The organism is Asticcacaulis sp. P2_B1 (genome assembly GCF_056404915.1).
Genome location: NZ_JBFUDD010000014.1, coordinates 113,583 through 170,966, shown reverse-complemented (window position 1 = coordinate 170,966; position 57,384 = coordinate 113,583). Strand labels below are relative to the sequence as shown.

General features: G+C 60.3%; 49 protein-coding genes and 1 tRNA gene (1 of these 50 cut by a window edge). 25 read left to right on the top strand and 25 right to left on the bottom strand.

The genetic code is table 11. The features are described 5' to 3' along the window. The 3 genes in view from AC1DX3_RS21190 to AC1DX3_RS21180 are tightly spaced (at most 49 nt apart) and all read left to right on the top strand, a layout consistent with a single transcriptional unit that may run on beyond the window. Positions 1-596: the 3' portion of an endo-1,4-beta-xylanase gene (locus AC1DX3_RS21190; RefSeq protein ID WP_476991334.1), read on the top strand. It extends 541 nt beyond the left edge of the window; the window shows 596 of its 1,137 coding nt (coding positions 542-1,137); its start codon lies off the left edge, out of view; its stop codon occupies positions 594-596. Continuing rightward, the gene (locus AC1DX3_RS21185) at positions 593-2,269 is read left to right on the top strand and encodes a glycoside hydrolase family 43 protein (RefSeq protein ID WP_476991333.1); all 1,677 of its coding nucleotides are present in this window, start codon (positions 593-595) and stop codon (positions 2,267-2,269) included. Before AC1DX3_RS21190 ends, AC1DX3_RS21185 begins: the two co-directional genes overlap by 4 nt. Positions 2,270-2,318: 49 nt before the next feature. After that, positions 2,319-2,852, top strand: coding sequence for a carbohydrate binding domain-containing protein (locus AC1DX3_RS21180; protein ID WP_476991332.1), 534 nt, complete (start codon positions 2,319-2,321; stop codon positions 2,850-2,852). Between the two features lie 3 nt (positions 2,853-2,855). On the opposite strand, the gene AC1DX3_RS21175 is transcribed toward AC1DX3_RS21180, so the two are convergent. Then, the gene (locus AC1DX3_RS21175) at positions 2,856-5,021 is read right to left on the bottom strand and encodes an exo-alpha-sialidase (RefSeq protein ID WP_476991331.1); all 2,166 of its coding nucleotides are present in this window, start codon (positions 5,019-5,021) and stop codon (positions 2,856-2,858) included. Between the two features lie 131 nt (positions 5,022-5,152). After that, positions 5,153-6,298 (bottom strand): acyltransferase family protein, encoded by a 1,146-nt coding sequence (locus tag AC1DX3_RS21170; RefSeq protein WP_476991330.1) that lies wholly within the window; start codon positions 6,296-6,298, stop codon positions 5,153-5,155. 379 nt (positions 6,299-6,677) lie between these two features. On the opposite strand from AC1DX3_RS21170, the gene AC1DX3_RS21165 reads away from it, so the two are divergent. The 3 genes from AC1DX3_RS21165 to AC1DX3_RS21155 all read left to right on the top strand — a co-directional run bounded on the left by AC1DX3_RS21165 (position 6,678) and on the right by AC1DX3_RS21155 (position 9,399). Beyond that, on the top strand, positions 6,678-7,298 hold the full coding sequence (locus AC1DX3_RS21165; protein ID WP_476991329.1) for a hypothetical protein: 621 nt from the start codon (positions 6,678-6,680) through the stop codon (positions 7,296-7,298). A gap of 13 nt (positions 7,299-7,311) precedes the next feature. Beyond that, positions 7,312-7,989 carry a hypothetical protein gene (locus tag AC1DX3_RS21160; RefSeq protein WP_476991328.1) on the top strand — a complete coding sequence of 226 codons (678 nt, stop codon included), beginning with the start codon at positions 7,312-7,314 and terminating at the stop codon, positions 7,987-7,989. A gap of 513 nt (positions 7,990-8,502) precedes the next feature. Continuing rightward, entirely contained in the window at positions 8,503-9,399 is an 897-nt protein-coding gene (locus AC1DX3_RS21155) for an alpha/beta hydrolase (protein ID WP_476991327.1), read from the top strand. A 70-nt stretch (positions 9,400-9,469) separates the two neighbouring features. Here the strand turns inward: AC1DX3_RS21155 and AC1DX3_RS21150 are convergent, their stop codons facing one another. Continuing rightward, positions 9,470-9,808 carry a metalloregulator ArsR/SmtB family transcription factor gene (locus AC1DX3_RS21150; protein WP_476991326.1) on the bottom strand — a complete coding sequence of 113 codons (339 nt, stop codon included), beginning with the start codon at positions 9,806-9,808 and terminating at the stop codon, positions 9,470-9,472. A 104-nt stretch (positions 9,809-9,912) separates the two neighbouring features. Here AC1DX3_RS21150 and AC1DX3_RS21145 point away from each other — a divergent pair, with 104 nt between their 5' ends. Continuing rightward, a complete protein-coding gene (locus AC1DX3_RS21145) occupies positions 9,913-10,560 on the top strand; it encodes a DUF4166 domain-containing protein (protein ID WP_476991325.1) in 648 nt (215 codons plus the stop codon). A 4-nt stretch (positions 10,561-10,564) separates the two neighbouring features. Here the strand turns inward: AC1DX3_RS21145 and AC1DX3_RS21140 are convergent, their stop codons facing one another. Then, entirely contained in the window at positions 10,565-12,049 is a 1,485-nt protein-coding gene (locus tag AC1DX3_RS21140; RefSeq protein WP_476991324.1) for a tryptophan halogenase family protein, read from the bottom strand. 100 nt (positions 12,050-12,149) lie between these two features. Next, entirely contained in the window at positions 12,150-15,143 is a 2,994-nt protein-coding gene (locus AC1DX3_RS21135) for a TonB-dependent receptor (protein ID WP_476991323.1), read from the bottom strand. A gap of 633 nt (positions 15,144-15,776) precedes the next feature. Here AC1DX3_RS21135 and AC1DX3_RS21130 point away from each other — a divergent pair. After that, positions 15,777-16,103, top strand: coding sequence for a rhodanese-like domain-containing protein (locus tag AC1DX3_RS21130; RefSeq protein ID WP_476991322.1), 327 nt, complete (start codon positions 15,777-15,779; stop codon positions 16,101-16,103). Beyond that, a complete protein-coding gene (locus tag AC1DX3_RS21125; protein WP_476991321.1) occupies positions 16,103-16,432 on the top strand; it encodes an ArsR/SmtB family transcription factor in 330 nt (109 codons plus the stop codon). The genes AC1DX3_RS21130 and AC1DX3_RS21125 overlap by 1 nt, the downstream gene beginning before the upstream one ends. A 44-nt stretch (positions 16,433-16,476) precedes the next feature. On the opposite strand, the gene AC1DX3_RS21120 is transcribed toward AC1DX3_RS21125, so the two are convergent. After that, on the bottom strand, positions 16,477-18,096 hold the full coding sequence (locus AC1DX3_RS21120) for a methyl-accepting chemotaxis protein (protein ID WP_476991320.1): 1,620 nt from the start codon (positions 18,094-18,096) through the stop codon (positions 16,477-16,479). Between the two features lie 125 nt (positions 18,097-18,221). Between AC1DX3_RS21120 and AC1DX3_RS21115 the strand changes: the two genes are divergently transcribed. Then, entirely contained in the window at positions 18,222-19,406 is a 1,185-nt protein-coding gene (locus AC1DX3_RS21115; protein ID WP_476991319.1) for a glycoside hydrolase family 5 protein, read from the top strand. 3 nt (positions 19,407-19,409) lie between these two features. On the opposite strand, the gene AC1DX3_RS21110 is transcribed toward AC1DX3_RS21115, so the two are convergent. The 4 genes from AC1DX3_RS21110 to AC1DX3_RS21095 are packed head-to-tail and all read right to left on the bottom strand — an operon-like array spanning position 19,410 to position 23,045. Beyond that, positions 19,410-20,540, bottom strand: coding sequence for an ABC transporter permease (locus AC1DX3_RS21110; protein ID WP_476991318.1), 1,131 nt, complete (start codon positions 20,538-20,540; stop codon positions 19,410-19,412). Next, positions 20,541-21,476: an ABC transporter ATP-binding protein gene (locus tag AC1DX3_RS21105; protein ID WP_476991317.1), complete on the bottom strand. Its 936-nt coding sequence runs from the start codon at positions 21,474-21,476 to the stop codon at positions 20,541-20,543. Continuing rightward, the gene (locus AC1DX3_RS21100; protein ID WP_476991316.1) at positions 21,473-22,408 is read right to left on the bottom strand and encodes an HlyD family secretion protein; all 936 of its coding nucleotides are present in this window, start codon (positions 22,406-22,408) and stop codon (positions 21,473-21,475) included. The genes AC1DX3_RS21105 and AC1DX3_RS21100 overlap by 4 nt, the downstream gene beginning before the upstream one ends. Further along, positions 22,401-23,045 carry a TetR/AcrR family transcriptional regulator gene (locus tag AC1DX3_RS21095; RefSeq protein ID WP_476991315.1) on the bottom strand — a complete coding sequence of 215 codons (645 nt, stop codon included), beginning with the start codon at positions 23,043-23,045 and terminating at the stop codon, positions 22,401-22,403. Before AC1DX3_RS21095 ends, AC1DX3_RS21100 begins: the two co-directional genes overlap by 8 nt. Positions 23,046-23,224: 179 nt before the next feature. Here AC1DX3_RS21095 and AC1DX3_RS21090 point away from each other — a divergent pair, with 179 nt between their 5' ends. From AC1DX3_RS21090 to AC1DX3_RS21080, 3 genes are read left to right on the top strand one after another with little or no spacing between them, the layout of a single operon-like run. Next, entirely contained in the window at positions 23,225-23,932 is a 708-nt protein-coding gene (locus tag AC1DX3_RS21090; RefSeq protein WP_476991314.1) for a hypothetical protein, read from the top strand. A gap of 9 nt (positions 23,933-23,941) precedes the next feature. Beyond that, complete coding sequence (locus AC1DX3_RS21085; RefSeq protein ID WP_476991313.1) at positions 23,942-25,312, top strand: M48 family metallopeptidase; 1,371 nt, start codon at positions 23,942-23,944, stop codon at positions 25,310-25,312. Between the two features lie 4 nt (positions 25,313-25,316). Further along, positions 25,317-25,925 carry a hypothetical protein gene (locus AC1DX3_RS21080; protein ID WP_476991312.1) on the top strand — a complete coding sequence of 203 codons (609 nt, stop codon included), beginning with the start codon at positions 25,317-25,319 and terminating at the stop codon, positions 25,923-25,925. Between the two features lie 45 nt (positions 25,926-25,970). Here AC1DX3_RS21080 and AC1DX3_RS21075 read toward each other — a convergent pair whose 3' ends face one another. After that, a complete protein-coding gene (locus tag AC1DX3_RS21075; RefSeq protein ID WP_476991311.1) occupies positions 25,971-27,143 on the bottom strand; it encodes an acyltransferase family protein in 1,173 nt (390 codons plus the stop codon). Positions 27,144-27,466: 323 nt separating this feature from the next. Between AC1DX3_RS21075 and AC1DX3_RS21070 the strand changes: the two genes are divergently transcribed. From AC1DX3_RS21070 to AC1DX3_RS21060, 3 genes are all read left to right on the top strand, one after another. Further along, positions 27,467-27,853 (top strand): hypothetical protein, encoded by a 387-nt coding sequence (locus tag AC1DX3_RS21070; protein ID WP_476991310.1) that lies wholly within the window; start codon positions 27,467-27,469, stop codon positions 27,851-27,853. Beyond that, positions 27,853-28,056 carry a helix-turn-helix transcriptional regulator gene (locus tag AC1DX3_RS21065; protein ID WP_476991309.1) on the top strand — a complete coding sequence of 68 codons (204 nt, stop codon included), beginning with the start codon at positions 27,853-27,855 and terminating at the stop codon, positions 28,054-28,056. Before AC1DX3_RS21070 ends, AC1DX3_RS21065 begins: the two co-directional genes overlap by 1 nt. Positions 28,057-28,169: 113 nt before the next feature. After that, positions 28,170-29,126: an alpha/beta fold hydrolase gene (locus AC1DX3_RS21060; RefSeq protein WP_476991308.1), complete on the top strand. Its 957-nt coding sequence runs from the start codon at positions 28,170-28,172 to the stop codon at positions 29,124-29,126. A gap of 110 nt (positions 29,127-29,236) precedes the next feature. On the opposite strand, the gene AC1DX3_RS21055 is transcribed toward AC1DX3_RS21060, so the two are convergent. The 7 genes from AC1DX3_RS21055 to AC1DX3_RS21025 form a co-directional block, all read right to left on the bottom strand. Further along, entirely contained in the window at positions 29,237-29,674 is a 438-nt protein-coding gene (locus AC1DX3_RS21055) for an N-acetyltransferase family protein (protein WP_476991307.1), read from the bottom strand. Then, the gene (locus AC1DX3_RS21050; protein WP_476991306.1) at positions 29,671-30,141 is read right to left on the bottom strand and encodes a hypothetical protein; all 471 of its coding nucleotides are present in this window, start codon (positions 30,139-30,141) and stop codon (positions 29,671-29,673) included. The genes AC1DX3_RS21055 and AC1DX3_RS21050 overlap by 4 nt, the downstream gene beginning before the upstream one ends. A 10-nt stretch (positions 30,142-30,151) precedes the next feature. Then, the gene (locus AC1DX3_RS21045) at positions 30,152-30,625 is read right to left on the bottom strand and encodes a hypothetical protein (protein ID WP_476991305.1); all 474 of its coding nucleotides are present in this window, start codon (positions 30,623-30,625) and stop codon (positions 30,152-30,154) included. A gap of 65 nt (positions 30,626-30,690) precedes the next feature. After that, on the bottom strand, positions 30,691-31,500 hold the full coding sequence (locus AC1DX3_RS21040; protein WP_476991304.1) for a hypothetical protein: 810 nt from the start codon (positions 31,498-31,500) through the stop codon (positions 30,691-30,693). Positions 31,501-31,615: 115 nt separating this feature from the next. After that, complete coding sequence (locus tag AC1DX3_RS21035; protein ID WP_476991303.1) at positions 31,616-31,849, bottom strand: alkylphosphonate utilization protein; 234 nt, start codon at positions 31,847-31,849, stop codon at positions 31,616-31,618. Positions 31,850-31,972: 123 nt separating this feature from the next. Next, positions 31,973-32,446, bottom strand: a complete 474-nt coding sequence (locus AC1DX3_RS21030; protein ID WP_476991302.1) for a hypothetical protein — start codon at positions 32,444-32,446, stop codon at positions 31,973-31,975. A 41-nt stretch (positions 32,447-32,487) separates the two neighbouring features. Beyond that, positions 32,488-33,195 (bottom strand): YiiX/YebB-like N1pC/P60 family cysteine hydrolase, encoded by a 708-nt coding sequence (locus AC1DX3_RS21025; protein WP_476991301.1) that lies wholly within the window; start codon positions 33,193-33,195, stop codon positions 32,488-32,490. A gap of 59 nt (positions 33,196-33,254) precedes the next feature. Between AC1DX3_RS21025 and AC1DX3_RS21020 the strand changes: the two genes are divergently transcribed. From AC1DX3_RS21020 to AC1DX3_RS21005, 4 genes are all read left to right on the top strand, one after another. Next, positions 33,255-33,692, top strand: coding sequence for a GNAT family N-acetyltransferase (locus AC1DX3_RS21020; protein ID WP_476991300.1), 438 nt, complete (start codon positions 33,255-33,257; stop codon positions 33,690-33,692). A gap of 53 nt (positions 33,693-33,745) precedes the next feature. Further along, positions 33,746-33,830 (top strand) — tRNA-Leu (locus AC1DX3_RS21015). 476 nt (positions 33,831-34,306) lie between these two features. Beyond that, positions 34,307-34,822, top strand: a complete 516-nt coding sequence (locus tag AC1DX3_RS21010; RefSeq protein ID WP_476991299.1) for a terminase small subunit-like protein — start codon at positions 34,307-34,309, stop codon at positions 34,820-34,822. Between the two features lie 89 nt (positions 34,823-34,911). After that, entirely contained in the window at positions 34,912-35,370 is a 459-nt protein-coding gene (locus AC1DX3_RS21005; protein ID WP_476991298.1) for a terminase small subunit-like protein, read from the top strand. 122 nt (positions 35,371-35,492) lie between these two features. On the opposite strand, the gene AC1DX3_RS21000 is transcribed toward AC1DX3_RS21005, so the two are convergent. The 4 genes from AC1DX3_RS21000 to AC1DX3_RS20985 all read right to left on the bottom strand — a co-directional run bounded on the left by AC1DX3_RS21000 (position 35,493) and on the right by AC1DX3_RS20985 (position 40,462). Then, a complete protein-coding gene (locus tag AC1DX3_RS21000) occupies positions 35,493-37,811 on the bottom strand; it encodes a hypothetical protein (protein ID WP_476991297.1) in 2,319 nt (772 codons plus the stop codon). Then, entirely contained in the window at positions 37,811-38,146 is a 336-nt protein-coding gene (locus AC1DX3_RS20995; protein ID WP_476991296.1) for a hypothetical protein, read from the bottom strand. The genes AC1DX3_RS21000 and AC1DX3_RS20995 overlap by 1 nt, the downstream gene beginning before the upstream one ends. Positions 38,147-38,468: 322 nt before the next feature. Then, positions 38,469-39,761, bottom strand: a complete 1,293-nt coding sequence (locus AC1DX3_RS20990) for an ATP-binding protein (protein ID WP_476991295.1) — start codon at positions 39,759-39,761, stop codon at positions 38,469-38,471. Next, entirely contained in the window at positions 39,758-40,462 is a 705-nt protein-coding gene (locus tag AC1DX3_RS20985) for a response regulator (protein ID WP_476991294.1), read from the bottom strand. The genes AC1DX3_RS20990 and AC1DX3_RS20985 overlap by 4 nt, the downstream gene beginning before the upstream one ends. A 197-nt stretch (positions 40,463-40,659) precedes the next feature. Here AC1DX3_RS20985 and AC1DX3_RS20980 point away from each other — a divergent pair, with 197 nt between their 5' ends. The 4 genes from AC1DX3_RS20980 to AC1DX3_RS20965 all read left to right on the top strand — a co-directional run bounded on the left by AC1DX3_RS20980 (position 40,660) and on the right by AC1DX3_RS20965 (position 43,865). Then, positions 40,660-41,166 (top strand): hypothetical protein, encoded by a 507-nt coding sequence (locus AC1DX3_RS20980; RefSeq protein ID WP_476991293.1) that lies wholly within the window; start codon positions 40,660-40,662, stop codon positions 41,164-41,166. 54 nt (positions 41,167-41,220) lie between these two features. Then, positions 41,221-41,643, top strand: a complete 423-nt coding sequence (locus AC1DX3_RS20975) for an EF-hand domain-containing protein (RefSeq protein ID WP_476991292.1) — start codon at positions 41,221-41,223, stop codon at positions 41,641-41,643. Between the two features lie 2 nt (positions 41,644-41,645). Then, complete coding sequence (locus AC1DX3_RS20970; RefSeq protein WP_476991291.1) at positions 41,646-42,464, top strand: sterol desaturase family protein; 819 nt, start codon at positions 41,646-41,648, stop codon at positions 42,462-42,464. 126 nt (positions 42,465-42,590) lie between these two features. Beyond that, on the top strand, positions 42,591-43,865 hold the full coding sequence (locus tag AC1DX3_RS20965; protein WP_476991290.1) for an MFS transporter: 1,275 nt from the start codon (positions 42,591-42,593) through the stop codon (positions 43,863-43,865). A gap of 245 nt (positions 43,866-44,110) precedes the next feature. Here the strand turns inward: AC1DX3_RS20965 and AC1DX3_RS20960 are convergent, their stop codons facing one another. Beyond that, positions 44,111-45,022: a hypothetical protein gene (locus AC1DX3_RS20960; RefSeq protein ID WP_476991289.1), complete on the bottom strand. Its 912-nt coding sequence runs from the start codon at positions 45,020-45,022 to the stop codon at positions 44,111-44,113. 107 nt (positions 45,023-45,129) lie between these two features. Here AC1DX3_RS20960 and AC1DX3_RS20955 point away from each other — a divergent pair, with 107 nt between their 5' ends. After that, complete coding sequence (locus AC1DX3_RS20955; protein ID WP_476991288.1) at positions 45,130-46,128, top strand: glycosyl hydrolase; 999 nt, start codon at positions 45,130-45,132, stop codon at positions 46,126-46,128. 17 nt (positions 46,129-46,145) lie between these two features. Here AC1DX3_RS20955 and AC1DX3_RS20950 read toward each other — a convergent pair whose 3' ends face one another. After that, entirely contained in the window at positions 46,146-50,966 is a 4,821-nt protein-coding gene (locus tag AC1DX3_RS20950) for a hypothetical protein (RefSeq protein ID WP_476991287.1), read from the bottom strand. Positions 50,967-51,062: 96 nt separating this feature from the next. Further along, positions 51,063-57,320 carry a beta strand repeat-containing protein gene (locus AC1DX3_RS20945; RefSeq protein WP_476991286.1) on the bottom strand — a complete coding sequence of 2,086 codons (6,258 nt, stop codon included), beginning with the start codon at positions 57,318-57,320 and terminating at the stop codon, positions 51,063-51,065. Positions 57,321-57,384: the final 64 nt, after the last annotated feature.

The window sequence follows — 57,384 nt, the reverse complement described above, 5'->3', positions numbered from 1 at the left end:
AGGTCCGCAGCAACGTCTTCTCGCGCGTCCTCGGCATGGACGCCTTGCGCATTTCCTTCGAAGCAACACGGGAACACCTGCCCAGTACTCAGTTGGTCTATAACGACTATATGAGCTGGGAAGCCGGCAACGAAACCCATCGCACCGGCGTGCTGAAACTGCTGCACTGGTTCCGCGACAACAAGGTACCGGTTGACGCCGTCGGCGTGCAAAGCCATATCGGCAACGGTTTCGACCTGCTGGGCGGCCAGGTCAATGCCTGGAAAGCCTTCCTCGACGAGATCGTCGCCATGGACTACGGTCTGCTGATCACCGAATTCGACGTCGACGACCAGCGCATCCCCACCACCGATATCGCCCAGCGTGACGCCATCGTCGCCACCGTGGCGCGCATCTATCTCGACCATATGTTCGACTATAAGCAATTGCGCGATGTGCTGTGCTGGGGGATGGACGACCGCTATAACTGGCTCCAGGGCTTTACGCCGCGCGCCGACGGCGTGCGTTTGCGCCCCACCCCGTTCGATGAGGATTTCAAGCCGAAACCCTTGCGCGACGCCATCGCCGCCGCCTTCCAGACGGCGCGCGCCCGATGAAAACCCTGACCGCAGCGTTGGCGGCCCTTGTCCTGGCCACGAGTGTCCATGCCGAAGGTGCCGTCTTCAGCGACATTCGCCTGCGCGGCAGCTACCTGGCGGATATGTCCTACGCCGTCCCGCGCAGCGAAGCACCGGACCTCTACACCAATCCGGTCCTGCCCGGCTTCTATCCCGATCCGTCGATCGCCCGTGTCGGCGACGACTACTACCTGATCAATTCCACCTTCGCCTTCTATCCCGGCATCCCGATCTTCCACTCGCGCGACCTGGTCAACTGGACGCAGATCGGCAATGCCATCGACCGGCCCGGCATGCTCGATTTCAAGGGCCTCGGCACCTCGCGCGGCGTCTTTGCCCCGGACATCAGCTATCACGACGGCGTCTTCTATATCGTCAATACCTGCGTCGATTGCGGCGGCAATTTCCTCATCACCGCCACCGATCCGGCCGGCCCGTGGTCGGATCCCGTATGGCTGCCCGTCGACGGCATCGACCCGTCGCTGTTCCACGACGACGACGGCACGACCTATCTGATCAATAACGGCCCACCTGATAGCACGCCGCTGTATGACGGCCACCGCGCCATCTGGATCCAGGCCTTCGACCGCAAGACGCTGGCACTGACCGGCCCGCGTCAGCTCATCGTCAATGGCGGCACGGATCTCAGCCAAAAGCCGTCCTGGATCGAAGGCCCGCACATCTTCAAACACGATGGCCATTATTTCCTCATCGCGGCCGAGGGCGGCACCGGCGACCACCATTCCGAAGTCGTTTTCCGCGCCGACAAGGTCTTCGGCCCCTATGTGCCGTGGACCGGCAATCCGATCCTGACCCAGCGCGATCTCGATCCCAACCGCTCCAACCCGATCACCTCGGCCGGTCACGCCGACCTGGTCCAGACGGCCGGCGGCGACTGGTGGGCGGTCTTCCTGGCAACCCGACCCTATGGCCCGGACCTCTACAATACCGGCCGCGAAACCTTCCTGCTGCCCGTCAAATGGCGGGACGGTTATCCCGTCATCCTCGATCGCAACACGCCAATCCCGCAACAGGCGCAACGCCCATTGGGCCTCGGCACCTCCCCGCCGCCGAACCCATGGTATCAGGACATCCACGGCTACGATCCGCTGACCTGGCTGTCGATCCGTGGTCCGTCCAGCGACTTCCTGACCGTCAGCCCCGACCATAAGACGCTTACCCTGGCGGCGCGCCCCGATGCCCTGGGCGACGTCACCCAGCGCCCCAGCTTTGTCGGCCTGCGCCAGCAAAACAACACCACCGCCATGGACACCTTCGTCACCTTCAACCCTGGCGAAGGCGATCGCGCCGGCCTGGCCGCGGTTCAGTCCGACAACAGTTACGCCTTCTGCGGAGTCACCCTCCGCAACGGCGTCACCGAAGTCATCCTCACCCACCGCGCCGGCCCGTCCGACCCGAGCGACGGCGTCATCCTGGCCGAACAGCCGGTCGACGCCAGCCACGGCATCCATCTGACGCTCGACGTCCTGCGCGGCCGGTTGCGCTGCATGTATGTCGAGGACAAAAACTACATGAAGGCCGACTTCGTTCATTTGGGCGGCGACAGCGACGCCACCTTCCTCAGCACGCAAAAGGCTGGCGGATTCGTCGGCACGATCCTGGGACTTTATGCCTATGGAAAAGCGCATTAATTTATTGTAATCTCTTCCCAAGAGACAAAAAATATCCAGGGAAAAACCAATGAACAGACGCTTTCTGCTGATCGCGGGCGCATGCATGCTCGCCCTTGCTCCCGCCGCTTACGCCGACGACGACATCTCGCAAAAACTGATCAATAACCCCAGCGACGGCTGGGCGGTGTACGGCCCGCAAAGCCACAAACTGATCAAGGATGCCGCCGTCCAGGGCGGCAGCGCCATCGAGGTCAAGGTGCCTCACGACGGCGGCAATCCCTGGGACACGTCCGCCCAGGCCACCATCACTAAAAAGGTCGTCAAGGGCGACAAGATCGTCGCCGCGGTATGGTTGAAGTCGAAAAACGACGGCGGCGCCGCCTCCACCCTGCACATGCGCCTTCAGGTCAATGCGGCCCCTTACAGCGCCTATGGCGAGCAGGACGTCACCGTCGGCGCCGACTGGCAGCTCTATTCGCTGGAAGCCACGGCCGATCAGGACTATGCCGCCAATTCGACGGTGCTGGTCCTGCACCTGAACACCGCCAAGCAGGTCATTGACCTGGGCCCCGCCTTCATCCTCGACATGGGGCCGCAATAACCCTTATTGCGGCTTCCCCACCATGATGCCGCGGCCGTCGGGCGCGATATAGAGCACGCCATATTGCCGGGGATCGCCGGCGATGGCGCGCATCTGCCCGAAGCGGTGCGCGTCGTCATTGATCCGCGTCCAGGTAGCGCCGCTATCGTCCGATCGCCACAGACCTTCGACGCCGTCGACCTTGCCCCACAGATAAACCGCCGGATAACCGCCGGCGTCTTTCGCCTTGCCGAAGGTAACCTGCCAGGCGACATCGACGCCGGGCATGGCCACGGGCTTGCCATCTGCAACGTGATAGAGGCCCATGGGCAGGGCCAGCCACAGATCGCCCTCATGCCCCGGCACGGCGCGCAACTGTCCGCCGCGATAACCGTCGAGCGCCGGCAGACCGGTCACCCAGGGGGCGAAATCGCTGCCACGGTTGCGGCTGACCAGAACCGCCCCGGCCTTGCGGTCGAAGGCATAGAAGGTCGCGTCATTGACCTTGTCGGCAATGGCTTCGAGGCCGCGGTCGCCGCTGGCCGGCCAGCCCTTCGCTGCGGTCCAGGTCTTGCCCATATCGTTGGAGGCATAGGCCGGCTCGCCCTCCGGCACCCAGACCAGGGTGTGGCCGAGCGACGAGACGGCGATCTTTCCGGAAGTATGGAAGTGCCCATCGGCGTCGGTGATGACGCGCGGGGTCGAAGGCATGGGCGTCCAGGTTTCCGAACCGTCGAGCGAATAATAGCCGCTGGTCGCCGCCTGATCTGCCGTCCGCGCCATGATGTTGGGCGCTAGCTCGGCATAGGCGATGCTCTGATTGGTCTCATGCGTCGGCGCGAACAAGCCGTGTTGCGGGGTGCGCGAGAAGTCGTCGGAGGCGGAGCCCGCGACATCGCCGGCCGCCATCAGCACACGCGGCCCTGCCGGCGGGCTTTCGAGGCCGAGGATGACAGTCTCCTCGAAATTGTCGTCGGCGAAGGCGAAGTCGACGTCGCCGCCGCTGTCGAGGGCGCCGAGGTCGTGGGTCATCCAGACGCCGTAGCCGGTGCCGTAGAGCAGTTCGTTGCTGTCGAACGGGTTGATCTTCACCGCGTCCATCCAGTGGCCCATATTGCGCCGGTTGGGGCCATTGACATCGTCGTCGCCGAAATAGCTTTTCAGCCAGACATGGTCGCCGATATCGTGTTTGGCCTGGGGTCCGACGGGCTTCCAGGTCGCGCCGCCGTCGTGGCTTAGATAGATGTCATCGAGGCCGGGATAGCGGTCGGACGTGGTGACGACCAGGGTGCCGGGATGCTGGCGATCGAGGTCGAGGCCGGAATAGCCGAACTTGAGCTGGCCGGTCGGTTTGGCGGGGGTGATGTCGGTCCAGGCGCCGCCTTTCAGTTTGTAGACCGCTCCGCCGGTCACGCCGTGCGGCCCGAGATTGTCTGCGAAGGTGACATAGAGAGTGCCGTCGCTGTCGAGCGCCATCTGGTGCGGGATCAAGGCCGGAGAGCCAGAGATTTTGGCGAAGGTCTGGCCGCCGTCATAGCTGGCATAAAGGCCGTCGCCGACCTCGCCGGAGCCGGCATAGACGGTCGGGCCATCGATCAGGACCGTGGTCACGGACTTAGGCGAGAAGGCGTCGACGCGGGTAAAACTGGCGCCGCGGTCATTGCTTTTCCATAGGCCATCGGCATTGCTGCCCAGCCACAGGATGTTGGAGTTGGCGGGGTCGACCTGCAGCCGCTCACCGGTCCCCCGCCCCATGGCATTGCCGCCCAACCGGAACGGCAAGCGGGTGATCGCCCAGGTCGCGCCCATATCGTCCGAGCGGATAACCGCCCCGGCCGGAACGCGGTCGCCGAGATAGAGGCCGCAGGTGGCGTAGAGGCGCTCGGTTTTTTGCGGGTCGACCGCCATGGAGACATTGCCGAAGCAGTCCCAATCGTCCTTGCCGAAGCCATCCATCAAGGGCAGCCATTTGTGGGCTGCATAGTCGAAGCGGTACATGCCACCGACGTCGGTGCGGGCGTAGAGGATGCCCTTCTGTTTGGGGTGATAGAGAAAGCCGTCGACATAGCCGCCCCCGCCGAACGGGATACTGGCCCAATCATAAGCCGCCTGGGGCGCGGCATGCGCCACGCCGCCGAAGCCGGCCATGAGCGCTGCCAAACCGGCCAAAATCAGATGTTTGTTCGCCATAATGGCCTCACTAAAAGCTTGTTGTTCAACGTCTTATCAGGTGCCGTGCCGATATTCGGAGTAGATGTGGTCTTATTCACAGAAAACCGGCGCTCCGAATGGATAATCAGGGACAAATTTAAGGTATTATTTTACTTTATTTGTGGCGTGAAACGATGGCGCAGCCAGCGATTCAGAGGATCGCCGCAGAACCGCGCTGCCGCCCAGGCCGACACTCCGGATAGGGCGACAAACAGCACCAGCACGGGCAGTTTCCAGTCGTCGGCCATCGCCGCCCGCGGCACGATCTCGAGCATGAGCCCTAAGACGACGATATGAAACAGATAAAGTTCGTAGCTATGGTGTCCCAACCACGCCAACGGTGCGCCCGCCCGGCGCGCGATCGTACCCGCCGGCAGATTCGCTACGGCGACGAGAAACACCGCCGCGGCGACGCCGATACAGGTTGCGCCAAGCGCCTCATGGCCGCCGATGCCGCGCATATAGACCCAGACCATGGCAATAAAGGCCAGCGCCGCCAGCCACCGTCGCATGACATGGCTCAGGCTCAACCGGCTGGCCACGATGGCGGCGATGCAGCCATAGGCCAGCATATCGATGCAAGCCAGGTTGCCGTACATGAAGAACAGCTCATCGTCCCTGTGCAGCCCGCGATAAACGGGCCCGACAACCAGACACAGCCCCGCCAGCCCGACCAGCAGCCAGCCCCGGCGCAGCACAAGCAGCACCAGGGGATAGAGCAGATAGAAGACCTCCTCGACCGACAACGACCAATAGATATTCATGGCGTAGTTGAAATAGCCGACCCGCTCCATGAGGATATTGTGCCAGAAGGTGAGCACCGACAGGTCCGCGGTGACAAAGAAGCCAGCCCCGGGGTCCTCATGGTGAACCATGTTGGAAAATTTCGCCAGCCCGGCCAGGCCCAGCACGGTAATCAGCACAAGCGCCAGGACGATGAGCGGATACAGCCGAAAAAAGCGCAGCTTATAAAAATGCGCAACATCAATCGCGCCCAGCGATCCGTAGCGCTTCACGATATTCGACGTAATCAGAAAACCGGAGATCACGAAAAAGACCGAGACGCCGTAATTGCCGTTATAAAGGATCGTATGCAGGATCGGCTGAGGCACCCATTGCAGTGCCGGACTGGATGCCAGCTTATAGGCCAGGGTGTAATGCAGCAGCAGGACCACCAGGATGGATACCCCGCGCAACAGGTCGACATAAAGGTTGCGGCCGTCCTGTTCGGCGGTTGGTGCTAGGTGTGAATGCATCGGCTACCTTTAATCTTGCCCCGGGTTAATCCAGCCATCCCACGTGCCAGCCTTCCCGCACGATGAGGCGCATGGAAATGAAACAGGATCAAGGTGCTATTGGCTGTGGCGATTTCGCGCTTTACGGGAATACATAAAAATTCAATATGCAGGGATTGCAAACGCAGTAGAATCTGCCAGATTGCCGCTACAAGCGCCCCTAGCGAAAAGCTTAATGAGGGATTGTCGCTTTAAACTTGGGGGGACTTTTCAAATGAAACGTGTTTTTGCGTCACTTCTGCTTGTGACCTTTGTCAGCGGATGTGCAACGCCCTATCGCCCGATACCTTTTGACCACGCGACATCGGGTATTTCATCTATTCAGGTTGTCGAAGATGCCATGCCGGCGTCCGCCAGTGTTCGTAAACTGGCGACAAACGGGCAGAATATGGCAAGTGCGGCCAGCGGCGCAGGGTTGGCGGGTCTTATCGTCGGTGTGGCGGCCGCGAGTATCGAAGCGGGTATTGCCAACGCCCAGAACAAGAAGATCAATGCTGCCCTGGCCACTCAGAATTTTGACGCTGAAGCCATTTTCGATGAGGCGTTCGAAGCGGATCTGCGCGCCCAGAGCTTTGACGTCTCCAGCCTCAAGACGGCGCGCGACGAGCGACACACTTTTGTCGCTACCGCTCAGGCCGATGCGCCGGCCAGCAGCGCCGTCCTCGACGTCAACGGATACGGCTATGGTTACCAGCAGGTCGGCGGCACCAAGATGTGGCGTCCCTACGTCGTCATTGCGGTGAAAATGTACGATGCCAAGGATCCCAAGAAGGTCCTGCTCGATAACCAGGTCGAATATAATGCCGTTGTCCCGGGCACCGTCACGGTCAATATTCCCGGCGATCCAGCCTATGGTTTTGAAAGTGCCGACGCGATCGCAGCCGATCCGGCCAAAGCGGCCGAAGGTCTGCGCAACGCCATCGTAGCGTCGGCCCATGCGACGGCGCAGCTGCTGAAATAGGGAGCGAACCGTTATGAGGCTGCTCAAATCCTTTTTGGCTATCGCACCGATACTGGTTTTGCAGGCGTGCGCCAGCGTGCCCGTGGCGCCGCCGTCTGTCGCCGTGCTGGATCTGTCGGGCAAGACCTGCGCCGCGGAACCGTCGACAAAGGACGCCGTATCGCTGACACCGGTCAAGAAATTGGCCTATTACTCCGTGGCGACACTCATCGACGGGACGAAGCCGTGCCTGACGACCGGTGCGGCGTCGAGCAATTATGTCGTCTATGCCCTTCCGGCCCATGGTGAAAATCACACCGTTACGGTAGGCGGCGTTCAGGAACCTATCCGGACATTTGCCCCTTCCGTCAGCCTTATGGACGCAGATGGCAAAATAACGCGGACCTTTGCGGACGATCGCTTCGCCATCCTGGGCAATACCCTGGGCGTGCAGTTTCGTCCGCTGCCGCAGGAACGATTTATTCTTGTCCAGTCGAATGCTGCGTTGGTCGGCAAGGCCGTCAGTACCTTCGAGACCAGACTGGTGACTAGCCAAGGCTACGCCGCGCCCACGCCGTACAGCTACGGCTACAGCTATTCGCAGGAACGTGGCACCGAAGGCAAACACGAACGGACCTTCTCGCACGAGGGCTATGTGAGCGTGACGGTCCAGGCCGCTACCGGAAAGATCGGCTTGCCGGACGAGAAATAGGTACTGTCCGGGAGTTCCGCTGCAATCCATGCCACTGTCACCGCATTTGGGTGCAGCAGGTGTATGTGGCCGGGCAATACGGGGCGGTAAATGCGTCGTTTAGAGGCTTATCGCTCCGGTTTTTGCAGGTTGGCGTGGCTTGGCGGGGGCTAAACAGGCCCTACCGGTCGCCTCAATTTCCGGATTTTTGAGCGTTTGGCCGCGCCGGTGGCCCAGATGAGCCAAAAAAGTTGTCCAATTCTATCCAATTCCGGGGCGACAATTTCTGGGCATGCCGGAGGCGTTCGTCGCACCGACAACGGCTCTGCTGAATACGATCCGTTCGACAGCGATCCGCTCCGAGACAATCGCGCAGCACTCAGAAGCATGGGCTGATCCTGGCTCTCGCCTCGCGGCTTTCTTCCTGGTGTCGGAAACGCTCGGGAATAGTGCGCCTGTCCCCGTAGCAACAAATCGCGATTGCCAGCCAGGCTAATTCACGCCATTGTTCCAGCTCAGGAAACGGGGATCAAAATGCTCGCGCCAAGACTCGCCGGAATAGTGTTGTCGCTTATGCTGGGGTCGACGGGTGTTACTGCCGCGGCAGAGTCATCGAAAGCGCAACCTGTCGCCCTTCCTGCCTACACCATGCCGAATACTCAGATTCGCGTCCTGCCTGTCACGTCTGAAGGTCGCCATTATCAGCTTTATGTCGGTTTGCCCGACAGTTATGGAAAAGTGCCCGGTAAAACCTATCCGGTCGTCTATGTCACCGACGGTTATTGGGATTTTACCAAGATCGTCACCATGGGAGGGTCCTTGGCTTATGATCGCGTCGCTCCGGAGTTCATCACAATCGGATTAGGCTATGCCGGTGATAATCTGAATTATGGCGATCTCCGCAGGTGGGAACTGTCTCCCGTCCCCTTCGGCGACAATGGCGAGGCCTCCGGACACGCCGCCGAATTCCTCGACACTTTGAAAACAGCCATCATACCGCTCGTGGATAAAGACTATAGCACGGACAAGTCATATCGGGTCTTGGCGGGATCATCCCTGGGGGGCCTGTTTACGCTATATTCTATGCTCGACAGCCCTGGTCTTTTTCAAGCCTATATCGCTTCGTCGCCAGCCGTGACCGTCGATCATGACTGGCTTTTTCAGTACGAGGACAAACTGGCGCAATCGGGCGTGCCTGAAGTGGGACGCCTCTATGTAACGGTCGGTGGCAATGAATCCCCCGAATACCTCAACGGTATCATCCGCTTCAACCAACGCCTGGCCTCGCGACATCGCGCGGGCTTCGATTACAGCTTTCACATAGTCGAAGACGAACGGCACAGCGCGACTACGTTCGAATCCTACACGCGTGGCCTACGCTTCGCCTTTGCGCCGCTCGCACCGGAAACGGGACCGTCACCGGGACCGTGACAGCCCACGCACGGAACTTGTTAATCCAGACTTGTGACGGCAGGTGAAGAATTGCCCCCGACAGGCCCGTTCAGTCTGCCTCCGGCCCCGGCTCAGTCCCCGCCTTGGCGGCGCTTTCCTGGCGCAAGGGCCCGCGCACCGAACAGACCGATTGCAGATAGCCGTCCAGCGTATTGACGATATGCTCTTCGACGATGCTGTAATGGATATATTTGCCCTTCTTGACGCTGCTGATCAGGCCGGCGTTTTCGAGGATGCTGAGGTGTTTCGACAGGCTGGGCTTGGCCATGTCGAAACGTTCGGCGATCTCTCCCGCCGTCATGGTAGATTTGGACAGATAGGCGAGAATCTTCAATCGTGGCTCGGAAGCCATGGCCGCGAAGATTTTCGCCGCTTGGACGGGACGCATATATTTAGCCTGTTGACGAAATGTGGGAAGCGGCATACATTTAGTTTGTTAGCTAAATATATAGATCGATTTGGAGACAAGGTCAAGATTTTGGGGTGGGGACCATGAAATTCGCGCAAGCTCACACGGAGGCCAGGCCGGACAGCCCGTTGAAGACTCTGATGGGCGATGACTGGTATCGGCTCAATCCGCATGTCCAGGCACGTTTTGCGCACGAGCCCCTGCCCGGTCACGACATCGTCTATAGCGGTGTGATGGACAAGATCCATTGTTCTCCGGCCGGGCGTTTGTTTGCGCTGGCGACATTGTTGATCGGCAGCCCCCTCACCCCACACCGCGGCCGCGATGTTCCGACTGAGGTTCGGTTGACGAAGCGCGCGACCGGCGGCGTATGGTGGCGCCGCACCTACGGTTTTGCCGCGCCATGCCTCGTCACCTCATGCAAGCGCGAGGACGCCAAAGGCCGGCTGTGCGAATATGTCGGCATGGGGTTCGGTATGCGGCTCAGCGTCCATGCCCGCCGAGGTGCCCTGCATTTCATCAGCGAGCGCTATTTCTGGGAGGTTATGGGCGTGCAGGTTCCGTTGCCGCATTGGCTGTCGCCTGGGCGCACGCATGTTACGCATGAGGACCTGGGTGGGGGTGAGTTTCGTTTTACCATCGCCATGGATCACGCGTGGCTGGGGCGGACATTTTATCAGACGGGGTGTTTCCGGGAAAAGGAATTTAACCACGAAAAGCACGAAAAATAACCTATCAAAAATAGCTGTCGTGGGGTTTCGCACCACGGAGCGCGGCGGCTGTTTCGCCCGCCAGGCCCGCCAGGATATCGCGGAGCTGGTCGCGGCCGACGACGTCCATCAACGGATCGTAGCGCTCCGGCGTCACCCCCATGCCCTCATAAATATAGAACCAGCTGTGGTCGGTGAACAATTCCCCGGGCCGGTTCGGCAAACGGCCGTTACGGCGATAGGTTTCGATACGTTCGCGTAAACTATCGGGCAACGCCATGGCGCGGCAATCGCGCCAGAACGGCGTATCGTCGCGCTCGGTCAGGCAGTAATGCAGGATGATGAAATCGCGGATATGGTCCATCTCCTCACTCAGTTCGCGATTATAGGCGGCGATGTTGCGCGGCTCGAAATCGCAGTCGGGAAAATGGTCGAGCAGGTTATACATGCCGCTGATTACCAGGTGGATGCTGGTCGATTCCAGCGGTTCCAGAAAACCCGAGGCCAGGCCCAGGGTGACGCAATTGCGGTTCCAGAACAGCTTGCGCCGGCCGGTGGTGAAGCGCAAAAAGCGCGGATCGGCCGCCGGCGTCCCGGCCCGGCCGATCAGATCCGCCAAGGCGTCCTCGTCGCTCAGATGGGCGCTGGAATAGACATAGCCGTTGCCGGTGCGGTTCTGCAAAGGAATGCGCCACTGCCAACCGGCCGCGCGGGCGCTGGCCTGGGTATAGGGCGGCCGCGGCGCGCTGACGCCCGTCGGCATGGCGACCGCGCGATTGCACGGCAAATGTTGCGTCCAATCGATATAGCCGGTCTTCAGCACGTCCTCGATCAGCACGCCGCGAAAACCGCTGCAGTCGATATAGAGGTCGGCCTTCAGGTGAGATCCGTCGCTGAACATCAAGGTGTCGATGGCGCCGTCCGCGGTCTGGCTGGCCCCCGCCACCGTGCGCTCCAACCGGACGACTCCCATCTGTTCGGCATAGGCGCGCAGGTAACGCGCCACCAGGGCCGCATCGAAATGCAGGGCATAACGCAGGCCGGCCTCGGCCCCCTGCCCCGCCGGAAAGGCGAACTTGTCGGCATCGCCGAGCGCCGCGCACAAGCTGAAATCGTTGAATTTCGGCGCCAAGCCGTTGGCCTTCGCCTTCAGCCAGGCGTGAAAGAACGGCCGGCGGTTGATCGTCGCGCCGAACGTGCCGAACGGATGCCAATAGGATTGCCCGACGCTTCGCCAGTCGTGGAACTTGATCCCCAGCTTGTAGGTCGCCTGGGTATTCTTGATAAAATCGGCTTCATTGATGCTGAGAAACTTCAACAGGTCGATGATCGGCGGAATGGTGGCTTCGCCGACTCCTACCGTGCCGATATCCGGCGACTCGATGACCGATATTTGGCAACCCAAACCATGCATCGACCGCGCCAATATACTGGCCGCGATCCATCCGGCCGTCCCGCCCCCGACGATGGCGATGGATTTGATACGCTTGTCGCCGTTATGTCCGGTCATGGTTTGGGTCCCTCAAAAAAAGAGCGGCAGCAAGCTTTCACCTGCTACCGCCAAGGAGGAACGTGCCGCCCCAGCAAGCTGGGACGGCACTCTCGGACGCTTAGTACTTGAATTTGAAGCCGAGGAAGTAACGGCTCCCGCTGTCGTCATAGGTGAAGGCCTGGTTCGGATACTGCATATAGGTATGCTGTTTCGCGTTACCGATGTTCTGGGCCGACAGGATGACGCCCCAGTGTTCGCTGAAGTCGTAGGACACCTGGCCGTCGACCTGGCCGTAAGGCGCCACGAAGACACCATAGACCTTGGGCGCGCCGGTCGCGTCGGCAAAGGCGAAGGTCGAACCGCCGATACCGTCATTGACCGCCTTGTCACGCCACGAATAGGACAGGCGAGCGCCTAAGCCGCCCTTTTCGTAATAGACAGTGCCGGTGAACGAGTTCTTCGACACGCCGGGGATCTGGGCGGCGTTGGTAAAGGACGTCGTCTGGTTGGAATAGGATTGCGACATCGTATAGTTGGCCGCAAAGCCCAGACCGTTGGAGAAGCCGTACTGACCGCTGAGTTCCATGCCATAGATCGAACCGTGGCCGGCATTGACGGGCTTGTTGACATTGGCCGTGCTGCCGCCGAAATCATCGTCGACGAAGGTCGGGATGTTTTGATAAACGACGAAGTTGTCGACCTGCTTGTAGAAGGTGCCGACACTGACCAAGGCGCCCGGGGCGAAATAATTTTCCCACGAAGCATAGAACTGGTTGGCGCGATACGGATCGAGCTCGGCATTGCCGGACGAACCACGATCGAACTTGAAGCCGTCCTTGACGCCGGTATGGACATTGGTGCGGCCATTGGTTTCACGGGTGAAGCCATAGCTGTTGCCGAGGCCCAGCGGATAGAGGTCGGCCGGCGAAACGACGCGGGCGGCGCTGACACGGATCGTCTGTTCGTCGGTGACGTTCAGGACGAAGTTCACCGACGGCAACACGTCGATATAGTTGCGCTTGGTGGTGACCGGGATGTTGTTGCTGTTGACGCCGTTCCACGAAGCCGAGCCATAGAAGGTCGGCACCGGCGCGGTTTGCGCGCCGTCGACCGTCAGTTCGGTATTGACGATGCGCACGCCGAAATTGGCGTGGTAGCTGGCGCCCTTGCCGCCCAGGTCGGCCATGACATAGGCAGACGTGGTCTTTTCGGCGATCTTGAACGAGCTCAGCGTATCGACGAAGAACTTTTCGCTGTTGTTCGGCGTCGCGCCCTGACCGTGGTTCCATACGCTGTTGAGATAGGTCGACGGATCCATCATGTCGGTCGGATCGCGAACGACGATGCTGCCGACGGCGAAGTTATCGACGGTCTTGGCCAGACCCGGCGCCGAGGTCGCGGTGGCGAAGGGAATGGAGACATAGCCCGGATCGATATAGTAGAGCCAGGTGCCGCCGTTCGGATCGGAACAGCAGTTGTTCACCGCTGTACCGCCGTCGAGCAGATAGCGGCCGAAAACCTGGTCGACATCGCGCTCGGCCAGACGGACACCCGTGCTGATGACGCCGTCGACACTGGCCAGATATTCCGGCTTGTAATGCAGGTCGAGGCGAACGGCGGATTGCGTCTGTTCGGTCTTATTGGCCCACGCCCAATGCGACTTGAAGGTCGTATAGTTCGGGTTGGTGTTGATATCGGCATAGGGCGCCAACGCCATGGCCGTCGGCAGGCCCGACGTGCCGCCATTGGTCCATGCCACTTCGTAACCGTGATTGCCGGTGCCGGTGTCGCAGTTGGCGCCGAAATTGTTACAACCGGGTGCGGTCGGTTGCGCCGGGGCGCCGGAACCATCGGCGTGACGGGCATTGTAGAAGCCGTGTTCGACGTCGGCCGCGGCGCCTTGCAGGTCCGAATTGGCCTTGGCATAGGAGACGTCGAGCGTGCCGGTCAGGGCGCCGCCATTGTTCCAGTCGGTGTGCCACTGGAAATTATTGGCCTTGGTTTCGCTTCCCTGGAACAGGGTCTGGGTTTCAGCCCCCGTCAGGTTCATGGTGCCGGATTCGAGCACGCCATTGCTGTCGATGCTGTAAGCCGCGGTCGGATCGATACCGGGGATAGGGCCCAAAGAGCCGGCGCCGGAACCGTTGAAGGCCACCTTGTCGGTATAGTTCAGCGTGGTTTCTTCACGCTTCGAATAGAACCAGTCGAACTTGGTCTTCAGCGAATCCGACAGTTTGAACGCGACGCCGAGCGAGGCGCCCGTCGTCTTGCGTGTGCTGTAGATGTCGCTGAAATAGGCATATTGCGGCACGATATAGTGGTCGGCGATCGTCGTCTGGTCCGAGGCCGACAAGGTGTCGGTATAGGGACCGGTGGCGACATTGGTGAAGGCCCACTGATTACGGTTATAGGCTTCGTATTCCTTGGTGTGGGTGCTTTCCTCGTTCGACGACAGGCTGCCGGTGAAGGCGACGCTGCTGTTCGGCTTGTAGGTCAGGACCACGGTGCCGTTCATGTCGGTCGTGTCGGTGTCGGCAGCTTGGGACGCACGCAGATTGCCGCCGACGGTCAGGCCGTTCGGCGCATCCAGCGGATCGCGGGTACGCAAATCGATAATACCACCCAGGCCGCCTTCGGTCAGCGAGGCGTTCGGGCTCTTATAGACGTCGATACGGCCGATTTCTTCACTCGGAATGCCTTCGAGCGAGCTGTACAGCGCATTACCGCCGTTGCCGCCGTTGGCGGCTTCACCCGAGACATAGAATTCCTTGCCGGTCAGGAACACATTGCCGTTCAAGGTCGTCAGGTTTTGGCGCAGGCCGTTGATCAGGACCGAGGTGCCGCTGCCGAAGGTGCGGTTGATCTGGATGCCCGGCAGGCGTTGCAAGGATTCGGCGACGTTTTGGTCCGGCATCTTGCCGATATCTTCCGGCGCGACCGATTCGATCGGCAGGTTGTTCCGACGCTTGGCGCTGAGCGCGTTTTGCAAAGAAGCGCGGAAGCCGCGGACAACGACGACAGTCGTATCATCGGCGGCCGGTGCTGCCGGAGCGGCATCCTGGGCAAAGGCCGAGGTCGCCGCGCCAAGCGCGATAATCGAGGCAGCCGTCATCATGGCTACCCGAGGGTGCAGTAGGTTTCGCAATGGTATCTCCCCAACATAGGTCTTTTTGCTGCCGTTGAGCGACGGGCTTTCGTGACGTCCCGGTTGTGACCCCGAAACAAGCCTCTTGCCGCTTGGCCCCCCTATACAGCGCGCATATGACAAGGTTGTCAATTTTATGTTAGCGATAACATTTTGAGGGTAGCGCTATCATTCTGCATTGGTTGCGCTCACGGTTTTTTGAATTCATTATCATGTTGTTTTTATACGATTATTTATCAAATGATGAGATGAATTGTGGCAAATATAACATAGGTCGAAAAGAAATTCAGGCCGCGATTTGGTGTTGATAGCGCTGTCATGACACCCGCCGCGTCCCCGCCGCTTTCGCTTCCGGAGCGGTGAGATTTGGCCGGTGGATCGCTGCGTCCTGAGGCCCCATGATTACAACGTGTGATCATATTGGAAGCGCTACCAATACTATGGTTATGCCGCTGGGCGCCCCCTCTTTGAAAGCGCTCCCAATCAACGTGCCGAGGCGATTTTTACCAACAATATAGATTTGGCCACTTGTGCGGGCATGAAAAATCTTTATGTTAGCATTATCTAACATAAAGACGTTAACCTGAGAGGACCGCTCCGATGACCACACTGCCCGACCACCGCGACCTGACCCCGGCGGAACTCAAAACGGCGCTGGACGCCTCGCAAATCGCCCTTATCGACGTCCGCGAGTCGCATGAATTTGCCGCCGAACGTATTCCGGGGTCGCTGAATTACCCGCTTTCGACCTTCGATCCCGCCGCCCTTCCGGCCGATGACGGCAAGATCCTGGTGCTGTCCTGTGCCGGCGGCGTCCGTTCGCTGCGCGCCATGGATGCCTGCCAGATGGCCGGACTGGACGTCGAACATCACCTGGGCGGCGGAATCAATGCCTGGAAGGCCGCCGGTTTGCCGACGGAGCGCTGATGCTTCTCGATGCGCTCGACGATCTCGAGGCCCGCGCCGGCGAGGCGGCGCGCCTGCTCAAACTGCTGGCCAACGAACAGCGCTTGATCCTCCTGTGTCACCTCGCCGAATGCGAATGCTCGGTCGCCGAACTGGCGGACTATAGCGGTTTGAGCTCGTCGGCGACGTCACAGCATTTGGCGCGGATGCGGGCCGAGGGGTTGGTCAGTGCACGCCGCGATGCACAGGTCATGTGGTATCGGCTGGCCGATGACAATGCGGCGCGGCTTATGGCTGTGCTATGCGATATATACGGCGGCACGCAAAAGGAAAACGAAGCGGTAATATAGCATATTCCGATCTACTCATTCGCTGCGCTGCAAAGGCCTGTTAGTTACGCCCTGACCTGACGCAGGAAGACGTCGACTTGGCTATTCAGGGTCTGGGACTGCGCCTGCAGTCGCGCCGTCGCCGCCCGTACTCGCTCGGCGGTGATGCCGGTTTCATCGGCCGATGACAGGACGCTGACCATGGTATTGGCGATTTCCTGGGCGCCATGCGCCGTGGCATGAATGTTCTGCGATATCTCTCGCGTGACGTCCGACTGCTGGCTGACCGCGGCGGCGACGATGACCGTGCTTTCGGTGACATCGTTGATAATGCCCAGGATTTCGCCCATGGCTTCGACCGACTGCTGGGTTTCGCTCTGGATGTCGTGGATCTGCGACGAGATCTCGCCCAGCGCCCGCGACACCTGGCCCGACAGGCTCTTGACCTCGTTGGCGACCACGGCGAAGCCCTTGCCCGCCTCCCCTGCCCGCGCCGACTCGATCGTGGCATTGAGCGCCAACAGATTGATCTGGCCGGCAATGTCGTTGATAACATTGACGACTTCGCCGATGCGGCCGGACGATTTCGACAGCCGTTCAACCACATCCTTGGCCAACGCCCCTTTGTCGGCGGCCGAGCGTACGATCTGGTTCGACTTCTCCGTCTGATCGCGGATTTCGCGGATCGACGCCGTCAGTTCCTCCGACGCCGCCGCCACCTGCGACGAGGTTTGCGCGGCGTCATTGGAAATGCGCGACACGGCCTGTGAACGGTCCTTGGTGTCGACGGCGATGACCGAAACTCTTTCCGATTCCGCCTGCAGCAGGTCCGCAGCCGAGACGACGTCACGCAACACGCCATGGACCGAGTTTTCAAAGCTCTCGGCCAGGTCGTGCATGGCCTGGCGCCGGGCTTCGGCCGCCTTCTGATCGGCCGCCTGCTGCGCCTCGATCCTCCGGGTTTCCATCTCCGCCAGTTGATCCTGCTGTTCGCGCGCCCTGACCTCGGCCCGCATCATGGCGCGGCGCAGGCGATAAACGCCGAAACCGCAGCCCGCCGAACAGACCACGGCGATCAGCAGTCCGATCCACAGGGCCATCCGCACCTGGCCCATCCGGGCATTATAGGCCTTGACGTTGATATCGACCCCGGCCATGCCGACGAAATTGTGGTCTTCGTCATAAAAGGGTGCGTAGCCGCTGAGGAAGGTCCCCCATTCGTCGGTATAGGGCTTGGATTCCGTCGCCGTCGTCTTGGTCTGAAAGGCTTTTTCCAGGGTCGGCGGCGCCTTGGCATATTCATCCATGATGCCGCTTGTGTCGTCCTTCTGGCCCTCGGGCTGGCTATCGACGATGAAATAGATCTTCTCGTCCTTTTGGACGACCGTATAGATATAGGCCAAGTTTTCGTCGCCATTGATCATGGCGCGGAAGGGTTCCTCGACCTTGCGATAGACTTCGTTGTTCTTTTCTTCCGGCGTATCCAGGGTCAGGTGCGCCTTGACATCGACCATATTGGCGGCGGCCTGGGCCAACCCCTTCAGGTTCTCACGTATCTCGGCCTTCATGGCGATTTGCGACGCGATATAGACGGCCAGGCTGGCCACCGCCGCAACGGCAAAGATCAGGGCGCCGGCCAGGATGCCGTCGCGCTTCGGATTGATGGTCGTGCTCTGGGCGGCCATGGGGGACTCCGGACAGGGGGATCCGGAAATTTTGCCGAAAAATGGTTAACGGGGGCGTTAACGGTCGTGTAAATTCTGGCCATGGCGCAACTTTTACGGCACCCTAGCGGAAAATGGAGCTCGGCATGAAGTTGAATATTGCAGTGGTCGCGGCCCTCCTCATGGCCCTGTCTCCCGCCGCCCGCGCCGCCGACACGATTGCGTTCTGGGACACCCCGCAATACGGCGGCAACAGCTTCAATCAGGGCGTCCCCGACGAAGCCTATTTCCGCGCCCTGAAAGCCACCGGCGCCACCTGGGTGCGGCTGACGCCCAGCAAGTGGAAGGGCGCCGGGCGCGACTTCCTCATCGGCAATGCCGACCATTATGACGGCATCCCGCCGACCGATTTGGCGATGTTGATCAAATGCCTCGACGCGGCCCAGGCCGCTGGGATCAAGGTCGTTCTGGTACCCCTGTCCCTGCCCGGCGACCGCTGGAACCAGCAGAACGATAATAAACAGGACGACCGGCTGTGGAACGACATGGCCTATTGGGACCAGTCGGCGGCCTTCTGGCATGATCTGGCGTTCGCGCTGAAGGATCATCCGGCGATAGCGGGCTATAACCTGATCAATGAACCGACGCCGGAAAAGGGCATGGGACTGGACGAGCAGGCAGATCCGGCGACGCGCCAAGCCTGGTACGCCAAGTATAAGGGCACGACGCACGACCTGCCGGCCTTTTACGAACAGGTCATTGCGGCCGTCCGCTCCACCGATCCCGACACCCCGATCATGGTCGACGGCGGCTGGTACGCCAATGCCTGGAGCTTCAGCTATTGGCCGAGCAAGCTGTCGGACGACAAGGTGCTCTACGCCTTTCATATGTACGAGCCCTATGAGGCGACCAGTTCACCCAATCTGAAACGCAACCCGCAACTACGCTATCCTGGCGTCCAATCATGGTTCGGCGCCAAGAAGGTGACCTGGGACAAGACCATGGTGGCGACCTTCCTCGATGGCCCGTTCCAATGGGCGGCGGCGCATGACGTGCCGAACAACCGCATGGTCGCTGGCGAATTCGGCTGTGTGCGGCAATGGGTGGATTGCGGCGCCTATATCAACGATGTGCTGGATGTGTTGAACAGTCATTCGGCGCACTGGGCGTTTTACGGCTTCCGCGAGGATGGCTGGGACGCCATGGACTACGAACTGGCGCCGGATGTAACGCAGGGCCAGTTCTATTATCTCCAGGAAGAGGGCAAGGCGGATCAGTTGAAACGCACGCCGCATCCACTATTGGATATCATCGAAGCCCATATGAAGTAAGGTTTAGTCGAGTGTCGAACGATAGCGCATCATCGCCACCGTCATGGCCACGACGATAAATACCAGCAGCGGCCAGATATTCGGCCACATGGCATGAAAGTCCGAGCCCTTCAGCATCACGCTCCTGACGATACGCAGGAAGTGGGTCAGCGGGAATATCTGACCGATTGTCTGAGCCCAATCGGGCATGCCGCGGAACGGGAACATAAAGCCCGACAGCATCATCGACGGCAGGAAGAAGAAGAAGGTCATCTGCATGGCCTGCATCTGCGTCCGCGCAATGGTCGAGAAGGTGAAGCCGACGGCCAGATTGGCGACGATAAACAGCGCCACGCCGAGCGCCATCAACCACGGCGAACCGATAAACGGCACGCTGAAGACGTAATAGGCGGCGAACAGGACGATCCCGGTCTGGATCAGCCCGACCCCGACATAGGGCACGATCTTGCCGACCATGACCTCCCACGGCCGCGCCGGCATGGAGAGCAGGTTTTCCATATTACCGCGTTCGGTTTCGCGCGTCATGGCGATCGAGGTGATCATGATCATGGTCATGGTCAGGATGACCCCCAGCAGGCCTGGCACGATATTGTACTGCGATATGCCTTCGGGGTTATACATGCGGTGGACGACGATATTGATCGGCGGCGCCGTCTGGTTCAGGGGCGCCCACTCGCCTTTCAGGTCCTGCTTCAAGGCCGACACCGTGATCTGGCTGAGCATGCCGACCGCGTTCGATGCCGCCGACGGGTCCGAGGCATCGGCCTCGATCAGCAGGTCCGGCTTGTCGCCGCGCAGCACATCGCGCGTGAAGCCGGCAGGGACCGTGATGACAAAGGCCGTTTCCCCCGCCTGCAAGGCCTCAGTCGCCGCTTTCGCGCTATGGACCTGGCCGGTAATGTTGAAATAGCTTGAATTTTGCAGGCCCGACACCAGTGACCGCACCAGGGTGCTGTCGTCTTCGAGATAGAGCAAGGTCGGCAGGTGGCGCGGGTCGGAATTGATGGCGAATCCGAACAAGGTCAGTTGGATCACCGGCACCATGATCATCATGCCGAAGGTCATGCGGTCGCGCCGCATCTGGATGAATTCCTTCAGCAGGATGGCGAATATTCGCCTAAGAGCGTCGCCCATTTACGCCTCCACCGAATTGTCTTTGGACTGCCCCATCAGATGGATGAAGACATCTTCGAGGTTGGGCCGTTCCTGGCGCCAGCGCACGCCGGCCGCCTGGCCGTGGGTCGCGATCAAGGTGCGGAGTTTCTCGAGGTCGCCGCCCGACAGGTGGAGCGCATTGCCGAAATAGGCGACATGGTCGGCGCCCGGCTGGCCGCGCAGCTTTTCCATGATGTCGCGCACGCCGGCACCTTCGGCGACGAAGGTGAACAGGCCGCTTTGGTCGATAATGTCCTCGACGCGGCCCTGGGCCATCAGCTTGCCATAGGCGATATAGACGATCTGGTCGCAGCGCTCGGCTTCGTCCATATAGTGGGTCGATACCAACACGGTTAACCCTTGCGCCGACAGGCGATGGATCTGGTCCCAGAAGTCGCGGCGCGCTTGCGGGTCGACCCCGGCGGTAGGCTCGTCGAGCATTAGCATTTTGGGATTGTGCAGGGTACAGGCGGCCAGGGCGAGGCGCTGCTTCCAGCCGCCGCTCAAGGTGCCGGCCAGTTGCTTCTGCCGCGAGGTCAGGCCCAGTTGCTCAAGCGTCTGGTCGACGACCTTCTTCTTGTTTTTCAAGCCGTAGAGATTGGCGACGAATTCGAGGTTTTCGCGGATGCTGAGGTCTTCCCAATAGGAAAACTTCTGCGTCATATAGCCGACATTGTTCTTGATCTGGCGGCTGTTCTTCAGGATGTCGTACCCCAGGCAGGTCCCCTCCCCTGCATCGGGCCGGAGCAGCCCGCACAGCATGCGGATGGTCGTCGTCTTGCCCGAACCGTTGGGCCCGAGAAAGCCCCAGACCTGGCCGCGCGGCATCTTGATATCGACGTGGTCGACGGCCGTGCGCTTGCCGAACGTCTTGGTCAGCCCGCGTACATCGATGGCAAGTTCCGCTTCGCTCACAGGCTGACATCCACCGGCTGACCGGCATGCAGCGCCTCAGGTTTGTCGGGGGTGGCCTCGATGAGGAACATCAGCTTTTGCCGTTCCTTGACCGAATAGATGACCGGCGGGGTGAATTCTGCCACCGGCGACACATAACGAACCTTGGCGCCGGTCGCCGTACAACCGTCACATGCCACGTGGACCACCGTGCCGACGCGGAACTTGGCTAGGTCCGCCTGCGGCACATAAAAGCGCACAAATTCCCGCCCCTGCGGCCGCACAGTCAACACCGCAGAGCCCTGGGCGACGAATTCGCCGGGTTCACGCAGACGCTCGTCGACCCGGCCGGCCAGGCGGGCATGGACATCGCGATCGTCGACCGTCCATTGCGCACCGGCGACGTCGGCGCCCGAGGCTGCCGCCTGGGCCTGGGCCGCGTGCAATTGATCCTCCCGGGCCGCCAGTTCCTTCTCCTGGATCAGCTTGTCGAGATTGGCGACTTGCGCTTGAGCCGATCGAGTCGCCGCCCGCAGCGAATCCATCTGCGCCGCCGAGACGTAACCATTGGGCTCCAGCTGGGCGTAACGAGCCTCGTTGGCGCGGGCCAGGTCGAGTTGCGCCTGGGCCTGGATACGTTGCGCCTGCAGCGGCGCAATATCGGCCGGCCGCGCGCCCTTCGACAGGTCCTCGGCATTGGCCTGGGCGGCCGCCGCGCGGTTTTCGGCGCCGGCCAGGGTGGCCTGGGCCTGGGTCGAATCGAGGGTGAACAACAGCTCGTCCGGCGTCACGGCATCGCCGCGGTCGACATTAACCGCGGTCAGCCAGCCCGACTGCGGCGCCGCGATACTGACCGACTGAGCCTCGACATAGCCGCTATAGCTGTTGTCGGGCTTCTGCGTACACCCGGCTAAGGCCAGCAGAGCCACACTGCACACAATGATTTTACGCATCCTGCGTCTCCCTTAAGCCGGCTAAAAACGTCTTTACATGCGCCGCCAAATAAGGCTGCGGCGCGAATGGCACGTCCTCGGTCGCTGCAAAGGTGAACGACCACATAATGGCTTTCAAGAACGGCGCGATGAACAGATGGGCTGCCATAACGGGCGCGACGGCCCGCCCGATGTCGCCGCGCTGCATGGCGCGCTCGAACAATCCGGCCAGCCCCCCCAACATGACCTCGACCACCTCGGCGCGATAGAAGCGCGCCAGTTCCGGGAAGCGCCCCGATTCCGCCATCAGCAATTTCGGATAGATGGGCAGCTTGCCTTCGCCGATTAGCATCCCGGCGACCGCCGCAATACGTTCCAGGGCGACATCGAGCGGCCCGTCATAGCCGCGGAGAAAGGCGACGATCGGACCGATACGCGGCAGGATATCCCGGCGGACCAGGGCTTCGAACAGAGCTTGCTTGGTCGGATAGTAGAGATAGACCGTACCCTTGCTGACATGGGCGCCGCGCGCCACGTCCTCCATGCGTGCGTCGGCGAAGCCATGCCGGGCGAACTCGGCATAGGCGGCATCCAGGATATCGGCCTGGCGCACTTCCGGCGCGGCGCGGCGCGATCTCGAGGCAAGAACTGCGGACATAGGGTGACTTTCAGTACTGACCAGTCAGTACTGAATATGCCGGCCTCCATCGATTTGCAATCGAAAACATTGTCTCTTGCCGAACACGGAAACGTGAGTTACGTTTTGAAAAAGTATGGCAAACCACGATGGTAACGCCAGAAACAACTGAACCTATTATGCTTTCCGGGGGGACTTCCATGCGCCGTTTGTTGTGCGCGACCGCTGTGTCGCTTAGCTTGTGTCTGTCATTTGCGGCGCAGGCGGCACCCGTTGCGACCGTCGTATCGGTCGACAAGCCCGCGGCGGGGACGCCGATCCTGATCGCCGTTCCGGAAACCTCCATGGTCCTGCTGACCACCGGCGGCGCCCAACCCAAACAGGAATGGAACCAGGACGCCACCAAGAATCTCGGTACGGCCCTGACCAATGCCATCAAGGCCCGCGGCTATACGCCTGAAACCGTCGACCCGGCCGCCTATGACGGGTCGCGCGACCTGCAAATCCTGAAGCTCAATGACACGGTCACCGCCGCCATCCAGAGCAACGCTTATCTGCCCATGCCGACCAAGACGAGCTTCGACTGGACCCTGGGTGAAGGCGCCGCTGAACTGCGCCCGGAAAGCGATACGACCCCGGCGGCCTATATCCTGTTCGTCCATGCCAGCGGCAACTATTCCTCCGGCGGGCGCGTCGCCATGGGCATTCTTCTCGCGGCGGCCGGCAGCAGCGCCGGTGGACAGCTCATGGCGGGCGGATCCCAGACCCTGTCGGGCACCCTGGTCGACCTGAATACCGGCAAGATCGTGTGGTACAAGCAGGTCGCCTTCGGCGCCGGCACCGACCTGCGCACCGAGGCCGGCGACACCGCCGGGGTCGACGCCCTGCTTAAAGCCCTGCCTTTCTAGGCGCGGACCATGAACGCGCACAAATTTTCGCGCCAGGCGCTGGTTGCCCTGGTTCAGCTGTCCCTGATCGCGTCCGCGACAGCCCTGCCGGCCATGGCGCAGGACAGCACGCCGCTGGTCGTCAATCTGAAAAACGATTCCCCTGAGCGTATTCCGGGGGTCAAACCTGACCCAAAGTCGATCGAAGGCGGGATTTGGGCCGATGCCGACAAGGCCGAGCGTCAGGCCAGGACCTCGGGTGAACGCGATTCCGATCCGGCGCTCGATGCCTACATTTCATCCGTTGAGGCCAAGGTGGCCGGCCCGTTTAGCGGCGATATCCGTGTGCTGGTCATGGACCGTCCCTTCTTCAATGCCGATGTCAACCCGAACGGCTATGCCGAGGTGTGGTCGGGCCTGATGCTGCGCGCCCAGACCGAGGATCAGCTGGCCTTCGTGCTGGGCCACGAAACCGGCCACTTCCGCCATTCGCACAGCCTTAAGCGCTTTTACGAAATCAAGGCCGGCAATGATGCCCTTATGGTGGGCAGCGCCGTCGTGATGCTGGCCCTGCTCGGGGCGAGCGCTAATTCGGGCGCCTATGGAACGAGCGGCTATCATGATTACACCTCTTATGGAGGCGGCCTGATCGATGTCGGTTATCTCGGCACGGTCGCCGTGCTGATGAGCTATTCGCGTGGAACCGAAGCCCAGGCGGATGCCTATGGCCTGCAATATGCCAGCCAGGCCGGGTATTTTCCCGGTGCAGGCGCGCAAATCTGGCAAGGCCTGCTTAATGAAATCGCCGCCTCCGACGATCCCAGGGTGCGCAAGATGGGATCGCGCATCAACATCTTCGGCAGCCATCCTTTGGAGAGCGACCGGATCGACGCGCTCAATGCCGCGGATCGCGCGGCCCACGGCGGCCAGCTCAGCACACGCAGCGATGCCGACGAAAAGGCGGCCCGCCTCGCCTATCGCCAACATATCCGCCCGTTTCTCGGCGCCTGGCTGAAAGACGATTTGCGCCGCAAGGATTATGGTGAAACGCTATTCCTCATCAACCGCCTGGCCATGGACGGCGAAGATCCGGGCGTTCTGAACTTCTACAAGGGTGAGGCCTATCGCGAGCGGGGCAACCCGGATGATCTGCAACCCGCCCTGGCGGCTTATCAAACAGCGGCCCTGGCGCCGGATGCGCCCAAGGAAACGCCTCGGCAGATCGGCGATGTCTATCGCCGGCTCGGCGACAATGCCTCTGCCGTCAAGGCCTATCAGGCCTATCTGGCCGCCGCACCCGACGCGTCCGACGCCTGGATGGTCCAGGACGAAGTCGATACGCTCAACAAGAACCTGTCCGCCGCGGCGCCCGCCCCGGCCACACCGTCACAAGGGGAGTGACCCGATGCAACGCCTTATCCTGACCACCGCCGCCGTGAGCACCCTTCTTTTGCTGAGCGCTTGTACCTCGCCGCCGGTCCTGGCGCCGGCCGGGCAACTGGCCCTCGGCGCGTCCAGCGTCAAGCTGGATCGCAACTGGACCGACGTGACCAAGGCGACCTTCGTCTATTCCGCCCACGGTCCGAAGGTGCACGTCCTGACCATCGATGCCCTGACCCTGAACCAGATGATGGTGTCGGAAGGCTTGTCGTCGAGCGATCCCTTGACGATCAACGTCACGACAGGCGACACCAAGTCCCATCCGTCGTTGCGCGGCAAGGCGGACATGTCGCTGTCGGAACAGATGGAATTTGTCGCGGAATCCGTCGCCCAAACCGGGTACAACAAGGTCGAAACCGATAGCCCGCAACCCGTGACCGTCGATGGCGTCAAGGGCGTGCGCTTCGGGTTGACGTGTGTCACCAAGGCGGGCCTGAACATCAAGGGCCTGGCCCAGGCGGTGTCCAAGGGCGGGCTTAACTACTATGTCGTCTATCTGGCGCCGGGCGAGCACTATTACGATGCCAACCTCAAGAACGTTACGGCCGTGATGGACAGCGTCAAGCTGCCTTAAAGGGCCTCCGGCGGCCAGGGGGCAAGCCCCCTGGACCCGAAACCATCAAACCTTGATAAAAATCTTCTTCAAATAGAAGGGAAGAAGGAAGAGCCAGATGACGACCAGGAAGCCGATCGCATAGGTAATCGACATCAGGTACGGATCGGTAATGACCCCGTGCATCCAGGTGGTGATGGCGCCGCCGATGCCCGTGACATCCGTAAACACCGACAGCAGCCACGCCGCGACATAGGCCAGGATCGCATTGGTGCCGAAGACGCGGATCGGGAACGCCCATTTGGTGTAGCCCAGCTTGTCCATGATCAGCATCAGCAAGGACAGCAGCAGCGAAGCGAAGCCGACCGTCACGAGGACGAAGGACGAGGTCCACATCTTCTTGATGATCGGAATTTGGCTGTCGAGACCGAAGCCCAGGACCAGCAGCATCAGGCCGATCATGGCGACGCCGACCGAAGCGTTTTTCGGCCCCTTGTCATTAATATAGAGCCCGACCAATATGCCGCCCAGGATATTGGCGATTGCCGGGAAGGTCGAGACCAGGCCTTCCGGGTCGTAGGTCTTGCCGTCGGCATAGATGTGATCGGCGCCGAACACGATGCGGTCGATATAGGCTGGCCACGATTGTACGGCGTCAAAATGGTCGGCGCCGAAACCCGGCACCGGAATGAACTTCATCAGGATGGCATAACCGGCCAGCAGGCCGATGGCCCAAATCGCCAAAGCCCGGGCATGCAGCACCAGCTTGCCGTCGGCCGACACGTGCGAATGCAGCAGAACCAGCCCCGAAGCCAGGCCGTAACAGACGCCGATACGCTGCAAAACGCCCGGCAAACGCCAATGGGCGAAGTCGAAATTGGGCAAAAGGTTCAAGAACAGGCCGATACCGACGATGATCGCCGCCCGGCGCAGGGCATGAATGGCCATGGCCTGCTTGCCGCCCGCCTTCATCCGCCGCCCCAATGACAGGGTCATGGACAGACCGACGCAGACCATAAAGCCCGGAAAGACCATGTCGGTCATGGTGAAGCCGTGCCATTCGGCGTGGTCGAATTGGGTGTAGATGTGGGTCCAGTCGCCGGCATTATTTGCCAGCAGCATGCCGATCATGAACAGGCCACGCAGGATATCCAGCGCCTCGAACCGCGTCGACGGCGGCGTCGCAGCCTTGGCGGGTTTGGGTTTTTCCCGTTTTTCGAAATTGATGACCTCGGCCATGGGCGCTCCCCTGATGTATGTTTTTTCAGCTCAAGCGGCTGGGCGCCACCGCCGATAGCTCCTCGCAAAAGCTCGGGCGGGCGGTCGCCCTTGCCAAGCCCGATGAGTCAATTCTCATCACGCTTGGAAATACACATCTCACAGCTTGCCGCCCTTGCCAAGCCCTTATTGGTTCTAATATTGGTCCTATTGGTAGGGACCAATAAAATGTCAGGCCGACCTGACATTTTTGCGAATGTAAGGTTGACTTAACATTGGCTGAGATGTAAGGTCGGCCTTACATGCATGAACCCAGATTTCACCCCCGACCTGAGAAACAGACTATGCAAAATCTCTCCGTCAACGCCAAATACACCATCGGCATCTCGTTCTGGATGGTGCTCTATGCCTGCGCCTTGTTCTTTTCCATCGACACGATCAAGGCCATGAATCCGACAGGCCCTCTGCTCTATCTCCTGGCCGTCCTGCCGGCCTTGCCGATCGGCGGCACCATCGTCGTCTTCTTGCGTTATATCGACAAGGTCGACGAATATGTCCGCGGCGTCGTCTTGAAGCGTTTCATCCTGGCCACCGGCCTGACCCTCTTCGTGACGACCGCCTGGGGCTTTCTCGAAGGCAATGCCAACGCCCACCACTTCTCGCTCTACCTCGTCTATCCTTTGTGGTGGGGCTCGTTCGGTTTCGCAAGCATCTTTTACAGGAAGGTATGATGAAACAATATCTCCGTGAACTGCGCACCGAAAAGGGCCTGACCCAGGCCGACCTCGCCAATCAACTCGGCGTCTCACGCCAGGCCGTTATCGCGCTCGAAACCGACAAGCACGTGCCCTCGCTCGACCTGGCCTACAAGATCTCCGGCGTCTTCGACAAACCCGTCGAAGAGATCTTCGAAAATCCCTACCGCCCCGCCTAAAGCTTTCATTTCAAAGGACAAACCCCATGACCTCGCGTTTCCCTTCAGGAACGCGCCCGCCGAAGGCTTGTCCAAATCCCTCCAATCCTATCCAACTCCAAAGGAATCCGACTATGTCCAATCTCTTTCAAAAATTCTGCGGCAGCTTCCACAACGGCAAGATGATCAATAGGCCGATGTTGTGGATCGTCATCGCGATCGCCATTACCGCGGCCTGTATGTCCGGCCATGCCCGATCTGAGAGTTTAAAGTCGGCAACGCCTTACCCCGACGCCGCCAGCGAACGTTTCAGCGTCGCCGTGTCGGGTAGCGGTCCGGACGTCATCCTGATCCCGGGCCTCGCCTCCTCGGCCGATGTGTGGAATGGCACGGTCGACCATCTGAAGGGCCATTACCGCCTGCACGTGCTGAACCTGGCCGGGTTCGCCGGTGAGCCGGCCGGCGCTAACGCCCAGGGTGACATCCTGGTTCCCACGGTTGAAGCGCTCGACGCCTATATCAAGGCCAATCACCTGAACCGCCCGGTCGTGGTCGGACATTCCATGGGCGGTCTGATGGCACTGATGCTGACCAAGGCGCATCCGGAAGATGCCGGCACGCTGGTGATCGTCGACGCCCTGCCCTATGTCGGCGTCATCTTCAATCCGGCGGCAACCCCGGCCACCATGGCGCCGCAAGCCGCTGCTCTGCGTGACGGTTTGATGGCTACGCCCGACGACGCCTTTGCGGCCCAGCAAGGCGCCAGCATGGGCCGCATGGTCACTTCGGCCGACAATCTCAAACTGGTGGTCAAGTGGTCGGTCGACTCCAACCGTCGTGTCTTCGCCGAGAGTTTCTATGAAGACCTGATGACGGATATGCGCGGCGACGTCGCCGGGATAGCCACGCCGACAACGGTCCTGTTTCCGGTCGCCGGCGGCCAGGATGCTGCCCAGACCGAGGCCTTTTATCGGATGAGCTATACCGGCATGCCGAAGGTCAGCTTTACGCGCATCGACAACAGCCTGCATTTCGAAATGCTGGATCAGCCGGAGGCCTTTTACGCCGCGCTGGATGGTGCGCTGAAGTAGACTGACGAGTTAGACCAACCCGGGAACCGTAAGAAAGAACCCCTCACCCGGCCTTCGGCCACCCTCTCCCCTTGAAAAGGGAGAGGGGAAAGTGGACCGGTGATGCAGAACTAAAGGTCGCGGCGGAACTGGATGAAGTCGGTCCGGTTGGCGACCTTGTCGTAGAGCGCCTGGGCGGTTGTGTTGGACGCATCGGTGATCCAGTACAGCCGCTCGGCGCCCTTGGCTTTTCCGGCTTCGGCGACGGCGGTGATCAGGCTCCGGGCTATGCCCTTGCCGCGCAGGTCGGCATCGACATAGAGGTCTTCGAGATAGCAATAGCTGCCCTCGGCCCAGGTCGAGCGATGCAGGAGGAAGCTGGCGAAACCGACGACCCGCTCCTCTTCACGCGCCACCACCATGAACATCGATTCCGCATCGTCGAGGAAGCGGGCGAAAGTCAGGTCGGTCATGGCGTCGGTGAGATGCTGCTTGTAGAAGTCGAGATAGGCCTGCCATAGCGGCAGCCAGCCGGCCTTGTCGGCCGGCGTTACAAAATCAATCGTCATGCGTCCCTTAGTCCCTGGCGTGTGAACAGGGCGATGGTCAGCCCGACCAGGATGATATGGCAAAACAGGGCGTTGAGCGTCATCAAATCCAGCGTCGGCGGAAATGGCGGGAACTGGCCGTGATGAAATTGCGAATTGGGCACAACCAGATAGTTCATGACGAAATATAGCCCAAGGCCGTAGACCAGGCCGGCGGCGACGATATATTTGGCCAGGACGGGCACGGACCTGACGATAAAATAGAAGACCAGGGCCATCACGACCGCCATGGCGAAATGCAGGGCCAGCCCTTCGAGAAAGGTCGGCAGGCCGCCCTTGAAGGCCGAATTGCCGATCAGACCGGCCGTGATGGCCTGGGTGATCGACAGGAATTTGACGCCTTTCAGCGAGAACACGATGAAGGCGTCGGTAATGTCGAGCGCACCGGCCGCCAAACCGCCAGCCAGCACCCATTTGATCGGGCTCATGGGTTTGTTCCTAGGTTTTGCTGGCCAGGGCTCGCTTGGTGAACAGGCCGATCGTCATGCCGACCAGGACGATATGGGCGAACAAGGCGTTGAACAGGCCGGGCGTTACCGCCGGCGGGAAATCCGGATTATGGCCCATCTTGAAATGCGACAGCGGCAGAACCCCATAGGTCATGACGACATAAAGCGCGACACCGTAGAGAGCGCCCATGATGAGTGCGTGGCGGCCCAAAAGCGGCAGCAGCTTGACGGCGGCAAAGAAGACGAGCGCCATGACCACGGCAATGGCGAAATGCAGTCCGAGCCCCATGGCAAAGGTTTCGATGCCGCCGCTATAGGCTTCGTCGCCGAGCAGGCCCGCGGCGATGGATTGCGCGATCGACAACAGCTTTACGCCGCGCATGCCGAAGAAAATAAAGGCATCCGCGATGTCGAGCACCCCGGCGATCAGCCCGCCCAAGATCACCGTCCAGATTTGGCGCATGCGTCCTCGTCCCCTTTGGCCGTCCTATTTCGGGACACTGTAACACAGGAGGCGAAAAAGTCTAATCAGCCGCGACGCAGTTGCATCGGCCCGCTTTCGTGGTGGTGCGTCACGGCCCAGGCGCACAGCAGACCGGTCAGGGCCATGCCGATAACGGCCGTCGTCACCATGCCCGGTTCATGGTCGCGATAGATATTGGCCATCATGATCCAGAACAGCGCCCACAGCAGGGCGGCGCTGTAGACGACGCTTTCGGTCAGCCACACCATGACGCCGCCGAACACGATCAGGGCCATCAGGAAACCGAGGGAAACATTGGCCTGTGTGGGATCGATGGCAAAGCCGCCAGCGACCAGCATCGAGGTGAAGTTGACGAAACAGGCGGCGGTCATCCAGCCGGTGACCAGGGCCAGGGGTGCGAACACCATGAGGTTATCGATATGCGACAAGACCATGTCCTGGCGCAGGCGCAGCAAACCACTGACTCCCAGTATCAGCGCGCCGGCGACCAGCAAGGCGCTGATCCAGTCGAACCCGTTGAGCGGCACCCATATCTGCCAGATGGCGTTGATGAGATAGATGCCCGCCATGTTCCAGCCGACGGCTTCAACGGCGCGGTTGTGGCGCTGCTCGGGCATGGCCTGCCAGACGGCGGCGGTGAAGCTGAAGAGATAGATGGCGCCCCAGATGGCGAAGGCGAAACCTAAGGGCACCAGGGGATGCGTGGTCGCGGCCGATCTGAGTTCGACATTGGTGCCGACGTGAAGGAAGTCGGTCAGGCGCGCACAAGCGATTTGCGCAATCGCCGTCAGGAAGACAGCGGCCGCCTGAGCCGTGCGGCCGTGGTTGCGCGTCATGATTAGGTCTTTGGTCATCGGAAACGCCCTCCTGAAAGATGCGCCCCTTATACGTCCCAGCCGCTGTACAGATGCCAGTTTGTGCATAAAAATTCGATAGGCAGTCTCGGCCCTGGTGTTTCAGGCCTTAGCCTCAGGCCTTCTTGACGAACTCGGTGCGCAGGACCAGGCCCTTGACCTTTTCGGCGTTGCACTCGATTTCGGCTTCGTCATGGGTCAGGCGGATATTGCGGATCAGGGTACCGCGTTTCAGCGTCACGCCGCCCGAGCCCTTGACCTTCAAATCCTTGATCAAGGTGACATTGTCGCCATCGGCGAGGCGTGTGCCATTGCTGTCTTTTACAACGATTTCGTCTTCATCGGCCATGTGGGCCTCCCCGGCAAAAGGCCTGACTACAGGCCAGCCAGGGTGTGAGCAAGAAGAAATGGGCAGAAGGGTCGCCTAACCCTTCCGCCCGTTTACGGCCCCAGCCCCGGAGAAGACGAAGAACTAGCTGCGGCAGTAACCTTCATTGGCGTCGACAACCAGGCAATCCTTTTTGTCGGCCAGCCATTTCATACCCGTTTCCGCGCCTGTCCCATGATGGATAGTCAGGGCTTTGCCGTCGCGGGTAAACGTAATGCCGTCGGCCGTGGCGGTGCCCGGGAAGTCGCGCGGGCCGTCGAGATCTTGCACGGTGACGGTATAGTTGTTGCCGGCGCCCAGTTGGGTGATGGTCAAGGCGGTGCCTTCGGGGCCCGTCCATTTGCCGGTAAAGCTTGATGTATCGGTTGCAGCGCTGGAGGTTGAAGTGCTCGCTTGGGAAACCGCCATCGAAGAGGCCAGGGACGACGCTTCCGCGGCCGATATCGTCGCCGCGGGCGATTCGCCGGCATAGGAGGTGGCGCCATTGCCTTCGCCCTTGGGCGAACAGGCGGCCAGGGCAACAAGGGCGGTCAAACTCAACAGGCTTACGATCTTCATTCAGGTCTCCAATATCAATTGAAACTAAGGCCGCGGCTCTCTTAAATCCATGCCCCCCGGCCGGTCAAATTGTAAAGGAACGATGTGGTGCGAGCGCTCACCATGGATAATTGCTGTAAATCCTGTGCAACGACCGGTCGGCTGATGGCCACAGGCGTGATCAGCGATTGCTGCATGATATGGTCATAGCAACGACCGGTATCCAATTCCGCACAATCGGGATCGCTGCGCCAGCGTTTGTCGATCAGGCCTTTGGCCAACCCGCCGATATGGAGGTCGGCGACCTTTTGCACGCGCCCGATATCGATGCCGGCGGCGCAATAGGCGATGAAGGGCAGTTCGCTGCAATAGATGGCGCGATTGTCGAACGAAAAGAACAGATCGTAAGGTCGGCCTTCCAACGCCCGCGCGGCCTTAAGGATGGCGGTGGTTTGGGCGTCGCTCAGATTGCGGCGAAAGACGGCGTAACGGCCGAAGCGCCCGTGCCGCACCCACGCCTTCAGCGGTGTTTCGCGCACGGGGCCGGCGGCTTCGATGACCACGATCTCGGCGCCGCGATGGGCGATAATGCCCATGTGGGTATAGAGGCTGTGCGTCGCCGCGAAGATCGCTGTCGACTGGCCGCTGTGCGAACTTTGGAAAATCAAATCACCGTCGCGCAGGGCCGGAGGCCGGGCCGTTATGCGCAACACCATGATGGCGGCAAGGACCACGATGCATGCGAGAACAGCCCAACGAAAGATTTTCAAACGCCCCATCCTGTGCTTTACCCTGAGGTCGAGATGACCACAAAATGCGCGGAAAAACCATGACATTGACTGTACGCCGGATCGCCTTTGCTTCCAGCGATTACGATGCCGCGGTTAGCCTGCGGCGGCGGGTATTGCGCACGCCGTTGGGCCTCGATTTTACCGCCGAGCAATTGGCGGCGGAAGGCGGCGACATCCATCTGGCGGCATTTCTCGATGACGCATTGGTGGCGACGGTCGTGCTAACGCCCTATGACACCGAAACTTTGAAATTGCGCCAGATGGCGGTGTCGCCCGACCATCAGGGCCAGGCCGTCGGCGCCATACTTTTGGCCGCGGCGGAAGAGACGGCCGGGCGCGAAGGTGTCCGCCAAATCGTCCTGGCTGCCCGGGTGACCGCCCAAGCGTTTTACGAAAAATACGGTTATGAGGCTGACGGCGATATCTTCAGCGAAGTGACGATTCCGCACGTGCATATGCATAAGGCGATTGGGTAGAATTCGGGCTTGCGCGACGCCTGAAAAGCCTCTATCAGACGGCCCTTCCCTGCGCCCCTGTGGTGGAATTGGTAGACGCGCCGGATTCAAAATCCGGTACCGAGAGGTGTGTCGGTTCGACTCCGACCGGGGGCACCACCACAACGCCTAAGGCTTCGGGTGGCAGGCCACGCACAATCCCTAAATATAGAGCTGTGCAGTCATGCAGAGCGCTGAACCGCCACACGAAGACTTTCTTCGGCGAAGGCGTGTCGCCCGTAACTTTAGCGAAGGGGGACGTCACGAGTCGACTGAAACCGCCGAGTTTGTCAGTCGTCAATGCGCTACAATTGCAAGCCACCTTCCGGCCGCCTTATGCAGTAGTCAGCCCGCTGCATAAGACTATCTTTTACGTTGAAAAGATTGAGTTTTCCGGGATTAATGCAGAGGCCCGTACGACGGTAATAGGCCACCCCATTATTACGATTTATAAATTATTTTACCATTTATCGTAATTTTGTTGTTGACATGGCAGGGCAAGACTGGCATTCTTTTTTCAGCATCAGAAGTTGCGACCAAACATAGCCCCACGGTTTCCGCCGGCGGGGCTTTTTTATGCCCGTTAGGAGGTATCCATGCCCAAAGCCCCTTCCCTGCGCAAGCGCCGCGCCGGTTACACCCAAGCTGCCGCCGATCTCGTATGTGACGCCATCGCGACATCGCCATGCGGGTTGCGGCGCATGATCGCCGGCGATCCCACCCTGCCGAGAGAGCGAACCATTTATCTGTGGCTGGATCTGAATCCGGCCTTTCGCGAGGCCTATGAACGGGCGCGCCAACGCCAGGCCGATCTGTTGATGGGTGAATGTGTCGAGATCGCCGATAATAGCGAAAAGGATGTGCTGGAACGGACCACCCGGGACGGTCAGTATGAGTTGGTGGCCAATCCGACCAATGTCGCGCGTTCGAAGCTGCGGATCGATACGCGACTGACGGTGGCGGCGCGGCTGGCGCCGCGGAAATACGGCAAGGTTATCCCGTTGCCGCCGGAGGAACTGCCTGAGGCATTTCGCCCGCATAACGGCAAGATGCCACCGCCAGGCGGCTGGAAGCCGTTCATGTACAAAAGTCTCGACGATCTGATTTGTTAGGACGCGCGTTTGCGTTGTGTTGCCGTGTTTTGCCATAGTCCCAGGGCGCGCTCGCCATGGGTTTTCTTTATCTGAAGAGGAGTCCGTCCATGTCCAAAGCCCTTTCTCCCCGCCGTCCGACACAATATTCCAAGGCCGTCGCCGACCGCCCGTGTGCCGCCTTCGGCACAACAACGGTCACGTTGACGAAGATGATCGATGCTGATCCCGGCTTGCCGAGCAACTTGACAATCCACATGTGGTGCAAGGAAAACGCCGACTTCCGTCGCGCCTGGAAGATCAGCCACATGATGAGGGCCGGGCTGTTGCGGCAAGAGTGCGCCGAGATTACCGAAGCCGCGCGCCTCAAAGCCCTTGACCTGCAGGGTCGTAAGAACGGCAAAGTAGCTGCGAAGGCGTTGCGCATGGCCGCCAAGCTTGTCACCGACACAAAAATGATGCTGGCAGATTACCTCGCGAGCAAGGAGTTCCCCGCAGGGGCGCCGACGGCAGGTCAGGCAAAGACCGGAGGCACGGCAGCGGGCAAGCCGGGGCAGACCGTGCACTAGGGGGCGGGACTCGGGTTCGGGGATGGACGAATGAGGCAACTGGCAAGGCCTCCCCGAATTTTCCAAGCGGAACGCATGACCATGCCTGCATCAGGGTTTAAGGCCGCTGATTTAAGGTCAACTCAGTTCGTCCGATAACGGATCATGGCAATGTCAGCGACGAGTTGTGGCAATAAAATACCAGAATTTTGCTTGTTGAAGCGGACATATAGCATATCGTCCGCGGTGAGTTGGCCATCCGTATCCGTTCCATTGCCGTTAAGGGGCGTTGATTTACCTATCGCGATGGATGCATTACCGTAAGGCATGGCCGAGGCTCCAATGGTATGCGAGCCAGTCGCACCATTTTTCTCCATTTGCACCGTGCAATAGTTTGCAGCGTTTCCGGTTATGGCCGCACCATTGGTCAGGTAACCTTGAATGACGAATGCGCCCTCGCCTGCCCTAAGTCCCAGTATCAGCTTATCAACCGGCGTCGATCCAGTGGTATCAACCGGACCAAGGGCTACACTATATGGCTGTTGCGTCACCGTTGCCGATGTCCCAACCGTGCTCACCGGCGTAGTCACATTCACCATGCGCACGTCACCAAAGTGAACGCTGCCAGACCCGCCGATAGACAAGCCCGATCCTGCACTATCCGAAATCGACAAGGCTCCGAAATCGGTTGTGACCGCCTTGGTAACGCCTGCCTTGGTCTCACTGGCGATACGCAAGGCCGCCCCGCCGCCCTGAGGTGTTGACATGCTGATCCGCCCCCAAGAGCTTTGTCCGCCACCAAGAGAGATATAACCGCCATTTTCCGACACCAGGCTGTTAATTCTCACGTTTTCAGGCGCAGGAACATTTTCAAAGCCGAGATTAGGCGTGGAGGCGCCAACCGCCGCCCCGCCACCGTCGGCAGCCGTTGTGCTTCCGCTGCCACCGGCCGTGAATTGAAATGTTGTCGCTAGCACGGTCGTCACCGTGCGCGCGCCAATAATGTCGGCCTGAACCAGACCACCAAAAGACGAGATGGTTCCCGCAAAGGTTACCGTATCTCCCACCGACAAGTAGTGCGGCTGGGTACAGGTAAACGTCACGGTGCGAGAAGTGCCGGTGTCGACATGGAAGGGATTGTTTCCACAGGGAAGATCGATCTTATCGGTCATATTCCAGCCGATTAAAACCATCCTGTCAGATGAAGCCGTGGTTTCATCCTGCCGGGACAATATGCTGTTGACCACCACGCCGTTTACACCGGGCGGGGACGTGTTTATTCGCGTTCCTGCGTATTGGAGAAATTCAACATAGGTACTCCAATAATTTTTCGGATAAATATATATCAGCTCCTTGTAGTTTCTTGCCTGAATACTTTCAATATAGACGTTATGGCAGTCCGACAAATCGACGCATTGTTTTTCAGTATCCGGAAGGAGGGTCGGAGCGTCATCGAACTCGAAACGCAACGCTCCCATGGTAATGTTGCGTGAATGAAGATCAAAATCTATGCCTTCTCCAACATTGTGAAAATAAGCATTGCCGATATCAACGTCGCTGCAATAGGTAATATACATACCTTGCTGCATCGTATCCCACGAACATCTATCGGAAAATTTCATACGCTTATTATTTACCAACCGAAGACCTTTTCCGGCATAGGTTTGAACGGTCGTAAGCTTCGATTTGAACGCACAATCGATTACAAGACCATTCACTCCACTTGCGAATATCCCGACGACTGTATTGGTGAAGCCGTAATCCCGGCTCAGATCAAACGTTAAGTCGCCAACAAAGCCGATATTTTGCAATGACCTCAGGGCCGTCACCGTCAGTCCGGTGCCGATATCGGTCGTAGACGTCGATGTGTTTCCAAGTGCCACTGAGAATTTTAAGGGGTCGCTGGGATAACGATTAATGTACCTGTACCCCGTCACCGAGGCAGATGTTTGCCCCGCTGCATTCGTAAACGTGCCGCCAATCAGTACGGCGTCACCGAATTCAAGTCCGTGAGGCGAGGTACAGGTGAACGTTCCCTGGACGCTGCCATTGGACACTCGCAAGGGTGCGGAGGCCTGAAGGCTGAGAGGCCGATCGATTTTTGTAGCGAAGGCATGACAATTATCGCCCGWATCCGCTACGGACGGAGCGAGATTGCCAATTGTCGTACCGTTTCCGCGCCAGATAAGATTACTGGCCGTGAGAATAACCGCACCATATAGCTGGATTATGCCGGTGCCACTGCCGACCGGAAAATTCCAGATCACTGTGCTGTTGGAGCATTTTACCAATATGAGGCCAGGTGGCAGATCGACCACGACCGTGCCAAGCGGCGTCAGAGCGGCGACATAGTCGTTGATGGCCTGAAGCGCCGCGGTGTTGTCGATGCCGGCGCCTGGGACGACTCCAAAATCGCGGGCATCCAAGGTCAGGGATTGTGGGTAGCCGAGGAACACGCTCATCACGCATACACCAGGTTGAACCCAACGATGTCGCCAGCCAGGATAACTTGGGTATTGTCATCCAAGGGGCCGATGGTAAACGCCAACGCTATTCCCGACGCGCAGGCAATACTTCCAAAATCGAACAAAAAACTGGCGGCCGGCGGGAGGTATAGTGTCGCAATGGGTATATCCGAGCCAACGGACGGCGTACCGGACTTGTCATATAGTTTGAGATAGCGGGCAGCGGCATTCGTATTGTAGCCGAACGCCTTAAATATATTGCCGGCAGTCGTTTTTGCGGACGTAGCATTTGTCGAGTTGTCAGACGATGCGATCTTCTTAATGGTAGCCACTTTTCGCGTCTCCTTGATCAAATCATGTTCGCCATTCGATATATACGGCAAGACAAGATAATACCGCTCCGGTTGAAGAGCGCAACGGAATTCGGGAGCACCAAACACATAATTATTTTCCTTCGCCGGCCCGCAGACGTAGCCTTCTAAATCTATACTTTTGCTTGCAACGGATGGACCGTCAGGACATCGTCGTCGCCATCGAAAAAGTGCTGTCTGGGTTGCCTAAAGGCAAGCGCGAGCAGGTCAGAGCCATGCCGGACATTGAGCGACCGACAGCAACTTTGCCAATCAGGGCTGCTGGTCGCGACAGACAAAAGGTCTATTCGGTTAAGGTCAAAGCGGCTTCGAAGCCGTTCGGCAGCGGGCGCAGGTTCAGAGTGCCGCCGTGAAGCCAGGCAACGCGTTCGGCGATGGCAAGGCCCAGGCCGGTACCGCCCGAGGATGGGCCGCGCGCCGTGTCGCCGCGGACAAAGGGTTGGGTGATGGTGGCGAGAAGCTCAGCGGCTACGCCCGGTCCGTGATCGCGGACAAGGATGCGCCAGAAGCCCTCAGCCGGTTCGATATCAACAACAACGGGCGGGCGGCCGTGGTTGAGGGCGTTTTCAACCAGGTTGGTAACGGCGCGCCGCAGGGCTTCGGGCCGCGCGGGGACCATGACGGCAGTGGCAGCGGGGGTGAAGGTGACGCCGCGGTCGCCATAGTCGGCGGCTATGGCGGAGATGAGTTCGCTCAGGTCGGTCCGGGTGACCGGCTCGGCTTCGAAGCCGCGGGCGAACATGATGAATTGCGACAGGATGCGGTCGATATGGTCGATCTGGCGCTGGGCCGAGGCGGCCAGTTCAGCATCGTCGCGCGACATCATCTCGAAGGCCAGTTTCAGCTTGGCAAGCGGCGTGCGGACATCGTGGGAAATGCCGGCCAGGATCAGGCTGCGGTCGGCATCGGCCTTGGCCAGGCGGGCGGTCATCAGGTTGAAGCTGTGCGACAGTTCGGCGATTTCACGCGGGCCGTCCTCGCGCAAAGGCGCCGACGGCGCCGACTGACCGTAGCCTTCGGTGGCGGCACGCAGGTCGGTCAGGGGGCGCAGGACCTTGGCATTGAGATTGGCGGCGGCGATCAGGGCCAGCAGGAAGGCAACCAGGGCGGCGGCGAAGACCATGCCGGTCGGTCCCATGACCGGCGGCGAGCGCACGCTGATCCAGTATGGGTCGGGCCCCAAATTGACGTGCAGCCACAGTTTGCGGCTGTGGTCGGTGCGCCAGAAGAGGTCGGTGCGGTCGCCCAGCGCCTTGACGAGGGCGCGCATGAAGACGCGTTCGACCATGCGCGGCGGCGGGCCGGTATCGTCGGGCGGCTGGGCGCCGGGCCAGATTTCGACGGCATGGGTGGCGCTGAGGTGGGCCAGGATGACCTTGCGTTCGGCCGGGGTGACTTCGTTCAACGTATCGGACATGGCGACGACGTTCCGCGCCATGACGTCGGCGACACGGTTGAGTTCCGGACGCAGGATGAGCATGGAGAAGAGGACGACGCTGAGCAGCTGGGCGAAGGCCAGGATCAGAGCAGTCGAGGCCACGGTCTGACCCCACAGGCTTTTGGGCCACAAGGTCATGATATTACCTTCGTGAAAACATAGCCGTGGCCCCAGACGGTTTTCAGCCAAACAGGATTGGCGGGGTCGTCCTCGATCAGTTTGCGCAGGCGCACGACCTGGACGTCGACGGCGCGGTCGGTGACTTCGGCGTCGCGGCCCATGGCCAGGTCGATGATCTGCGCCCGCGACAACGGCCGGCCGGCATGGTGGAGAAAGGTTTTCAGCAGAACGACTTCGCGCGTGCTGAGGTCGACCGGCCGACCGTCGCGCGTCAGGGTCATATGGCCAAGATCGAGGACGAAGGGGCCGAAGGTGACGCGGCCGTCGCCGAGGTTCAGGTGGGCCGCGGCCGGGCGGCGGCGTTGGATGGCGGCGATGCGGGCCAGCAGCTCGCGCGGGGTGAACGGCTTGGCGAGATAGTCGTCGGCGCCCATTTCGAGGCCCAGGATGCGATCGATCGGATCGCCGCGCGCCGTCAACATGATAATCGGCGTATCGTCGCCGGCGGCGCGCAGGCGGCGACAGACGCTGAGGCCGTCTTCATCCGGCATCATCAGGTCGAGGATGAGGACGTCCGCCGGTTCACGCGCCAGGGCGCGGTCCAGGCTTTTGGCGTCGGGGACGGTGCGGACCGCAAAGCCGTTTTCGCCGAGATAGCGCTGCAACAGGCCGCGCATCTCCTGATCGTCATCGAGAACTATGAGGCGGGCAGCGGTCATTTGCGGTTTCCGGTCTGGCTTCAGGCTAGCATAGTTTATTTAACGAATTCCGGCGCTTGCGAAGATGTTACAAGCTGTTACGCGCAGGTCCTGGCGCAGCATCCGGTAACATCCCGGCGTTTTGGCGTCGTACTTGCGTAACTTGGCGGCGCCATTCTGGGTCTTGTCACAACGACATCGCTTCAGGAGATTTTCACATGACCAAGACCTTTCTTACCCTCGCCGCCGCTTCACTGGCGCTTTTCATGATCGCCGACAGCGCCTCGGCGGCCCAGGGCCATGTCCGTGCCCGCGGCGCCCATGGCGTCGCCGCCGCCGGCAGCTATAACGGCAACAGCTATGTCCGTGGCCGCGGCCACACGACCAATGCCGACGGCAGCATGACCGCGGCTTCGGGCGGCGCCTATCGCTTGAACAACGGCGCCACCGGCGTGCGCGGTTCGACTACGACGGTCAATCCGGACGGCTCGGCCAGCCATCAGGGCGGCTTTGCCACCCAAGGGCCGCGCGGCTCGGCCGAAAGCACGGGTTCTTCGACACGCAATGCCGACGGCACCTATAGCGGTTCGCGGTCGACCGCGATCGAAGCGGCCAATGGCAACGGTTATAGCGGCTCGACCAGCTATGACAGCAGCACGGGCCTGAACCACAGCGGCTCGTGTCATGACGCCACGGGCGCCACAATCGCCTGCCCGAGCCGTTAATAGTTTGCCGGGCCAGCTCCCCCTGGCCCGATCTTTCCTTCTAGGATTCTTCCCATGAAAACCAAATTTCTTGTGGCCCTGTGCGCAGTTGCCATGCTGACCGCCGGCGCCGTCGCGGCACAACCCGTTGCCGGCGACCGCATCGACGACATGCTGGCCCATATCATGGAGGCCGACGTCAATCATGACGGCATGATCACGCGCGCGGAGTGGCTCGACTTTCGCGCCGGCCAGTTCAGCCGCTTCGACCGCAACGGCGACGGCGCCGTCTCCCAGGACGACGTCCCGGCCCTGTTGCGCCGCGGGCAGCGGGGTTCGCGCCTGCAGGACACCATGACCGAGCTGGATGCCAACCACGACGGCCGCATCAGCCGGGCGGAATTTACCGGTGGACCGACGCGGATTTTCGATCAGGTCGATCGCGATCATAACGGCGTCATCGACGGCTTCGAAATCAAGCAGGCCAAGGGCGCCTGACCATGCACCAGTCCGCTTTTCACGGCGTACTCCTGGCGGCCGTCCTCGTTTTTGCCGTTCTCGAGGCGGTCTATACCGTCTTCGTTCTGCGCCACGACTACGATATCCGCGAATCGGCCACCTCGTTCGGTGTGGCGTTGGGTAATATCGTGACGCGGCCGCTGACCTCGACGGCGGTCATGCTGGTTTTTCCGTTTTTCGCCCGGTTCGCGCCATGGACCTTATCGATGCATGACCCGGTGGTGTGGATCGCCGGCTTCGTTGCCTTCGAGTTCCTGTACTATTGGATGCATCGTTTCAGCCATACGATCCGCTGGCTATGGGCGTCGCACGCCGTCCATCATTCGGCCAGCCACTTCACCCTGCCCGCCGCCATCCGGCTGGGCTGGACCAACCTGATTTCGGGCGAGTGGCTGATGTTTTTGCCGTTGGTGCTGCTGGGCTTTCCGCCGCTGATGGTCATCATCCTGTTGAGCGCCAATTTGACCTATCAGTTCTTTCTGCATACGGAGTTGTCGCCGAAATGGGGCTTTCTCGAACACCTGCTCAACACGCCCGCGCATCATCGCATCCATCATGCTTCGAACGCCCGCTATCTCGACAAGAATTTCGGCGGCGTTCTGATCGTCTTCGACAGGTGGTTCGGCACTTTCGCGGCCGATGACCATGGCGATCCGGTCGTGTTCGGGCTTACCCGCCCGATAGCTTCCTATAATCCGTTTGTCATTTCCTTGCGCGAATGGGGCCGGATGGGGCGCGATGTCCTGCGCTCACGCAGTTTGGCGGAGGCCGCGGGCCAAATGTTCGGCCGGCCGAAGTAAAGCCCGTGTGCGATCCTGCCGCGGGGCGCGCCACGGACGGTGTGAGGTGCAGGCTACCTGACAGGTTTAGCTGGACGACAGGGCGGGGCTAATGCCATGGTGCGCGCATTGGGAGGGCCGCGCGCTATGACTGAACCAGGGCCAGGGCCGCTGCTGACCAAGCGACATATCGCGGCCATCGTTGCCGGCAATGCGCTGGAATTCTACGATTTTCTCATATTTTCGTTCTTCGCCCTGCCGATCGGCAGGGCGTTTTTTCCGTCGGACCGGCCGGAGACCAGCCTGCTGCTGGCGCTGGCGACGTTCGGGGCCGGGTTCCTGACGCGGCCCCTGGGCGGGATCGTCATCGGGCTGATCGCCAATCGCGTCGGGCGCAAGCCTGCCATGCTGCTGTCCTTCGGGCTGATGGGGTTGTCGATCGCCGGGTTGGCCTGTACGCCGTCGTTTGCCCAAATCGGTATCGCGGCGCCGATATTGGCCATCGCGTGGCGGCTGATCCAGGGCTTTGCCCTCGGCGGCGAGGTCGGTGCGACGACCACCGTACTGGTCGAAGGCGCTCCGGTGCGCCATCGCGGGCTGTTCGGCCAGATACAGATCGCCACCCAACAGGCAGCGGTCATGACGGCCGGAATCGCCGGTTTCCTGCTGTCGGGGCATATGGGGGCCGCGGCCATGGACGGATGGGGCTGGCGCGCCGCCCTGCTGGCCGGGGTGTTGGTGGTGCCCGTCGGCATCGTCATTCGCAACAGTTTGCCCGAGACCCTGCATACGGCGCCGCCCGCGGCCGCCCTGCCCGTCTCTACCGGCATGTGGCGGATCGTTATCCTGACCTTCATCGTGTTGGCCAGTTCGACCGTCGGCACCTATGTGCTGAATACGCTTGGGACCTATGCGGTTTCGACCTTGCATATGGCGCCGCAGGTATCGTTCGCGGCGACCCTGGTGCGCGGTGCATCCGGCGTGGTGTTCGCGCTAATCGGCGGCGTGCTCTGCGACCGGTTCGGCCGGCGCGGACCGATGTTGGTCACGACCTTGATCGGCGGGTTGGTCGCGGTGCCGTTATTGATGCTGGTGGTCGCCACGCGATCGCCGGCGGCCTTGTTGTTCGCCGCCGGCGTGCTGGGTGCCGTCGTGGCGATCGGCGGAACGCCGGCCCTGGTTGTGGCCATCGAGGCCCTGCCGGCACGGCTGCGCGCCGGGGCCGCCGGGACGACCTATGCATTTGCCATCTCGGTGTTCGGCGGAACGACGCCGTTCGTGGTGACGTGGCTGACCGGGCTGACGCACGATCCGTTGACGCCGGGCTGGTATCTGGTGGTGGCGGCCGTTGTGGGATTGGTGGCGATATGGTTTCTGCCCGAGACGGCGCCGGGGCGGGTGGCGAGAGGTGGAAGGGTATAAGGCGGGATGTATTCAGATTAAAGCGTCGGCCTTAAGAAAGAGCGCTTCACCCGGCCGCCCGGTGAGGCGCCGTCAAAGATAGCAAAGCGGCGAACAACTGGTCGTTCGTGTGCAAAAACATCTTCCTCCAAGCTCGAACACGCCCCTCACCCGCCGGGCTGAAGCCCGGCACCCTCTCCCCGTGGTCACGGGGCGAGGGGATAGGCGCAGTGGTCTATTCAAGATTATCTCGCTTCCGGTTAGAATTACGGCCTTGTCCTGCGCTTCGCCAGCACCATGTCGATTTCAGGCGCTGGCCAGGGATCATGGCAGAGCTTCGCGCTGGCGTAAACTTTCCAGGCGGAGACTATGTGACCGCGGTCGGATGGCGTCGTGCCGGTATCGCCGAAAAACTCATGGGTTTTGTAGATCAAAGCCTGGTTGAGCAGGTCAACCACCTGTTCTACGGCGATGACCGGTCTTTCAAACCATGTAGGGTCAAGGGGTTTAATGAGCAAAACGTTGTCGGGTAAAGGACGGCGATCGTCGAGTTGCACGACAATGGAGGGAACAGCGTCAATGGGAAGAGCGATGAGTTGATCGTAGATATTCGTTTGCCGCTCACCGCCGTCCTTCTCGGCCAGGGGCTGAACAAGGCTGCCGATCAGGTTTTTGACCTCGGCATAATGCGGCAAGGCAGTGTTTGGCGTCCAATTGGCCAGGACAAGGTTTTGGCGCGCCATTTCACTGCTCACGGCCGGTGCCGTAAGCGGGTCCATGGCCGGTCCTGTGACTTGCAAGCCTGGGCCGAAGGCAACAGGATGCAAGAAATACAGGCGTTTGATACTCGGATCGAAATCGCTTACCGTCTGGTCGGGAGTCAGAGAAGCGGTCACATCGATGGATTGCGTATCGCCGTCACCTTTGAGCCACTCGACGATCCGCAACGACAGGGCAATGGAATCGTCACCGCCCCTCCCCATCTCTCTCAACTGATCTGGCGTCATGTCAGGCGTGGCGATGATGATGACCGACGCCCCGGCTACTCGGCGTACCATATTGGCGTCGTCAGGCGGCGGCACGCAAATCTGGCCTATGAGTCTTGGGCGCGGGTCGCACGCCGTCAGGGCGAAAAGCCCTCCGACCAGCATCCGGCGCGATAACGACAGGTATTCCATGTCCGCAGGCAGACATAGACGATGGTGGGCGTCAAGGGCGGTGTGTTTTTCTCGACAGGCGAGAAGGATAAAGATAGCGTCCCGGACCTAAGCAGGAAGGGATCGGCATGAAGATCAGTCGTCGACAGGCATTAGCAGGCATAGCGGGCGCGGCTTTGGCTGGGCCGGCACTTGGGCAAAGTCTGGATTCGCTGCCTAATCTCGCCGATCTGTACGCCACGCCGGAAGCCACCGCGGTCTATCGATATCTGTGGAATATCTTTGGCAAAAAGACTCTGACCGGGCAGCAGGAAAGCATCTGGCAGGAAGGCGGGCCGCGGCATGAGTTGAACTATATCCAGCAGGTGACGGGCAAGGAGCCGGCCGTGCTGGGCCTCGACTATATCGATCCGAAGGACCGCCAAGGGGTGAACGATCGTGCCACGGCGTGGTACGGGCGCGGCGGTATTCCGACGATCTGCTGGCATTGGGGCAATCCGCTGGTCGGCCCTGGCTATGAACAGTCGAAGATCTTTTTCGATGCCAAAAAGGCGTTTGCCGATACGGCGTCGGCCGAACACGCCGCGATGTGGCGCGACCTGAAGGAGATCGGCGATCACCTGGAGCAACTGCGGGACCGCAAGGTGCCTGTGCTATGGCGGCCGTTCCACGAGTTCACCGGCGATTGGTTCTGGTGGGGTAAACAGGGGCCGGAGGTGTTCAAGTCGCTGTGGCTGGTGATGTACGACTATTTCAGCAATGACCGGAAACTCGACAACCTGATCTGGGTTTTGGGCTATTCGCGCAAGGTCGACCCGGCCTATCACCCGGGCGAAGGGTCATACGATATCCTGTCGGCCGACAACTATATCGACGGTCATGACCCGCAGAAGGGGATGTGGGACGACCTGAAGGCGCTGGGCGGCGGGCGACCGATCGCCATGCAGGAAAACGGCCCGATCCCGGATCCCGAGCTGATGAGGGCCCAGCGGACGCCGTGGCTCTATTTCCTGACCTGGCATTCCGAATTCATCATGGACGGCAAGGCGAACGCGCCTGAGTTTTTGAAACGGGTCTATAATGACGACAGCTTCGTAACTCTGGATGAGATGCCTAGGTGGAGTTGACCCGGGTTGCGGGCCAGTTACCAGATAATGTGACTCTTCAAGCCCGCGTCGTTGGCGTAATAGTTGTTGATGTAAAGCTGGTTGCCACCGCCCAGGTCGATGAGCGCCATACTGTACCATTGCGTAATCGTGTGATGTTTAAGGTGATAGGCGCTGAGGTCGATCATGTCGCCCTCTGAGACGTTGAAATCGCCGATCTGGTCAAGGCCTGAGCCGAGGCCGAAGACAAAGGTATCGGCGCCGGCTCCCCCCTGCAGGCCATCGTTCCCGGCTCCACCGTTCAGAATATTATTACCGGCATTGCCGTACATGATATTGATCAGGTCATTGCCGGTGGCGTTGATATTGGCCGAACCGGTCAGGGTCAGGTTCTCGACATTGTTCCCGAGCGTGAAGCTGACGGCTGAGAAAACGCTGTCCTTGCCCTGATTGCTGTATTCGGTGACGGTATCGCCGAGATTGTCGACATAAAAACTGTCATCTCCCGTACCGCCGCGCATGGTGTCGGCGCCCTTGCCGCCATCGATGACATCGTTGCCGGCAGCGCCGCCCAGGGTGTTGTTGCCGACATTGCCTGTCAGGTGATTGTCGAGGGCATTGCCCGTGCCGAACCGGTCGCTGGAACCGGACAGGGTCAGGTTCTCGACATTCAGGCCCAGGGTGTAGGTGCCGTTGATCACGATGGTATCCACGCCTTGGCCGGTATATTCGGTGACTGTGTCGAGTTTGTTGTCGATATAGTAGCGGTCATCGCCGGCGCCGCCTTTCATGCTGTCCATGCCCTTGCCGCCGTCGAGCGTATCATTGCCCAAACCGCCGCCCAGGGTGTCATTGCCCTCGCCGCCGATCAGCTTGTTATTGCCGTCATTACCGATGAGGGTGTTGTTCAGGCTATTGCCGGTGCCGGAAATATTACCAGCGTCGAGCAGGGTCAGCTTCTCGACAAAGGCACCCAGGGTATAGGCCGTGGCACTGAAGACGACGTCGCTGCCGCCGCCGCTCTGTTCGATGACGATATCTGCCTTGTTATCGACGTAGTATTTGTCATTGCCATTGCCGCCGGACATGGAGTCGGTGCCGGCGCCGCCATCGAGGGTATCATTGCCGTCGCCGCCGTAAAGCGTGTCGTTGCCCCCCAGCCCGCTGATCATGTCATTGCCGCCCGCACCGGTTTCCGTTTCGGCTTTGTTGCTGCCGATAATGGCCGAAACACCGGGTGCGAAGATGAAATTGGCGGTCGTCAGGGTGGTGGCGTCGGTATCACGCAACACCAGGGAGTCGGTCGAAGTAAAGCGCAGCAGGGTATTGGCGCCGCGCTGTTCGACGACGAAGGCCGAATAGCCGTTATCGCCGCTGACGTCGATGCGGTCGCCGGCTGTGAAGTCGTTGATTCTATCGCGCCCACCGCCACGACCGATGACGAAGATATCGGCACCGCCACCGCCATCGAAAACGTCGTCGCCCGCACCACCGATCAGTGTGTCGTTGAAATGGCTGCCAATCAGGGCTTCGATGCCGACAAAGGTGTGGATACCGAAGCCCGCAACGGCCGTGGTGCCCGATATGGCGACCTTAACGCCCTTCGTCATCAGGGAGAAATCGACCGTATCGAACCCGCCGCCGCCGTCAAAGATTTCGCCTTTATCGCCGGCAAAAAGGTAGTCATTGCCGTCATTGCCATAAATCGTGCCGATCATGGTGCCGGTGCCGGCGTCGAACTGGTCCTTGCCCTGGCCTCCGTGGATATCACCCGTGATGCTGCCGTTATTGAGTATCCAATTGTCGAAACCGGTTTCATACTCGGAGTAGGACAACTGGATGTCGCCGATGATCGTGCCGGTATTGTTGAGCGTCAGGAGCGCTCCCGAGCCATTGCCGCGTTCCGAATTCACAGCGATTTCGGCGATGATCGTACCGCTATTGTCCACGACACCGCCGGCGCCGACATTGACACCTATGGCGTGGTAGGCCGAGCCGGGCTCGGCCGAAGCCATGATCAGACCCGAATTGGTGATATAGGGAATGGAAAAGTAGCCGTCGGAATTGATGGATATTCCAATGACATGATCCTTGCCTTCAACGATAATGGATCCGCTGTTAACCAGGATTTGAGGCGTGAACGCGGCGATGCCCAGGGCGGATCCGCCGGTGTTGAGCACCTCGATGCGGCCATTGTTGAGCATGCCTCCGAACAGGGCCTGAGCGTTGACGCCGTAAGCCCAGCCACCGGCGGCGCTGACCTTGATCAGGCCTTCATTGTCGATGTCCATGCGGCAGTTCATGGTTTCGACACCGGCGACCCGCTGGTTGAACGGATGCAGGCTGTCATCAAATGTGCCCTGGACCAGCACGACACCGGTGGCCTCGTTGATGAAAGACGCGCCGAAGTCACTGAAGGTCAGGCTTTCGTCCATGGAGACGGCGGCGGCGGCGCCGTGGCTCTGCATAGCGATGGTGCCGGCGTTGTAGAGTATGCCGCTCACCGCCTGGGTGCCAGCACTATGCGCCGTGGGGCGCCCGGCCACGACGAAACCGTATCTCTGATCGGAGAAGGTGTAGGTCTCGCCCGCGTGAACGGTGAAATCGCTATGGAAATAGATATTGGTGCCGTCGAGGACACGGGTGCCGGGATCGGCTGCCCATTGCGCCGAGGTGTCATCGCCCAGAACAATGTCCTGGGGCTTGAGCGTCGTCATGGCGACATTCATCAGGCGGATCGAACCGCCATCGGCAAAGGCCAGAAGGGTGTCGGCGCCGTCCTGCGACATTTGATAGGCCGTGATACCGCCAAGGCTCAGTACGTCACGGCCGGACTTGAAGTCGGTGACGATGTCCTGACCGTCGCCGCTATTGTAGATGAAGGTGTCGTTGCCGCCTTCGCCGGTCAGAACGTCCGCGCCCTTGCCGCCGATAATTAAATCGTTGCCGGCGCCACCGTACAGGGTATCGTTGCCTTTTTCGCCCTGGAGCCTGTCGGCCGCCGAGGATCCGAACACAATATCGTCGAAGGCGCTGCCGATGACGGCTTCGAAACCGGAGATCGTGCCCGTGCCGGCGGCGGTTTCCACCTCGCCGACGGCGAGGTCGACGGAGATGCCTGCCAGGGAAGAGCGATAGGACAGGGTATCGTAGCCGTCGCCGCCGTCGAGTATGTCCATGCCCGGACCGCCGTCGATCCAGTCGTCGCCGGCACCGCCGGAGATGACATCGTCGCCGCTGTCGCCGAAGAGATATTGCGAGCCGTCGCCGGCGTTCAGGGTATCATTGCCGAGGCCGCCGTGAACTGTGCCATTATCGTGAGTCCCCGCCGTGCCGTCGTAACTGTCGTCACCATCGGCGAGTTCGATATCGCCGGTAATAGTGCCGGTATTGACGACCGAATCGTTGTCCAGCCCCATATCGATCGTACCGGTGATATGGCCGGCATTGGTCAGGCTGTCGTCACCTTTTTTCAGGGTGATATCGCCGTCGATCATGCCGGTGGCCTGGTTATCGATATTTTCGGTGGATGCAATGGGGGCGCCAACATCCGCTCCACCGGACCGCCAATCATCACGGACCATGAACGCATCGTCGCCCGACCACGTGCCTGTATTCACGAACAGTTTGGTGTCGCGATAGTAATCGTTTTCGACTGAAACCCCTACGGTTCTGGTCGGCAAAGGCTCGTAGGTGAAGCTGGCGGCCAGGTCGTCCGACCAGGTCACGCCGACCAAGGCGACAGTCTGGTCGTCGTCGAAGCGGACATTGAGGACGCCGTCGACCAGGAAATGCGTTTTGACGGCCGTGGCGCCGCGCACATGGAGGGTGTCGACGCCGGGCTGGAAGTCGGTGATTGTCTTGGTGTAGACGCCGCCGGTAGCCGGGCTGATGATAAAACTGTCGGCGCCGCTGCCGCCGGCGAGGACATCGTATCCGGAATAGCCGCTGTCGATCGTGTCGTTGCCGGCGCCGCCGGACAACTGGTCGTCATCCCAGGTGCCGATCAGGACGTCGTCGCCGACGGTCCCGCCTGCCAGCCAGGTCTGGGCACGGATCTCGCCGGGTGTTGCCGAGCCGTCCGGAGAAAAGCCACCGAGATTGTGCGCGGTCAGGTCGCTGGCGTGAACATCCTGAAGGACGATGGCGTCCTGCCAGCCGCTGTCTGTCTTGATCTGGACCGTGGTCGAACCATTGGCGTAGCTGAGGCGGACCAAGGTGCCGAACGGGCTTTCGGAGCCGGTCCAGGCGGGCAATGCCGCCGCCATCCAGGCTTCCAGGTCGAGGGCGTCACCCTGGTCGCCGGTTTGGAAATCGGTGATGGTGATGAGGCCCGTTTGGGTGGCGGCCAGGCTGACCGTATCCTGGCCGGCCCCGAGGGTGAGCGTGACGGCGCCGGCGGCGTCGATGGTGAAGCGGTCGTTGCCCTCCCCGCCGTCGGCGATCGCCGATGAAGCGGCCGAGGCCAGTGCAATATGGAAGGTGTCGTAACCGGCACCGCCGTAGAGGCCGGCATGACCCGCACCGCTGTAAGCCACGCTTAGGGTATCGTCGCCGTCACCGCCTTCGAGCCGGTCGTTACCCCCGGCGCCGCCGTCGAGCTCGTCGGAGCCGCCATTGCCATACAGGTTATTATCGCCGGCATTGCCTGTCAGGACGTCGATAAAGTCCGTACCGATGACGTCATCGATGCCCGTCAAACTATCCGCGCCGGATCCGAAGGTCGGCTGCGCTGCCAGCACGTTCAGGTCGATTTGGACACCGGACGTGCCCTGGAGGGTATGGTAGTCGGCGACATCGCCCGCCGCCGAAGTGCCGGCAAGGCTGTCATTGCCGCTGGTTGCGATGAAGTTGGTCATGGTTCCCCCCCAGATTATGGGCATGGTCGGCAGATTAGTGTTGCGATGCGGCCGGTGCAACTGGCAATTGCCGTGCCACGGCGGTCGAAGGATCAGCTACCAGACGATATGGCTGAGGAAGGCTGCGTCAGTGGCGGAGGTATTGAGCACGGTGATGATGTTCCCGCCACCCAGGTCGATGGTGGTGTCGGCGCCGATCTGGGCAATCACGGCCGTCGATTGGGCGTGATAGGCCTGCAGGTCGATCGTGTCATTCTGGCCGGCGGCAAAATCGGTTATGGTGTCGGCACCGCTGTTCAGGCCGAACAGGAAGGTGTCGGCGCCCAGGCCGCCGGTCAGCATGTCGTGGCCGCGGCCGCCGTCGAGGATATTCTTGCCGCCATTGCCGATGAGGATATTGTCACGGGTATTGCCTGTGCCGTTGATGGCCGCAGTGCCGGCCAGGGTCAGGTTTTCGACATTGTTGCCAAGGGCGAAGCTGACCGAACTGAAAACAGAATCAGTACCCTGGCCGCTGTATTCCGTCACGGTGTCGCCGGTATTGTCGGCATAGAAGATATCGTTGCCGTTGCCGCCGCGCATGGTGTCGGCCCCCTTGCCGCCATCGATGACGTCATTGCCGTCGGCGCCGCCCAGTGTGTTGTTGCCGGCATTGCCTGTGATGTGATTATCGAGCGCATTGCCGGTGCCGAAACGAACGCCGGAGCCGGTGAGAATCAGGTTCTCGATGTTAAGCTCGAGGGTGTAGGTACCGTTGATCACGATCGTATCGTTACCTTGCAGGGAGAATTCCCTCACGGCGTCGGAGGTGCTGTCGAGGTAATAACGATCGTCCCCCTCGCCGCCCTTTAGGGTATCGGTGCCCTTGCCGCCGTCCAGGGTGTCATTGCCCAGGCCGCCGGCCAGGTTGTCGTTGCCCTCGCCGCCGATCAGCTTGTTATTGCCGTCATTGCCTATGATGGTGTTGTTCAGGGCATTGCCGGTGCCGGCTGTATTGCCGGTGCCGGTCAGGGTCAGCTTCTCGACCTCGGAACTCAACGCATAGGTCCGCGAACTGATGACGATATCGCTGCCGCCGCCGTGCAGTTCGGTGATGATATCGGCCGCGTTGTCGACATAATAGGTGTCGTTGCCGGCGCCACCGATCATGGTATCCGCGCCTGTCCCGCCATCGAGTATATTATTGCCGCTGTTGCCTTTCAGGTTATTTCTGGCGGCATTGCCGGTGCCGTTGACATTGGCTTCCCCGGTCAGGGCCAGGTTCTCGATATTGATGTCGACGAGGACGTAGGTGATCTCGGTCTGGATCGTATCACTGCCCCCGCCGGCATTTTCGACGATGACATCGCTGGTATCATGAAGAATGTAGGTGTCATTACCGGCACCGCCCTTCATCAGGTCGGAGCCGTCACCGCCGTCCAGCACGTTATTGCCGGAATTGCCGATCAGGATGTTGTCGAGATAATTTCCGGTGCCGGCAATATTGCCGGTGCCAATCAAGGTAAGGTTCTCGAGGCTGTTGTCGAGCGTATAGGCAATAGACGCGCGCACCGTGTCGATACCACCGTTGAGTCCATTTTGCGCCGTCTCATAGATAACGTCACCTGTCGAGTCGACGACAAAGGTGTCGTCGCCGACGCCGCCGTTCATCTGATCATCGCCGGCGCCCCCGTCGATCAGGTCGTTACCGGCAAGCCCGGTGAGATCGTCATTACCGTCACCACCAGACAACTGATTGTCCGCGTCGGTCGCGATCATGTGGTCGTCATAGTCACTGCCGATGATGTTTTCGACGCTCGAAACGAAGTCGAAGCTGTATGCGCTGCTATTCGACATATCGTATCTGATGGAAGATACGTTGTTGAAGAGCTGCGACAAACCATCGTAACGCACGCTGGCCGCCCACAGGCTGTAGTCGAGCGTGTCCGTGCCGGCGCCGCCATCGATATAGTTGAGGCCGGTCGTCACATAGATATAATCGTCGCCGGCGCCGCCATTTTCATAATTTACCACGCCGCCGCCGGTCAGCACGTCGTTGCCGCCACCGCCGTTGAGCGTATCGACATGGTTGTGGGTCGTCAGGATATCGTCACCGGAGGTTCCGGTCAGGGTGATATCGGCCGTATCGGACTTGAAGTGGAAATTACCTGCCGTCAGGGATGTGGCTTGGACGTTTTGGAGCCATACCCAATCGTTGTCGGAGAACATGACCTTTGTGTCGGCGCCGACCTGAACCAGTTGCTGCCACCCGGTAAAGCCCGCTGCGCTGACGTCGATCGTGTCATGCTGAGCGCCGGCGACCGTAAAGTCGGTGATGATGTCGTGCCCGTCGTACTTGCCGTAAACGAAGGTATCGCCGCCCCCGCCACCGGTCAGGGTGTCGTTACCCTTGCCGCCGGTCAGGACATTATGGCCGGCATCGCCGATCAACTTATCATTGAATTTACTACCAATAAGCGCTTCGACCTGCTTGAAGGTATGGGTACCGAAGCCGGAGATAACATTGCGTCCGGAGGTCGAGACTGTAACGCCCTTGGTCATCCGCGAAAAATCGACTGTATCGACTCCGGCGCCGCCATCAAAAACTTCACCGTTGGTGCCGGCATAGACGTAGTCGTTGCCGCCATCGCCATAAAAGGTACCAGTGAATTTCCCGGTCGACGCGTCGAACAGGTCGTCACTCCTGTTGCCATGAATATCGCCGGTAATCTGGCCGGTATTGGTAATCTTGTTATAGTAGTTCGTATCAGATATATTGTAGTCGTTTGTCTCAAGGACGATGTCGCCGGTAATGGCGCCGGTATTGTTCAGCCACAGCAGAGAGTATGCCTTGACCCCTATGTCGGCAAGGAGGGTGCCACTATTGTCGACAATACCGCCGGAACCAATGACAATGGCGGTCGAGCGATACCCTATGGCTTCAGCGTCCGGCGTTACGCTTGCCTGGATCAGACCGGTATTTATGATATGGGATAAACTCGCGGCGCCAAAAAAGTAGACACTAATACCCGTCGCACCGCCGCCGCCGATACCGATGCTGCTGCCGCTGCCACCTTCGACGACAATGCTGCCGCTATTGGTGATCGGCAAAGGATCGAAAGAGTCGATGCCGGTTGCGGCGGCGTTGGAACGGACCTCGATCCGCCCGCTATTGGTGATGGATCTCTCATTATAGGTGGAAAGGATGCCCCAGGCGCGGGCGTCGGTGGCAATGACCTTGATCAGCCCGCGATTGTCGACGAAATCGACAGGGGACTGGACGCCGCACACACGAAGGTACCACCAGCTGTTATCCGAAGACGCGACCCCTTTGCTTTCGACAAGGATGACACCGTCGGCTTCATTGAGAAGGCTGGCTTCCCGAACCGCCGCAACGCCGCCGGTATTGCTGATGTTGATCGTGCCGGAATTGTCGACGGTCATGGCCCAGTCGGATACAAAGCCATAGAGTTGATCGACCAGGTCATAGACTTCGCCGTGGCCGATGATGACGTCGTCACGGGAAAAGATGGGTGTTCCGCCGACGCGTGGGGTGCCGGGGTCGGCCGCCAGCTGGTGCGAGCTGTCGTCGCCGAAGACGATGTCCTTGCTGCTCAGCGACGACAGGACGACGTTTTGCAGGCGAACCATGCCCCCGTCGGCCAGGGTCACGACGGTATCGGCGCCGTCCTGCACCAGAGACGTCCAGGCCGTAAAGCCCCCGATCAGCAGTTGGTCCTGCCCTGCCTTGAAATCGGTGATGACGTCTTCGCCATCGAACGGATTGTAGACGAACGTATCCCGGCCGGCGCCACCGGTCAGGGTGTCCCCGCCCTTGCCGCCGACCAGGACATCATTGCCGCCACCGCCATTCAGCGTATCGGCGCCATCCTCGCCTTCGATATTTTCACTCCTGGTTCCGCCGGTTACGGTATCGGCGAATGCCGTTCCAAGCACCGCTTCAAAACCGGAAATATGGTCGGTGCCTTCCAGGTTGGAAGCCAGACCCGTCGTCAGATCAACGGACATGGCGGAAATCGCCGAACGAAACGACAGGATGTCGAAACCCGCACCGCCGTCGAGCGTATTATTGCCGATTCCGCCGTCGATCCAGTCGTCGCCGGCGCCACCGCTCAGGGTGTCATCCCCCTCTTCGCCGAATATGTACTGGCTGCCCACGCCCGCCAGAACGGAATCAGTGCCTTTTCCGCTATAGATCCGGGCATTATCGTTTACGCCCGCCTGGCTGTCATAGGAATCGTTGCCCATGCCGAGGTCGATATCGCCGACAATGGTGCCTGAATTGACAAGCGTGTCATTGCCTTCGTCCAGGCCGACAAAGCCGGTAATGTGGCCGGCATTGGTCAGGGTATCATCACCGACGTCGAGCCAGACAATGCCGTTCATGACGCCGGTGGCCTGGTTTTCGACGCTTTCACTGGACGGATTGGCCCCGGAAGGCGAGTAATAGGCCACCTCGTTGACGAGAAAGGCGTAACTGCCGCTCAAGGTGCCGGAATTGACGAATACGCCGCCGCCATCATAATTTCCGACCTCGACGGCGGCACTATTCCTGCTGCCGTGCGCGGAAATGGTACCGGAGTTGAAGAAGGTTTCGTGCGATTCCATGTAAACGCCGGTCGCCAGCTCACCATAGGCCGCGATGTCACCGGTATTGGTAAACTCTCCACCGCCCATCTCAACGGCGGTAACGATCAGTTTGCCATAGGCCGTGATCGAACCGTTATTGACGATACCCGTCGCGTCAAAGAAGCTGTCGGTCCGGATACCCCAGGCATTGCCGGTATCCGAGACGGAGGCAATCACACCATCATTAGTGATGCTGGCGCTACCGCCCTCCAGATAGTAGCCACTGGTCCTGGACAGGAAGCCATAGGTGTCGGTTGCCGAATGGGCCAAAATCTGGCCGCCGGCGAAGATATGGACGTGCGCCGCGTGTCCTTCGGGCGCAGGCAGGCGCTCTCCGATGCTGGCCACGGCAATGGCGCCGCCGTCCGTGCCGTCCGCGATAACAGTGCCTTTCACATCCAGCTGAGCGGCGCTGCCGCTGAGAAAGATGGTCGCGTCCTGATATCGGGCGTATTCGCCGACGGGGGGTGAATGATAGGCTTGTTGACCGGCGGCGACGGTAAACAGGTCTGTTGTGACGGTCGTGGTGGCGGTTGGGGCGCCAACGGGCGCGATGACCGGGATGGAAAAGCTGTCGGGCGCGACGAAAACAAGGCTGTCGAGCAGGCTGTCGGACCAGTCGATGCCCATGAGGTCCACGGTCTGGCCATTGTCGAACGTCAGGTGCAGATCCCGGCCGTAGTCGATATGAGATGCAAGCTTGCTCGCGTCATAAACGACGATCACATCAGTTCCGGCGACAAAATCGGTAATGAGTACGGTCGGGGTAGCTGTGTTGACGTCACGGAGGACACTGCGCTGAATGATAAATGTATCGGCGCCGGCGCCACCGGTCAGTTGATCGGTGCCGGCTATACCTGCGTCCAGCACGTCGTCACCCGCACCGCCCGTCAGGACATCACTGCCGCGGGAACCCTGCAGGTAGACACCGGCCCCGCCGGATCCGTCCGGTGAAATTCCAGCGAAATTTTGTTCGGTCAGATCGCTGGCGTGCACGCCCTGCAGAACAATGGCGTCATGCCACGCGCCGCCGGTATAGACCTGGATCGTGGTCGAGCCGTCGACATAGGCGAGTTTGACCAGGGTGGCGAACGGATTTTGCGATCCGTCCCAACCTGGCAACACGGCCGACAGATAGGCGTGAAGATCGATGACGTCGCCCGGATCGCCGGCCTGGAAGTCGGTGATGGTGACAAGACCTGTCTGAGTGGCGGCCAGGGCGACCGTGTCGCGCCCGGCGCCAAGGCTGAGCGTAACTGCACCCATGGCATCGATGTTGAAACGATCATTACCGTCGCCGCCCGAGGCGGTGACGGACGGATCGGCGGCGGAAAGGGCGATATTGAACGTGTCGAAACCGGCACCACCGAACAGGTCGGCATGGCCGGCCGCGGCGTAATTAACGTTGAGGGTATCGTCGCCGTCGCCGCCCTCGAGGCGGTCATTACCACCGGAGCCCGCGTCGAGGCGGTCGGAACCATCGTTGCCGTAGAGCCTGTTGTCGCCAGCATTGCCGGTCAGATAGTCGATAAAATCGGTCCCGAGCACGTCGTCGATGCCGGTGAGCGTATCCGTTCCTGATCCGGAGGTTTGTTGCGGGGTGGTCAGGCTCAGGTCGATTTTGACGCCGGTCGTGCCTTGATGGGGGCGATAGTCGGCGACATCTTCCGATGCCGAGGTTCCGGCAAACGTGTCGTTGCCGCGCGTTGCGATAAAGTTCGTCATGATTCCCCCCAGAATATAAGCCAGTATACTGGCCAGCCCGCCGGTATGTGCACTGCGGAGTAGA

Excerpts from the sequence above, each read along its gene's own strand:
- AC1DX3_RS21185 (WP_476991333.1), top strand. The coding sequence starts at position 593 with ATGAAAACCCTGACCGCAGCGTTGGCGGCCCTTGTCCTGGCCACGAGT.
- AC1DX3_RS21180 (WP_476991332.1), top strand. The coding sequence starts at position 2,319 with ATGAACAGACGCTTTCTGCTGATCGCGGGCGCATGCATGCTCGCCCTT.
- AC1DX3_RS21175 (WP_476991331.1), bottom strand. The coding sequence starts at position 5,021 with ATGGCGAACAAACATCTGATTTTGGCCGGTTTGGCAGCGCTCATGGCC.
- AC1DX3_RS21170 (WP_476991330.1), bottom strand. The coding sequence starts at position 6,298 with ATGCATTCACACCTAGCACCAACCGCCGAACAGGACGGCCGCAACCTT.
- AC1DX3_RS21165 (WP_476991329.1), top strand. The coding sequence starts at position 6,678 with ATGCCGGCGTCCGCCAGTGTTCGTAAACTGGCGACAAACGGGCAGAAT.
- AC1DX3_RS21160 (WP_476991328.1), top strand. The coding sequence starts at position 7,312 with ATGAGGCTGCTCAAATCCTTTTTGGCTATCGCACCGATACTGGTTTTG.
- AC1DX3_RS21155 (WP_476991327.1), top strand. The coding sequence starts at position 8,503 with ATGCTCGCGCCAAGACTCGCCGGAATAGTGTTGTCGCTTATGCTGGGG.
- AC1DX3_RS21150 (WP_476991326.1), bottom strand. The coding sequence starts at position 9,808 with ATGCGTCCCGTCCAAGCGGCGAAAATCTTCGCGGCCATGGCTTCCGAG.
- AC1DX3_RS21145 (WP_476991325.1), top strand. The coding sequence starts at position 9,913 with ATGAAATTCGCGCAAGCTCACACGGAGGCCAGGCCGGACAGCCCGTTG.
- AC1DX3_RS21140 (WP_476991324.1), bottom strand. The coding sequence starts at position 12,049 with ATGACCGGACATAACGGCGACAAGCGTATCAAATCCATCGCCATCGTC.
- AC1DX3_RS21135 (WP_476991323.1), bottom strand. The coding sequence starts at position 15,143 with ATGACGGCTGCCTCGATTATCGCGCTTGGCGCGGCGACCTCGGCCTTT.
- AC1DX3_RS21130 (WP_476991322.1), top strand. The coding sequence starts at position 15,777 with ATGACCACACTGCCCGACCACCGCGACCTGACCCCGGCGGAACTCAAA.
- AC1DX3_RS21125 (WP_476991321.1), top strand. The coding sequence starts at position 16,103 with ATGCTTCTCGATGCGCTCGACGATCTCGAGGCCCGCGCCGGCGAGGCG.
- AC1DX3_RS21120 (WP_476991320.1), bottom strand. The coding sequence starts at position 18,096 with ATGGCCGCCCAGAGCACGACCATCAATCCGAAGCGCGACGGCATCCTG.
- AC1DX3_RS21115 (WP_476991319.1), top strand. The coding sequence starts at position 18,222 with ATGAAGTTGAATATTGCAGTGGTCGCGGCCCTCCTCATGGCCCTGTCT.
- AC1DX3_RS21110 (WP_476991318.1), bottom strand. The coding sequence starts at position 20,540 with ATGGGCGACGCTCTTAGGCGAATATTCGCCATCCTGCTGAAGGAATTC.
- AC1DX3_RS21100 (WP_476991316.1), bottom strand. The coding sequence starts at position 22,408 with ATGCGTAAAATCATTGTGTGCAGTGTGGCTCTGCTGGCCTTAGCCGGG.
- AC1DX3_RS21095 (WP_476991315.1), bottom strand. The coding sequence starts at position 23,045 with ATGTCCGCAGTTCTTGCCTCGAGATCGCGCCGCGCCGCGCCGGAAGTG.
- AC1DX3_RS21090 (WP_476991314.1), top strand. The coding sequence starts at position 23,225 with ATGCGCCGTTTGTTGTGCGCGACCGCTGTGTCGCTTAGCTTGTGTCTG.
- AC1DX3_RS21085 (WP_476991313.1), top strand. The coding sequence starts at position 23,942 with ATGAACGCGCACAAATTTTCGCGCCAGGCGCTGGTTGCCCTGGTTCAG.
- AC1DX3_RS21080 (WP_476991312.1), top strand. The coding sequence starts at position 25,317 with ATGCAACGCCTTATCCTGACCACCGCCGCCGTGAGCACCCTTCTTTTG.
- AC1DX3_RS21075 (WP_476991311.1), bottom strand. The coding sequence starts at position 27,143 with ATGGCCGAGGTCATCAATTTCGAAAAACGGGAAAAACCCAAACCCGCC.
- AC1DX3_RS21070 (WP_476991310.1), top strand. The coding sequence starts at position 27,467 with ATGCAAAATCTCTCCGTCAACGCCAAATACACCATCGGCATCTCGTTC.
- AC1DX3_RS21065 (WP_476991309.1), top strand. The coding sequence starts at position 27,853 with ATGAAACAATATCTCCGTGAACTGCGCACCGAAAAGGGCCTGACCCAG.
- AC1DX3_RS21060 (WP_476991308.1), top strand. The coding sequence starts at position 28,170 with ATGTCCAATCTCTTTCAAAAATTCTGCGGCAGCTTCCACAACGGCAAG.
- AC1DX3_RS21055 (WP_476991307.1), bottom strand. The coding sequence starts at position 29,674 with ATGACGATTGATTTTGTAACGCCGGCCGACAAGGCCGGCTGGCTGCCG.
- AC1DX3_RS21050 (WP_476991306.1), bottom strand. The coding sequence starts at position 30,141 with ATGAGCCCGATCAAATGGGTGCTGGCTGGCGGTTTGGCGGCCGGTGCG.
- AC1DX3_RS21045 (WP_476991305.1), bottom strand. The coding sequence starts at position 30,625 with ATGCGCCAAATCTGGACGGTGATCTTGGGCGGGCTGATCGCCGGGGTG.
- AC1DX3_RS21040 (WP_476991304.1), bottom strand. The coding sequence starts at position 31,500 with ATGACCAAAGACCTAATCATGACGCGCAACCACGGCCGCACGGCTCAG.
- AC1DX3_RS21035 (WP_476991303.1), bottom strand. The coding sequence starts at position 31,849 with ATGGCCGATGAAGACGAAATCGTTGTAAAAGACAGCAATGGCACACGC.
- AC1DX3_RS21030 (WP_476991302.1), bottom strand. The coding sequence starts at position 32,446 with ATGAAGATCGTAAGCCTGTTGAGTTTGACCGCCCTTGTTGCCCTGGCC.
- AC1DX3_RS21020 (WP_476991300.1), top strand. The coding sequence starts at position 33,255 with ATGACATTGACTGTACGCCGGATCGCCTTTGCTTCCAGCGATTACGAT.
- AC1DX3_RS21010 (WP_476991299.1), top strand. The coding sequence starts at position 34,307 with ATGCCCAAAGCCCCTTCCCTGCGCAAGCGCCGCGCCGGTTACACCCAA.
- AC1DX3_RS21005 (WP_476991298.1), top strand. The coding sequence starts at position 34,912 with ATGTCCAAAGCCCTTTCTCCCCGCCGTCCGACACAATATTCCAAGGCC.
- AC1DX3_RS20990 (WP_476991295.1), bottom strand. The coding sequence starts at position 39,761 with ATGACCTTGTGGCCCAAAAGCCTGTGGGGTCAGACCGTGGCCTCGACT.
- AC1DX3_RS20985 (WP_476991294.1), bottom strand. The coding sequence starts at position 40,462 with ATGACCGCTGCCCGCCTCATAGTTCTCGATGACGATCAGGAGATGCGC.
- AC1DX3_RS20980 (WP_476991293.1), top strand. The coding sequence starts at position 40,660 with ATGACCAAGACCTTTCTTACCCTCGCCGCCGCTTCACTGGCGCTTTTC.
- AC1DX3_RS20975 (WP_476991292.1), top strand. The coding sequence starts at position 41,221 with ATGAAAACCAAATTTCTTGTGGCCCTGTGCGCAGTTGCCATGCTGACC.
- AC1DX3_RS20970 (WP_476991291.1), top strand. The coding sequence starts at position 41,646 with ATGCACCAGTCCGCTTTTCACGGCGTACTCCTGGCGGCCGTCCTCGTT.
- AC1DX3_RS20965 (WP_476991290.1), top strand. The coding sequence starts at position 42,591 with ATGACTGAACCAGGGCCAGGGCCGCTGCTGACCAAGCGACATATCGCG.
- AC1DX3_RS20960 (WP_476991289.1), bottom strand. The coding sequence starts at position 45,022 with ATGGAATACCTGTCGTTATCGCGCCGGATGCTGGTCGGAGGGCTTTTC.
- AC1DX3_RS20955 (WP_476991288.1), top strand. The coding sequence starts at position 45,130 with ATGAAGATCAGTCGTCGACAGGCATTAGCAGGCATAGCGGGCGCGGCT.
- AC1DX3_RS20950 (WP_476991287.1), bottom strand. The coding sequence starts at position 50,966 with ATGACCAACTTCATCGCAACCAGCGGCAATGACAGCCTTGCCGGCACT.
- AC1DX3_RS20945 (WP_476991286.1), bottom strand. The coding sequence starts at position 57,320 with ATGACGAACTTTATCGCAACGCGCGGCAACGACACGTTTGCCGGAACC.